Annotated in this window: 57 protein-coding genes and 1 pseudogene (2 of these 58 running past the window's edge); 36 read left to right on the plus strand and 22 right to left on the minus strand. The window is 66.4% G+C overall.

Annotated features, from left to right (window positions below):
* Positions 1-149, plus strand: the end of a protein-coding gene (locus NNI01S_RS12805; RefSeq protein WP_063020288.1) for a leucyl aminopeptidase. 1,363 nt of this gene lie to the left of the window's left edge; the window shows 149 of its 1,512 coding nt (coding positions 1,364-1,512); the start codon falls outside the window, past its left edge; its stop codon occupies positions 147-149.
* Between the two features lie 171 nt (positions 150-320).
* Here the strand turns inward: NNI01S_RS12805 and NNI01S_RS12810 are convergent, their stop codons facing one another.
* Positions 321-683 (minus strand): hypothetical protein, encoded by a 363-nt coding sequence (locus tag NNI01S_RS12810; RefSeq protein WP_063020289.1) that lies wholly within the window; start codon positions 681-683, stop codon positions 321-323.
* 260 nt (positions 684-943) lie between these two features.
* On the opposite strand from NNI01S_RS12810, the gene sucB reads away from it, so the two are divergent.
* The 8 genes from sucB to NNI01S_RS12850 all read left to right on the plus strand — a co-directional run bounded on the left by sucB (position 944) and on the right by NNI01S_RS12850 (position 11,147).
* Positions 944-2,719: a 2-oxoglutarate dehydrogenase, E2 component, dihydrolipoamide succinyltransferase gene (sucB, locus tag NNI01S_RS12815; RefSeq protein WP_063020290.1), complete on the plus strand. Its 1,776-nt coding sequence runs from the start codon at positions 944-946 to the stop codon at positions 2,717-2,719.
* Positions 2,720-2,738: 19 nt separating this feature from the next.
* Positions 2,739-3,647: a TIGR01777 family oxidoreductase gene (locus tag NNI01S_RS12820; protein ID WP_063020291.1), complete on the plus strand. Its 909-nt coding sequence runs from the start codon at positions 2,739-2,741 to the stop codon at positions 3,645-3,647.
* Positions 3,644-4,180 carry a GNAT family N-acetyltransferase gene (locus tag NNI01S_RS12825; RefSeq protein ID WP_063020292.1) on the plus strand — a complete coding sequence of 179 codons (537 nt, stop codon included), beginning with the start codon at positions 3,644-3,646 and terminating at the stop codon, positions 4,178-4,180. The genes NNI01S_RS12820 and NNI01S_RS12825 overlap by 4 nt, the downstream gene beginning before the upstream one ends.
* 639 nt (positions 4,181-4,819) lie before the next feature.
* Positions 4,820-5,566: a lipoyl(octanoyl) transferase LipB gene (lipB, locus tag NNI01S_RS12830; protein WP_063020293.1), complete on the plus strand. Its 747-nt coding sequence runs from the start codon at positions 4,820-4,822 to the stop codon at positions 5,564-5,566.
* A gap of 139 nt (positions 5,567-5,705) precedes the next feature.
* Positions 5,706-6,686 carry a lipoyl synthase gene (gene lipA / locus NNI01S_RS12835; RefSeq protein ID WP_063020473.1) on the plus strand — a complete coding sequence of 327 codons (981 nt, stop codon included), beginning with the start codon at positions 5,706-5,708 and terminating at the stop codon, positions 6,684-6,686.
* A 278-nt stretch (positions 6,687-6,964) separates the two neighbouring features.
* The gene (locus NNI01S_RS12840; RefSeq protein WP_157114734.1) at positions 6,965-8,701 is read left to right on the plus strand and encodes a DUF262 domain-containing protein; all 1,737 of its coding nucleotides are present in this window, start codon (positions 6,965-6,967) and stop codon (positions 8,699-8,701) included.
* On the plus strand, positions 8,694-9,929 hold the full coding sequence (locus NNI01S_RS12845) for a type II toxin-antitoxin system HipA family toxin (protein WP_063020295.1): 1,236 nt from the start codon (positions 8,694-8,696) through the stop codon (positions 9,927-9,929). The genes NNI01S_RS12840 and NNI01S_RS12845 overlap by 8 nt, the downstream gene beginning before the upstream one ends.
* 630 nt (positions 9,930-10,559) lie before the next feature.
* On the plus strand, positions 10,560-11,147 hold the full coding sequence (locus NNI01S_RS12850; protein WP_063020296.1) for a transglycosylase SLT domain-containing protein: 588 nt from the start codon (positions 10,560-10,562) through the stop codon (positions 11,145-11,147).
* A gap of 212 nt (positions 11,148-11,359) precedes the next feature.
* On the opposite strand, the gene NNI01S_RS12855 is transcribed toward NNI01S_RS12850, so the two are convergent.
* Positions 11,360-12,583, minus strand: a complete 1,224-nt coding sequence (locus tag NNI01S_RS12855; RefSeq protein ID WP_063020297.1) for a helix-turn-helix domain-containing protein — start codon at positions 12,581-12,583, stop codon at positions 11,360-11,362.
* A gap of 274 nt (positions 12,584-12,857) precedes the next feature.
* Between NNI01S_RS12855 and NNI01S_RS35270 the strand changes: the two genes are divergently transcribed.
* From NNI01S_RS35270 to NNI01S_RS12885, 7 genes are all read left to right on the plus strand, one after another.
* Positions 12,858-13,073, plus strand: a complete 216-nt coding sequence (locus NNI01S_RS35270; protein ID WP_063020298.1) for a hypothetical protein — start codon at positions 12,858-12,860, stop codon at positions 13,071-13,073.
* Positions 13,070-13,270, plus strand: coding sequence for a hypothetical protein (locus NNI01S_RS35275; RefSeq protein ID WP_063020299.1), 201 nt, complete (start codon positions 13,070-13,072; stop codon positions 13,268-13,270). The genes NNI01S_RS35270 and NNI01S_RS35275 overlap by 4 nt, the downstream gene beginning before the upstream one ends.
* 116 nt (positions 13,271-13,386) lie before the next feature.
* A complete protein-coding gene (locus NNI01S_RS35280) occupies positions 13,387-13,896 on the plus strand; it encodes a hypothetical protein (protein WP_063020300.1) in 510 nt (169 codons plus the stop codon).
* A 152-nt stretch (positions 13,897-14,048) separates the two neighbouring features.
* The gene (locus tag NNI01S_RS33430; protein ID WP_169812962.1) at positions 14,049-14,591 is read left to right on the plus strand and encodes a DUF3558 domain-containing protein; all 543 of its coding nucleotides are present in this window, start codon (positions 14,049-14,051) and stop codon (positions 14,589-14,591) included.
* 14 nt (positions 14,592-14,605) lie between these two features.
* Positions 14,606-14,980 (plus strand): hypothetical protein, encoded by a 375-nt coding sequence (locus NNI01S_RS12875; RefSeq protein WP_063020301.1) that lies wholly within the window; start codon positions 14,606-14,608, stop codon positions 14,978-14,980.
* A 244-nt stretch (positions 14,981-15,224) separates the two neighbouring features.
* Positions 15,225-16,277 (plus strand): hypothetical protein, encoded by a 1,053-nt coding sequence (locus tag NNI01S_RS12880; RefSeq protein WP_157114737.1) that lies wholly within the window; start codon positions 15,225-15,227, stop codon positions 16,275-16,277.
* Between the two features lie 61 nt (positions 16,278-16,338).
* On the plus strand, positions 16,339-17,100 hold the full coding sequence (locus NNI01S_RS12885; protein ID WP_157114739.1) for an ESX secretion-associated protein EspG: 762 nt from the start codon (positions 16,339-16,341) through the stop codon (positions 17,098-17,100).
* Positions 17,101-17,162: 62 nt separating this feature from the next.
* On the opposite strand, the gene NNI01S_RS12890 is transcribed toward NNI01S_RS12885, so the two are convergent.
* The 4 genes from NNI01S_RS12890 to NNI01S_RS12905 all read right to left on the minus strand — a co-directional run bounded on the left by NNI01S_RS12890 (position 17,163) and on the right by NNI01S_RS12905 (position 19,902).
* Entirely contained in the window at positions 17,163-17,678 is a 516-nt protein-coding gene (locus NNI01S_RS12890; RefSeq protein ID WP_063020304.1) for a hypothetical protein, read from the minus strand.
* A 399-nt stretch (positions 17,679-18,077) separates the two neighbouring features.
* Positions 18,078-18,974, minus strand: a complete 897-nt coding sequence (locus NNI01S_RS12895) for a hypothetical protein (protein ID WP_063020305.1) — start codon at positions 18,972-18,974, stop codon at positions 18,078-18,080.
* Complete coding sequence (locus tag NNI01S_RS12900) at positions 18,971-19,318, minus strand: hypothetical protein (RefSeq protein ID WP_157114740.1); 348 nt, start codon at positions 19,316-19,318, stop codon at positions 18,971-18,973. The genes NNI01S_RS12895 and NNI01S_RS12900 overlap by 4 nt, the downstream gene beginning before the upstream one ends.
* Positions 19,319-19,320: 2 nt before the next feature.
* Positions 19,321-19,902: a YbaB/EbfC family nucleoid-associated protein gene (locus tag NNI01S_RS12905; protein ID WP_063020307.1), complete on the minus strand. Its 582-nt coding sequence runs from the start codon at positions 19,900-19,902 to the stop codon at positions 19,321-19,323.
* A 719-nt stretch (positions 19,903-20,621) separates the two neighbouring features.
* On the opposite strand from NNI01S_RS12905, the gene NNI01S_RS12910 reads away from it, so the two are divergent.
* The 4 genes from NNI01S_RS12910 to NNI01S_RS12925 all read left to right on the plus strand — a co-directional run bounded on the left by NNI01S_RS12910 (position 20,622) and on the right by NNI01S_RS12925 (position 26,647).
* Positions 20,622-21,035, plus strand: coding sequence for a DUF5666 domain-containing protein (locus NNI01S_RS12910; RefSeq protein WP_157114742.1), 414 nt, complete (start codon positions 20,622-20,624; stop codon positions 21,033-21,035).
* Positions 21,036-21,214: 179 nt separating this feature from the next.
* Positions 21,215-22,639 carry a WGR domain-containing protein gene (locus NNI01S_RS12915; protein ID WP_063020309.1) on the plus strand — a complete coding sequence of 475 codons (1,425 nt, stop codon included), beginning with the start codon at positions 21,215-21,217 and terminating at the stop codon, positions 22,637-22,639.
* Between the two features lie 800 nt (positions 22,640-23,439).
* Complete coding sequence (locus NNI01S_RS12920) at positions 23,440-25,635, plus strand: elongation factor G-like protein EF-G2 (RefSeq protein ID WP_063020310.1); 2,196 nt, start codon at positions 23,440-23,442, stop codon at positions 25,633-25,635.
* Between the two features lie 190 nt (positions 25,636-25,825).
* Positions 25,826-26,647, plus strand: a complete 822-nt coding sequence (locus tag NNI01S_RS12925; RefSeq protein ID WP_218019190.1) for a hypothetical protein — start codon at positions 25,826-25,828, stop codon at positions 26,645-26,647.
* A 33-nt stretch (positions 26,648-26,680) separates the two neighbouring features.
* On the opposite strand, the gene NNI01S_RS12930 is transcribed toward NNI01S_RS12925, so the two are convergent.
* The 5 genes from NNI01S_RS12930 to NNI01S_RS12950 form a co-directional block, all read right to left on the minus strand.
* Positions 26,681-28,489, minus strand: coding sequence for a glycosyltransferase family 2 protein (locus NNI01S_RS12930; RefSeq protein ID WP_063020311.1), 1,809 nt, complete (start codon positions 28,487-28,489; stop codon positions 26,681-26,683).
* 13 nt (positions 28,490-28,502) lie between these two features.
* Positions 28,503-30,809, minus strand: a complete 2,307-nt coding sequence (locus tag NNI01S_RS34465) for a hypothetical protein (protein ID WP_063020312.1) — start codon at positions 30,807-30,809, stop codon at positions 28,503-28,505.
* Between the two features lie 102 nt (positions 30,810-30,911).
* A complete protein-coding gene (locus NNI01S_RS12940; protein ID WP_157114743.1) occupies positions 30,912-31,232 on the minus strand; it encodes a hypothetical protein in 321 nt (106 codons plus the stop codon).
* A 145-nt stretch (positions 31,233-31,377) separates the two neighbouring features.
* A complete protein-coding gene (locus tag NNI01S_RS12945; RefSeq protein ID WP_063020314.1) occupies positions 31,378-31,725 on the minus strand; it encodes a hypothetical protein in 348 nt (115 codons plus the stop codon).
* A 4-nt stretch (positions 31,726-31,729) separates the two neighbouring features.
* Positions 31,730-32,017, minus strand: a complete 288-nt coding sequence (locus tag NNI01S_RS12950) for a hypothetical protein (RefSeq protein WP_245676086.1) — start codon at positions 32,015-32,017, stop codon at positions 31,730-31,732.
* 411 nt (positions 32,018-32,428) lie between these two features.
* On the opposite strand from NNI01S_RS12950, the gene NNI01S_RS12955 reads away from it, so the two are divergent.
* Positions 32,429-33,454, plus strand: coding sequence for a hypothetical protein (locus NNI01S_RS12955; RefSeq protein ID WP_063020316.1), 1,026 nt, complete (start codon positions 32,429-32,431; stop codon positions 33,452-33,454).
* A 305-nt stretch (positions 33,455-33,759) separates the two neighbouring features.
* On the opposite strand, the gene NNI01S_RS12960 is transcribed toward NNI01S_RS12955, so the two are convergent.
* Positions 33,760-34,008 (minus strand): hypothetical protein, encoded by a 249-nt coding sequence (locus NNI01S_RS12960; RefSeq protein ID WP_063020317.1) that lies wholly within the window; start codon positions 34,006-34,008, stop codon positions 33,760-33,762.
* 338 nt (positions 34,009-34,346) lie between these two features.
* Positions 34,347-35,480 carry a hypothetical protein gene (locus NNI01S_RS34470; protein WP_157114745.1) on the minus strand — a complete coding sequence of 378 codons (1,134 nt, stop codon included), beginning with the start codon at positions 35,478-35,480 and terminating at the stop codon, positions 34,347-34,349.
* Positions 35,481-36,037: 557 nt separating this feature from the next.
* On the opposite strand from NNI01S_RS34470, the gene NNI01S_RS12965 reads away from it, so the two are divergent.
* Positions 36,038-36,874 carry a hypothetical protein gene (locus tag NNI01S_RS12965; RefSeq protein WP_063020318.1) on the plus strand — a complete coding sequence of 279 codons (837 nt, stop codon included), beginning with the start codon at positions 36,038-36,040 and terminating at the stop codon, positions 36,872-36,874.
* A 3-nt stretch (positions 36,875-36,877) separates the two neighbouring features.
* Here the strand turns inward: NNI01S_RS12965 and NNI01S_RS12970 are convergent, their stop codons facing one another.
* Complete coding sequence (locus NNI01S_RS12970; RefSeq protein WP_063020319.1) at positions 36,878-37,570, minus strand: GntR family transcriptional regulator; 693 nt, start codon at positions 37,568-37,570, stop codon at positions 36,878-36,880.
* 275 nt (positions 37,571-37,845) lie between these two features.
* Here NNI01S_RS12970 and NNI01S_RS12975 point away from each other — a divergent pair, with 275 nt between their 5' ends.
* From NNI01S_RS12975 to NNI01S_RS12995, 6 genes and pseudogenes are all read left to right on the plus strand, one after another.
* Complete coding sequence (locus tag NNI01S_RS12975) at positions 37,846-38,607, plus strand: helix-turn-helix domain-containing protein (protein WP_157114746.1); 762 nt, start codon at positions 37,846-37,848, stop codon at positions 38,605-38,607.
* Complete coding sequence (locus NNI01S_RS12980) at positions 38,604-39,638, plus strand: hypothetical protein (RefSeq protein ID WP_063020321.1); 1,035 nt, start codon at positions 38,604-38,606, stop codon at positions 39,636-39,638. The genes NNI01S_RS12975 and NNI01S_RS12980 overlap by 4 nt, the downstream gene beginning before the upstream one ends.
* A complete protein-coding gene (locus NNI01S_RS12985; protein ID WP_157114748.1) occupies positions 39,635-40,396 on the plus strand; it encodes a hypothetical protein in 762 nt (253 codons plus the stop codon). Before NNI01S_RS12980 ends, NNI01S_RS12985 begins: the two co-directional genes overlap by 4 nt.
* 428 nt (positions 40,397-40,824) lie before the next feature.
* Positions 40,825-41,025 carry a helix-turn-helix transcriptional regulator gene (locus NNI01S_RS12990; protein ID WP_063020323.1) on the plus strand — a complete coding sequence of 67 codons (201 nt, stop codon included), beginning with the start codon at positions 40,825-40,827 and terminating at the stop codon, positions 41,023-41,025.
* Between the two features lie 2 nt (positions 41,026-41,027).
* Positions 41,028-41,225: pseudogene (locus NNI01S_RS36730) on the plus strand (site-specific integrase); the annotation flags it as partial.
* A 135-nt stretch (positions 41,226-41,360) separates the two neighbouring features.
* Positions 41,361-42,212 (plus strand): tyrosine-type recombinase/integrase, encoded by an 852-nt coding sequence (locus tag NNI01S_RS12995; protein ID WP_245676087.1) that lies wholly within the window; start codon positions 41,361-41,363, stop codon positions 42,210-42,212.
* Positions 42,213-42,227: 15 nt separating this feature from the next.
* Here NNI01S_RS12995 and glnA read toward each other — a convergent pair whose 3' ends face one another.
* Complete coding sequence (gene glnA, locus NNI01S_RS13000; RefSeq protein WP_039796970.1) at positions 42,228-43,664, minus strand: type I glutamate--ammonia ligase; 1,437 nt, start codon at positions 43,662-43,664, stop codon at positions 42,228-42,230.
* A 252-nt stretch (positions 43,665-43,916) separates the two neighbouring features.
* Between glnA and NNI01S_RS13005 the strand changes: the two genes are divergently transcribed.
* Both NNI01S_RS13005 and NNI01S_RS13010 read left to right on the plus strand, forming a co-directional pair.
* The gene (locus NNI01S_RS13005) at positions 43,917-44,372 is read left to right on the plus strand and encodes an RDD family protein (RefSeq protein WP_063020325.1); all 456 of its coding nucleotides are present in this window, start codon (positions 43,917-43,919) and stop codon (positions 44,370-44,372) included.
* Between the two features lie 52 nt (positions 44,373-44,424).
* The gene (locus NNI01S_RS13010; protein WP_245676088.1) at positions 44,425-44,820 is read left to right on the plus strand and encodes a YrdB family protein; all 396 of its coding nucleotides are present in this window, start codon (positions 44,425-44,427) and stop codon (positions 44,818-44,820) included.
* 63 nt (positions 44,821-44,883) lie between these two features.
* On the opposite strand, the gene NNI01S_RS13015 is transcribed toward NNI01S_RS13010, so the two are convergent.
* Together NNI01S_RS13015 and NNI01S_RS13020 are read right to left on the minus strand one after the other, a co-directional pair.
* Positions 44,884-45,618: a DUF4191 domain-containing protein gene (locus NNI01S_RS13015; RefSeq protein WP_063020326.1), complete on the minus strand. Its 735-nt coding sequence runs from the start codon at positions 45,616-45,618 to the stop codon at positions 44,884-44,886.
* A gap of 61 nt (positions 45,619-45,679) precedes the next feature.
* Positions 45,680-46,123: a TY-Chap domain-containing protein gene (locus NNI01S_RS13020; protein ID WP_063020327.1), complete on the minus strand. Its 444-nt coding sequence runs from the start codon at positions 46,121-46,123 to the stop codon at positions 45,680-45,682.
* Between the two features lie 545 nt (positions 46,124-46,668).
* On the opposite strand from NNI01S_RS13020, the gene NNI01S_RS13025 reads away from it, so the two are divergent.
* From NNI01S_RS13025 to NNI01S_RS13040, 4 genes are read left to right on the plus strand one after another with little or no spacing between them, the layout of a single operon-like run.
* Entirely contained in the window at positions 46,669-48,336 is a 1,668-nt protein-coding gene (locus NNI01S_RS13025; protein ID WP_063020328.1) for a CocE/NonD family hydrolase, read from the plus strand.
* Positions 48,333-49,703, plus strand: a complete 1,371-nt coding sequence (locus NNI01S_RS13030; protein WP_063020329.1) for a M20/M25/M40 family metallo-hydrolase — start codon at positions 48,333-48,335, stop codon at positions 49,701-49,703. Before NNI01S_RS13025 ends, NNI01S_RS13030 begins: the two co-directional genes overlap by 4 nt.
* Positions 49,700-50,587: an alpha/beta hydrolase gene (locus tag NNI01S_RS13035; protein ID WP_063020330.1), complete on the plus strand. Its 888-nt coding sequence runs from the start codon at positions 49,700-49,702 to the stop codon at positions 50,585-50,587. Before NNI01S_RS13030 ends, NNI01S_RS13035 begins: the two co-directional genes overlap by 4 nt.
* Before the next feature lie 9 nt (positions 50,588-50,596).
* The gene (locus NNI01S_RS13040) at positions 50,597-51,049 is read left to right on the plus strand and encodes a 6,7-dimethyl-8-ribityllumazine synthase (RefSeq protein WP_063020331.1); all 453 of its coding nucleotides are present in this window, start codon (positions 50,597-50,599) and stop codon (positions 51,047-51,049) included.
* A 3-nt stretch (positions 51,050-51,052) separates the two neighbouring features.
* Here NNI01S_RS13040 and NNI01S_RS13045 read toward each other — a convergent pair whose 3' ends face one another.
* Entirely contained in the window at positions 51,053-51,415 is a 363-nt protein-coding gene (locus tag NNI01S_RS13045; RefSeq protein ID WP_063020332.1) for a hypothetical protein, read from the minus strand.
* A 510-nt stretch (positions 51,416-51,925) separates the two neighbouring features.
* On the minus strand, positions 51,926-52,870 hold the full coding sequence (locus tag NNI01S_RS13050) for an endonuclease/exonuclease/phosphatase family protein (RefSeq protein ID WP_063917445.1): 945 nt from the start codon (positions 52,868-52,870) through the stop codon (positions 51,926-51,928).
* Between the two features lie 109 nt (positions 52,871-52,979).
* Between NNI01S_RS13050 and NNI01S_RS13055 the strand changes: the two genes are divergently transcribed.
* Entirely contained in the window at positions 52,980-53,372 is a 393-nt protein-coding gene (locus tag NNI01S_RS13055; protein WP_157114749.1) for a hypothetical protein, read from the plus strand.
* A gap of 126 nt (positions 53,373-53,498) precedes the next feature.
* Here the strand turns inward: NNI01S_RS13055 and NNI01S_RS13060 are convergent, their stop codons facing one another.
* Complete coding sequence (locus tag NNI01S_RS13060; protein ID WP_063020335.1) at positions 53,499-54,146, minus strand: cysteine hydrolase family protein; 648 nt, start codon at positions 54,144-54,146, stop codon at positions 53,499-53,501.
* Between the two features lie 2 nt (positions 54,147-54,148).
* Positions 54,149-54,475, minus strand: coding sequence for a YciI family protein (locus NNI01S_RS13065; protein ID WP_063020336.1), 327 nt, complete (start codon positions 54,473-54,475; stop codon positions 54,149-54,151).
* A 108-nt stretch (positions 54,476-54,583) separates the two neighbouring features.
* Between NNI01S_RS13065 and NNI01S_RS13070 the strand changes: the two genes are divergently transcribed.
* Entirely contained in the window at positions 54,584-54,919 is a 336-nt protein-coding gene (locus NNI01S_RS13070) for a winged helix-turn-helix transcriptional regulator (protein ID WP_063020337.1), read from the plus strand.
* A 50-nt stretch (positions 54,920-54,969) separates the two neighbouring features.
* Here NNI01S_RS13070 and NNI01S_RS13075 read toward each other — a convergent pair whose 3' ends face one another.
* Positions 54,970-56,938, minus strand: partial view of a bifunctional [glutamine synthetase] adenylyltransferase/[glutamine synthetase]-adenylyl-L-tyrosine phosphorylase gene (locus NNI01S_RS13075; RefSeq protein WP_063020338.1) — the 3' portion only. The gene runs 1,043 nt beyond the window's last position; 1,969 of the gene's 3,012 nt are visible here — the last part of the coding sequence; its start codon lies beyond the right edge, outside the window; it ends in the stop codon at positions 54,970-54,972.

Genomic DNA, 56,938 nt, shown 5'->3' on the forward strand with positions numbered 1-56,938 from the left:
TCGTGCCGGACACCGTGCAGTGGGCGCACCTCGACGTGGCCGGTCCCGCCTACAACACCGGCGGTCCGTTCGGCTACATCGGCAAGGGCGGCACCGGCGTCCCGGTCCGCACGCTGATCGCGGTCCTGCAGGACATCGCCGCGGAGTGAGTGGGACGCGCGTCGTCCGGGCGTTCCCGGACGACGCGCGTCGTCCGGGCGGGCCGAATCGGCCCACCGGAATTCCGACGGGTTCCGCCTCGCGGCCCACGACTCGAGCAGACGCTTCGCACGTCGTCGCGGAGCCACCCGAGAATCGGACGGAACGGACAATCCGACGGCTCAGAGGTCGTACAGATCCCGCTCCAGCTCGCGCTGCCGCTGCACCCTTCTGCGGGCGTCGTAGTCGCGCATCCGCTGCGGATAACCGGTCTTGTGCACGTCGTAGACGGGGATGTGCAAATCCTTGGCAAGCCGTCGCGCACCGCGCTCGCCGACGACCCGCCGCGTCCATTCACCATCTGCGGCAACAAGCACGACTGTGACATCGGTCACCGTGGTCTTGGGTTCGATGTAGCCCTCGACGCCGACATGCGTACGCACCCAGTCGGCCAAGTAGCGAGCGTCCTGCCCGGACACCGAACCCCCACGTAGAGCGCCCCCGCCCCGGGCGGCGCCGCTACGGAAACGATCCAGCAAACCCACCGACGCGCACCTCCTTTCCTGCACCGGAGAATGTTCACCGCCGGTCTTCCCATACTGCCAGCTCCGTGCAGTTGGCCGCCCTGTGCTACGTAGCTTGCGCGCGAGTGCAAGGATGGACCGCGGTACAAGAACCACACGGATCTCCGGTGCCACGCACAATGATCGGTGGCTTCCGGACTCCCGTCGCGACCCGCGGCGGGCGTCCGCAGCGAGATCAACTGTTGTAGAACCCCGTCGAGCAGTCAGAGGAGTCAACGGACATGGCCTTCTCCGTCCAGATGCCCGCTCTTGGTGAGAGCGTCACCGAGGGAACGGTGACCAGGTGGCTGAAGCAGGAAGGAGACACGGTCGAGGTCGACGAGCCGCTGCTCGAAGTCTCCACCGACAAGGTCGACACCGAAATCCCGTCCCCCGCGGCGGGTGTGCTGTCGAAGATCGTCGCGAACGAGGACGACGTGGTCGAGGTCGGCGGCGAGCTCGGCGTGATCAGCGATGCCGGTGAGGCGTCGTCGTCCGCTCCCGCGCCCGCTCCGGAAGCCGCGGCGCCCGCGCAGGAGACGCCGGTCCCCTCCGAAGAGGCGCCCGCGGCCGAACCTCAGGCCGCTCCCGCCGAGGAGTCCGCGCCCGCCGCGCAGACCGCGCCCGCGTCCTCCGGCGACGGCACTCCCGTGAAGATGCCGGAGCTCGGCGAGTCGGTCACCGAGGGCACCGTCACCCGCTGGCTGAAGGCGGTCGGCGACGAGGTCGCCGTCGACGAGCCGCTGCTGGAAGTCTCCACCGACAAGGTCGACACCGAGATCCCCTCGCCCGTCGCGGGCACCCTGCTGGAGATCACCGCCCAGGAGGACGACGTCGTCGCGGTCGGTGGACAGCTCGGCGTCATCGGCAGTGGTTCCCCCGCGGCCGCCGCCCCGGCTCCCGCGCCCGCCCCGGCTCCCGAACCCGCGCCCGCTCCGAAGCCCGAACCGGCTCCCAAGCCCGAACCGGCTCCGGCCGCCGCCGCGCCTGCTCCGGCCCCTGCTCCGGCTCCGGCTCCGGCTCCGGCTCCCAAGCCCGCCCCCGCGCCCGCCGCCGCGGCGGCCGCCGAATCCTCCAACGGCGCAACCCCCTACGTCACTCCGCTGGTGCGCAAGCTGGCCGAGGAGAACAACGTCGACCTCGCCACGATCACCGGTTCCGGTGTCGGAGGCCGCATTCGCAAGCAGGACGTGCTCGCCGCCGCGGAGGCCAAGAAGGCTCCCGCCCCGGCCGCGGCCGCACCCGCGGCGAAGGCGCCCGCCGCTCCCGCGGTGGCGAGCCCGGAGCTGGCCCACCTGCGCGGCACCGTGCAGAAGGCCAACCGCATTCGCCAGATCACCGCGACCAAGACCCGCGAGTCGCTGCAGACCACCGCGCAGCTGACCCAGGTGCACGAGGCCGATGTCACCAAGATCGCGGCGCTGCGCAAGCAGACCAAGGCGGCGTTCAAGGAGCGCGAGGGCGTCAACCTGACGTTCCTGCCCTTCTTCGCCAAGGCCGTCGTCGAGGCGCTCGGCGTGCACCCGAACGTCAACGCCAGCTACGACGAGTCGACCAAGGAGATCACCTACCACGCCTCGGTGCACCTCGGCATCGCCGTCGACACCGAGCAGGGCCTGCTGTCCCCGGTGATCCACAACGCCAGCGACCTGTCGCTGGCCGGTCTGGCCCGCGCCATCGCCGACATCGCCAACCGCGCCCGCACCGGCGGGCTGAAGCCCGACGAGCTGGCCGGCGGCACCTTCACCATCACCAACATCGGCAGCCAGGGCGCCCTGTTCGACACCCCGATCCTGGTTCCGCCGCAGGCGGCCATGCTCGGCACGGGCGCGATCGTCAAGCGCCCGGTCGTGGTGACCGACGAGACCGGCAACGAGTCCATCGGCGTCCGCTCGATGTGCTACCTGCCGCTCACCTACGACCACCGCCTGATCGACGGCGCCGACGCCGGGCGCTTCCTGACCACGATCCGTCACCGGCTCGAGGAAGCGGCGTTCGAGGCCGATCTCGGCCTGTGAGGAAGGTCCCGCGGCGCGTATGAAGGTGGTGATCGCCGGCTCGTCCGGGTTGATCGGGACGGCGCTCGTCGCGGCTCTGCGCCGCGACGGGCACGAGGTCGCCCGGCTGGTGCGCAGGAAAGCGGCGGGCCCGGACGAATTCGCGTGGAACCCGGCCCGCGCCCACTTGGACGAGCGGGCGCTTCGCGGGGCCGACGCCGTGGTCAACCTGTGCGGTGCGGGCGTCGGGCGGCGACGCTGGACCGGCAGCTTCAAACAGGAGTTGCGCGACAGCCGGATCACCCCGACCGACGTGCTGGCCGGTGCGGTGGCCGCCGCGGGCGTGCCCGTACTGCTCAATGCCAGCGGCGTGCACTACTACGGCGGCGAGACCGGCGATCGGGTGGTGGACGAGACCTCCCCCGCCGGTTCGGGATTCCTGGCCACGCTGTGCCGGGACTGGGAGAAGGCGGCCGAGCCCGCCGCCGCGGCCGGTGTGCGCACGGTGCTGCTGCGCAGCGCCGTGGTGCTGTCGCGGACCGGGGGCCTGCTCGGCATGCTGCACCCGCTGTACGCGCTCGGCCTGGGCGGACGGCTGGGCAACGGCCGCCAGTACACGCCGTGGATCTCCATGGACGACGAGATCGGCGCGATCGTCTTCGCGCTCACCCACGACACGGTGTCCGGCCCGATCAACGTGGTCGGTCCCGCACCGGTCACCAACGCCGAGTTCAGCCGCGCGCTCGGCCGGGCGCTGCGCCGCCCCACTCCGCTGGTGGTCCCGGCGTTCGCGCTGCACGCGCTGGTCGGCGAGATGGCGCAGGAGGCGATTCTGCGCGGGCCCAGGGCCATTCCCACCGCCCTCGAGGAAGCGGGCTACCAGTTCCACCATCCCACCATCGGCGCCGCGCTGGCGGCCGCGGTGGGACGACCCGGAGACCCTCGATGACCGATCGACTCGACACCAGGCCCGCCACCGTCATCCGCGACGCGACCACCGATGACCTTCCGGCGATCCTGGAGATCCACAACGCGAATATCGCCGCGTCCACCGCGATCTGGGACACCGAGCGGGTCGGCCTGGAGGAGCGCCTCGGCTGGTTCCAGGCCCGCACCGGCGCGGGGCTGCCGGTGCTGGTCGCCGAGATCGACGGAGCCTTGGCGGGTTACGCGAGCTATGGGCCTTGGCGCACCAAATCCGGCTACCGCTACACGGTCGAGAACTCCGTGTACGTCGACGACCGCTTCCAGCGTCGCGGCATCGCCACCGCCCTGCTCACCGAGCTGATCGACCGAGCGCGCCGGACCGGCGCCGTGCACGCCATGATCGCCGCCATCGAGTCCGGCAACAGCGGTTCGATCCTGCTGCACGAACGCTTCGGCTTCCGCACCGTCGGCGTCCTTCCCGAGGTCGGTTACAAATTCGGCCGCTGGATGGACTTGACGCTCATGCAACTGACCTTGCCGGTCGACGTCGACTGACCCACCTCCAGTCGCCCCGACGGTTCCTCTCCGGGACGCGTGGACGGTGGGAAATGCGCGCGATCGGTGCGACAGGAGCGGAGACACACACGGAGATCCGGCACTGCGTCAGCCACGCGTCCGACCGCCCGACTCCATGAAACCGATCTCTCGCTGGTCCGTTGTCACCGCAAAGCCGCACGCGACCCCGTGTCTGCGCGCGGTCCGGGAAACGGCTGCTCGACTCTTCGATCGAGACGGGGTTATCGGAGGACGATGTGTGTTTCAGCACGTGACGCCAGACGGTTCCGGAAGACAGCGGCCGAGACAGGCTCGAAGCCTCGGGAATCGGTCGAACCGGCCGCCGTCGCCTGCGGTTCCCACCGCTGATGCTGGTAATTCCGGTCGGAGCGGCACTGGCGACAGCGGGCGTGCTGCCGCGATCAGGCAATCGACACCGTTGATGCCCCGCACTCTTCGCGCCGGAACCCGCGCAAGTCCTGGGGCAAGCCCGTCCGACACAGTGGCCCGGACGCGGGGCCGTGGCGGCTCCCAGCCGCGCAACCTTCCAGCTCTCCCCCTGGCTATCCGCTCCGGCTGTGGGCGTTCGCACATCGATGCGCTGGAACCACCTGACCCCCTGGGCGTACCGTCATCGCTGTGAACGACACGCGCACCACCCGGTCCGCCCGATTCGATACGACCCCGATCGTGGTCGAGGATCTCGGACTCATCGACTACCACGCCGCTTGGGAGCTGCAGCGCAGCATCGCCGAGCAGCGCGCCGAGGGCGACGGATCCGATCATCTGCTGCTGCTCGAGCACCCCTCGGTGTACACCGCGGGCCGCCGCACCGAGGCCGACGACCTGCCCATCGACGGCAGCCCGGTGGTGCAGGTGGATCGCGGCGGCAAGATCACCTGGCATGGCCCCGGCCAACTGGTCGGCTACCCCATCGTGCGGCTCGCCGAGCCGGTCGACGTCGTCCAGTACGTGCGCCGCCTCGAGGAGGCGTTGATCACCGTCTGCACCGGCCTCGGCCTGGTCTGCGGTCGCGTCGAGGGTCGCTCGGGCGTCTGGCTGCCCGCCACCGAGTTGTACGCCGATCGCAAGATCGCCGCGATCGGCGTGCGCGTGCAGCGCGGCGTAGCCCTGCACGGCGTCTCGTTCAACTGCAACGCCGCCATGGACGGGTTCCAGGCCATCGTCCCGTGTGGCATCCGCGACGCGGGCGTCACCACGCTGACCCGCGAACTCGGCCGCGAAGTGACCGTCGCCGAGATGAAACCGCTGGTGGCCGACGCCATTGTCCGCGCGCTCGACGGCGATCTGCCGGTCACCGAGCACGACATCCCCCGTGTCACCCTTGGCGACACCACCCCGCAGCGCCCGAGCGCGACGGCGTAAGGTCGATCAAGTGACCTCAGTCGACACCCCGACACCACACAACGCGTCCGCGGCGGAACCTGCTGCGGCACTTCCGGGGCCCGCCGCGGCTACGCAGGCTTCCGGGCCTGACGCTCGCGCCGCGAACGGCCGCAAGCTCCTGCGCATCGAAGCTCGCAACGCGGAAACCCCCATCGAGCGCAAACCCAAGTGGATCCGCACCCGCGCCACCATGGGTCCCGAGTACTCCGAGCTCAAAGGCTTGGTGAAGCGCGAGGGTCTGCACACCGTCTGCGAGGAAGCGGGGTGCCCCAACATCTTCGAGTGCTGGGAAGACCGCGAGGCCACCTTCCTGATCGGCGGCGAACAGTGCACCCGCCGCTGCGACTTCTGCCAGATCGACACCGGCAAGCCCGCCGCACTCGACCGGGACGAGCCCCGCCGCGTCGCCGAGAGCGTCCAGGCCATGGGCCTGCGCTACTCCACCATCACCGGCGTCGCCCGCGACGACCTGGAGGACGGCGGCGCCTGGCTCTACGCCGAAACGGTCCGCGCCATCAAGCGTTTGAACCCGCACACGGGCGTGGAACTGCTCATCCCCGACTTCAACGCGCACCCCGAGCAGCTCGCCGAGGTCTTCTCCGCCCGCCCGGAAGTGCTGGCGCACAACCTCGAAACGGTCCCCCGCATCTTCAAGCGCATCCGCCCGGCTTTCCGCTACGAGCGCTCGCTCGCGGTCCTGACCGCCGCTCGCCGAGCCGGTCTGGTCACCAAGTCGAACCTCATCCTCGGCATGGGCGAAACGCCCGAGGAAGTCACCCAGGCCATGCGCGACCTGCACGAGGCAGGCTGCGACATCCTCACCATCACCCAGTACCTGCGCCCCTCCCCGCGCCACCACCCCGTCGACCGCTGGGTGAAGCCGGAGGAGTTCGTCGAGCACTCGAAGACCGCCGAGGAAATCGGCTTCGCAGGCGTCATGGCCGGTCCCCTGGTCCGCTCCTCCTACCGAGCGGGCCGGTTGTACGCCCAGGCGATGGCCCACCACGGCCGCGAGATCGCCCCGGAAATGGCGCACCTCGCCGAGGAAGGCACCGCGTCCCAGGAAGCCAGCTCGGTCTTGGCCCGTTTCGGCAGCTGACCCAGCGCGCGGCGATGATGGCGGTCGTCCGGGCCCCGCAGGAATTTGCCTTCCGGCTACAACCGACAAAGCCGCCAGACCGTTTGTTTGCGCTCGAACGAACTCTGACACGCGCGCATACTCTGGCACGCGCGAGCGACCACATGAGCCGGACGACCGTACCCGATTATTCGCCGGTCATTGTCATTGTGGCTTGATAGTTTGACACATGCCTGTCCCGGTGCCGATCGTTCTCTCACTGCACCACCGTCAGGTGCGAGTGACGCACGATCACAGGGGTGAAGGAGAAGCTGGCAATGAGCACCAGTCTGGGTACGACGCCGACCGCGCGGGTGTTCGAGGTGGAGGAGATCGTCGCGATGGTCCGCGACGGGAAGGTCAGGATACCGGAGTTCCAGCGTCCCTTCCGATGGGGAATCGAGGATGCCCGGCGCCTATTCGACAGCATCATGCGCGGCTACCCGCTGGGTAGTCTGCTTTTGTGGTCGCGTCCGGCTGAGGCGGCCCCGATCACGGTCGGCGCTCTGCGGATCGACGCACCGGCAATGGATAACGCGTTGTGGGTGGTAGACGGCCAGCAGCGAGTCGCAACGCTGGCCAACGCACTGTCTTCGGAGTCGCTACACGACGACCGATTCGCGCTCAGTTTCGATCCGGTGTCGGGCCAGATCGTTCCGACGTCTGGCGCCAAACCGCATACCATTCCACTGCCCACGCTTTTCGACCTCCAGAGTCTGATGGCATGGTTTCGCGACTCTCCCGAGGCGATGCAGTACTTCGACGTCGCGACCGCCGCGGCCAAGAAGCTTCGTCAGTTCAAGATCCCCGCTTCTGTGGTCGAAACACAAGATGAATCCGTCCTGCGCGATATCTTCGATCGGCTGAACAGTTACGGAAAGCGGCTCACGCGCGCCGAGGTATTCACCGCCCTGCATCCGACCACCGTCGACTCCGGCCGGAAGACCTCGACCGCGATCGAGGACATCATCGGGCACATCAGCACCGACCTCGGCTTCGGCACGGTCGACGGCAATACGATATTCAGCGCGATCCTCGCGCGCCGTGGTCGTGATGTCACCCGCGAAATGCGCACCGAGTTCGATGACCGACGCACCGGGGAGTTTCCTGGCGAAGATGCCGACGAGGCCTATCTTCGAACCCAAGAAGCTCTGGATCGCACCGTCGACTTCCTGCAGCGGCACGCGGACACTCCGCACTTCGCGTTCCTGCCGTATCGGCATCTTCTCGTGGTATTGACCAGGGTCTTCGGCCACCACCCGGAGTTGGACGGTAGGCAGACCCAGCTGTTGCGCCGCTGGTACTGGCGTGCGGCTGCCGCCGGAACCGCTCTTTTCCCTGGTGGTTCGACCGGCACCACCCGGGCACTGTGCGCGAAAGTAGAGCCGATTGACTTGGACGCAACGCTCACCGGACTTCTTGACGCGATCCCTCCCGAGCGGATCAGTTGGCCCGACGTGCACCAGTTCCGTACGAATCATGCCAGCGGCAAGATCATCGCGTGCGCGATGTGGGAGCGCCATCCACGATCATTGCGTGACGGACAACGTCTCGACCGTAACGATCTCGTCGAGGCGCTCGGCGAAGCACAGACACCACGGCCCGCCCTGACCGCGGTCGTCTCGCGGCGAGTCGCCGCAGCACTCAAAAAGGACTCAGCAGCGCGCTGGGTGCTGGTGCCTGGGCTGGAAGCGGCACCGTCGGAGGTTCCGGAGATCCTCGCAGCGCGCCCGATCGATGTAAGTGAGGCAGATTGGGCGCTCACTCTGAAGTCACATTCCATTGCTCCCGACGTTGCCTCGCTGCTGAAAGATGGCCAGGCACGCGAATTCGTCCGGCGGCGGGAGGAAAGCCTTGCAATCGTCGTAAGAGACTTCCTGACACAGCGCATGGAGATCGGATTCGAGGACACCCCTCCACTCGACCATCTTGTGCTCGACGACCTCGAACTAGAGGATTCGATGCTCGATGACTCGGAGTGGGAACTCGATGAATGAGACATCGCGGCACGCAGTCTGGCTGCACGACCAGCGGATCGGCTGGTTGTATTGCCACGATAACTACACCTGGTTCGAATTCACCGACGAGTACCTCGCCGATGCCGAACGTCCGGTTCTCGGACTTCGGTTCGAGGAACGTCCGCGTGCCCGATTCGCTGCGAATCTACGATTACCGCAATGGTTTTCAAATCTTCTGCCGGAGGGGGTGATGCGTGAGTGGATCGCCGCGGAGCGCGACGTTGCGCCGGAGCGCGAGATGGAACTCTTGGCTCGAGTCGGCCATGATCTCCCCGGGGCAGTTCGCGTGCTGCCGGCTGAATTTCACACGGTGCCCGATGTCGCGGCCGTGCTGGAAACTGCCGCCGTATCTCCGGATCCATTGGTGCGCGAACATCAGCCGTGGAAGTTCTCGCTGGCCGGCGTCGGCCTCAAGTTCTCGATGTTGCGCGATGGTAAGCGCTTCACCTGCACAGCCACTGGAGAGGGGGGCGACTGGATCCTCAAGCTGCCCGACACCAGATTCTCCGATGTGCCGCGGAACGAGTACGCGATGATGCGGTTCGCGGACGCCATCGGAATAGATGTCCCGAAGGTCGCTTTGGTACACCGCGACGAAATCGATGGCGTTCCCGCGGGCGTGTGGCCGAGTGGCGAGGAGTACGCGTACGCGGTCGAACGGTTCGATCGCGATACCAACCGGCGGCTTGTCCATATCGAGGATTTCGCCCAGGTTCGCGCAGTATATCCCGTCAACAAATACGAAGGGAACTTTGAAACCGTCGCCTCACTGGCGTATCGAGGCCGCGATACGGCGGCCCTCCATGAGTTCGTGCGAAGACTTGTATTTTTCGTACTGATCGGCAATGGCGATGCACACTTGAAGAACTGGTCACTGATCTACCGCGACAAGCGAGTACCTACTCTGTCCCCGGCCTACGACATCATGTCGACCGAGGCGTACGGCGTCGGTGACGGTCCCGAGGATCTCGGACTCAAATTCGCCGGTAACAAACGCTTCGATTCGGTGCGCGTCTATCACTTCGATCGCCTCGCTCGGAAGCTGCGCTGTCCAGAGAACCTTTCGGCGACCGCCATGGAGACCATCGACCGTGTACGTGACCACTGGCCGAGCGTCGCCGCTGAACTAGAAGAGGTTGCACCGGTTCGTGATTGCGTTGAAGCCTCTATAGCTGGACGAACGATCTCATTGACTCGTAGTCGCTGACTTCTGCAAGTACACCGGGTCATCCGCCGCCGACCATGCGCCCGGTCCCCCTCGCCGAAAGCACCCGTCCCAGCTGATTCCACGACTGCCGTCGACCTACCGAACACGCTGTTTCGACACCCAGCCCGGCCTCGGGTATCGGCGACGTCCCATTACGGTCGACGTCCCGCGTGTCGGCGAGCCAGTGACCGGATCGAGACAACCAAATCTCGTTGCTGCGAATCAGCCGTTTGTGGCCCAAATCACGTTTGCGAACGTAATGCCTGGTCAGAGCGGCGCATATACGGCCGCATGCAGCGCTCCAAGATCGGCAATTCTCGCCATTAATTCACCGTTTGCCAAATGTTAACCCGTCGTGATCAAGCTGAGATCAGGTCCGAAAGAGACCCGAGAAACCAGCTCCACAGCTCCTACGGCTTGTTTCTCTCCGGGTACGGCAGCGGCACCGAAGGGCACCGCCCCGACTTGTGCAGCGCGTCGCGCCGCCAGGGATTCGACCCCTGGCTTTCACAACGAAATCCGAAAACCGCACACGAGCCGTTATGGCGAACACCCCTACCTGGTGCCCGCCGTGGATCCCGCGCCGGTTTTCCGGCCGGATCGCCGCACGAACAAGGAACTGATTTCTCGATGTCTGACGCACGCCTTTCTTTTCTCCGCCGCCCGTCCCTTCGTAAGGGCGCTGCCCTCGCCGCCACCGTCGGCGTGATCGCCGTCGGCTTCTCCGCCGGGGTGGCGGTGGCCGACGACAGCGCTCCGGCTCCCGTGACGCCGGTCGCCGCGCCGTTCGATCTCCCGGCCCTGCCGGGATTGCCCGCACTACCGGAGCTGCCCGCGGTGCCGGGGCTGCCCGCGCCTGCGCCGGAGGGCTTCCTGCCCGCGCCGCCCCCGGTCTACGAGAACAACCTCGACGGCTGGATTCGCCAGTCCCTCGATGTCATGCGCCTGCACGGCATTCCGGGAAGCTACGAGGGCATCCACCGCAACATCATGCGCGAATCCGGTGGCAATCCCAAGGCCATCAACCTGTCGGACTCCAACGCCGCCAAGGGAACGCCCTCCAAGGGCCTGCTCCAGGTGATCGACCCGACCTTCAACGCCTACCACGTCGACGGTACCGCCTTCGACATCTGGGACCCGGTCGCCAACATCACCGCCGCCTGCAACTACGCGGCCCATCGGTACGGCTCGATGGACAACGTCAACGGGGCCTACTGAGCCCTCGAGTCCGAGCAAGCGCCTCCTCGTCTGCACGACGCGGAGGCGCTGCCGTTTTCCGGGGCGACTCCAGATCATTCCGATCGGCCACTGCCCCCACTCGGTGGCGAGGCCCGGCGCGGCTCGCCAAGACCATTCGAGCGAAGTGGAATGCGGCGAGTCTCGTTCGCGATACGCCCGAGCCGTCGATGCTGACGAAGGGATACGAGATTTCAGACCTGCGCCGCGCGCCGGGCCAAGAACTCTCGAACCTCGGGAACCCTCGCGTGACTGCGAACCGTATTCGCTATGGCATCGATGCGCTGGTGCAGGCGGGTGGACGCGAGACCGGCGATTGTCTCGTAGTTGTCGGCAAGCAGTGCGCATGACCGTGCGGCGTCACCGGACGTAGCGAAATTCTCCGCGAGATGGACCTGCCAGGCGGCGCGCTCCCTGGGCCATGCCGCCGAACTCTCGATCGCGGCTTGGAGGTTAGAGGTCGCCTGAGAGTGCTCGCCGAGTCGCATCTGCGCCCAGCCGATGCCACCCACGAATTCTGCTTCCGGCAGATAGACCCAGTCAGGGTCGTGTCCGCGAGTCGACTCATACGCACGGTGCGCCCGGCTGATCGCCGCCGTCATCGCCGACTTGTCCCCGCGAACCCCATGCGCTTCGGCTTCCCTGATCGCCAACAGCGCACGCAGCCTCGGACCACCGTCGCGGAGCGACGCCCGCGCCCCAGCTTGTGCGTATTGCACGGCCAGAGGGTTGCCTCTCGCGTCATCTCCTGGACGACTCGCCATGAGAAAGCTGGCATTCCCCAGCGCATGCGCCGCAGCGATCCCGTCACCGGCCGCATTGGCGGCGTTCGCCGCGTCCGCGTAGTACCGCCGCGCATCGTCCGGACGTCCGGCGTCGTAGTGCACCCACCCGGCGGCGGTCATCATCTCGGCGGCGGCGCTGGTGAGCGCACGCCCGACCTCCTCGGTGTAACTGCCGTGGTCGAGAAGCTGCTCGACATAGCGGACTTGATTGGCCGCCACCCGGCACAATCGGTCGCCGCCCACCACCAGATCGAGTTCGTGGATCTGGTTCACGCTGTCGATGATGGCTTCCACGTCGCTCGCGCCGACTTTCCCGGCGGACGCGGACGCGGCGTTCGCGGGGGTGGAGATCGACATCATGGCAGCCCCCGCGCTTACCGATGCCCCTGCTCTGAAGAAGTTGCGACGGTCCACATCTGCCTCCCGGTCCGACTCCACTACCAGTATGGCAAGCGGAACGCCCAGTGCACGGGCTACGAGCCGCAAGACCCGAACGTCGTGCGAGGCCGGGCCGCCACGCTCCAGCCCGGAGACGGCGGGCTGTGAGAAGTTGATGAGCGCGCCCAGTTCCGTCTGCGTCATGCCGACGGATTTCCTGATGCGCCGGATCACTTCGCCCGTGGTCATGTACATGGCCCAGCGTCCCCCGATCGTCGTTCCAATTTCCCCACAGCTTTTACCCCGAAAGCGATTGCCCCGGCAGGATATACGGCTCCTCGCATAACCGGAACGAAAACCGTGATCCGTGCTCCCACCTCGGTGTTCGCGCGACCTACGTTCGGTCGCGGTGCCCGGTGCCGGGCCGACGCCGCACCCCTGCGGCGCACCGGCCCGCCAGAGTGGCGGACTGGTGGCGAGAGCCCCCGGTACCGGGCGCCGGCCGATCCACGAAACAGAGGAGTTATTCGTGTCCACGCATTCGCTCGCCATGTACCAATTCATCGCCCTGTGTGACGCGACCGCCCACCGAGCACCGAGGCGGCCCTTCAGCATCCGCCAGGCCCATGACGTGATGCAGATCCATGTGGCCTGCCGCGCGAAACACTGCGCGCGCAAGGCGGCAGCACGCCAGGTGCTGGTCGACAGCGGACGGATGGTGCCGGACCCGAGCAGGCCGCAGTGAACGCGTCTGCACCGGACCGGCGCCGCCACATCCAGATCGAAACCGGCCCGCTGCGCCTGGACTACCAGGCGAGCGCCGAGCAGGCCGAAAGCGTCGCACACGCGCTGGCGCAACGGTTCCCGGAAATCAGGGTGACCGTCGACGACGACGTAGACGACGATCACCCGCACCTTCCCTGCGCGCAACTGTGGGATTGATCCTTCCGCCCGGCCACACCACCCTTCATCATCGAAACCGCAACGGAGACTGCAACGATGCGATCTGCCCGATCCGATCGAGATCCACTCCACCCCGCTTCGTGCCGACAGCGGCCATGAACACAGATCCCGCCGCAGACCCGACACTCACCCGCTGCCGGCGTTACCGGCACGTCTACGGGCTGCCGTGCTACATACATGACGAATCTCGACGAATCACCCTGCGCGCAGCGGACGTAGGCGCGGTCACCGTACCCGAACGGCTCGGCAGAATGGTCCACGCCGACCTCGCCAGGCAATACCTGCTCGGCCCCGTCATCGCCCACGGCTCCGGGCGCTGGACGATTCTCGTCCGTCCCGACGACACCCATCAGCTCGCGGGTGACACCGACATCTTCGTCGCACTGCTGCGCGCCTGCGCGACGATCGTCCCCGACGGCGGCGAGATACTGCTGCCCTCCCCCACTGACGAACGGACCGGCTACCGGTGGTGGGTCGTCGCACCCCGCGACGCGTTCCGTCCCCACATCAGCACGGTCGTGCAGTCGATCCTCGTCTGCGCGGACCGAACCCCGGACCAGCGCTATGGATTCCAGGAGCCCGACCGTCCGCGAGATCACTTGTAGGACGGTCACCGAACTGCGTTTCCCTCGTCGATCGGAGAGTGCGAGGTCCCGAGACTCCCGATCCGAACGAACCGAATCCAGTGGAACCGGACGGCCTGTGCGTGCGTCATAGACTTCAGGGACGACTTGACGGCCCGGATCGGGAGGCTTCGGTGGGACGACGGACGACAGCGACGGTTGCGGCGCTCGCTGGGGTAGTGCTGGCCGCCTCGGCGTGTGAATCGGGCACGAACGGGACTGCCACACCCAGCACGACAATCGATACGTCGGCGGCTACGGCCGCCCTGTGGGATCCGTGCACGCAGGTTTCCAACAACACATTGCGGCAGATCGGCGTCCGTCCCGATACGAAGAGGTCAGGGGTTGCGGGGGTCGAGGAGCCTGGCTGGAAGGTTTGCTCATGGAACAATGACGATTTCAACCTTGGAGTGTCCACGACGATCTATACAGTCGACGATTTCAAGGCCAAGCCTGACAACGTCAACTTCTCCAACATATCGATCGCCGGGCGCGATGGTGTCCAGCATCGCAGAGAATCCGACCGATTCAATGAGCTATGCGATCTTGTATTCCCTGCGAATATCGGATCGTTCGGAGTGACTATTTCCAATCGCGCGTCCGCAAGAAGCCCGGCAGAGCCGTGTTCGCGCGCGCGTGCTGCGGCGGAAATTCTCGTACCGACGTTTCCACGCTGAGAAGAGGGCATCAGATGGCACTGGGCGAAGACTTGTCACGATGGCAGTACCTGGTCGGCGAAGCGAAGGCAGGCCGGTTGTATCTCGATCGGTCGGTCGCACAGGCGTGCCGCGACGCGTGCAAACGCCAGATCGACCTCTACAACCAGCTTCGCGATGATCTGCAGTGGGTGAGCAAGGTGAGCGGCCTCGGCAACTTCGACTGCGCCGACGATCTAGCGAACATGCTGGGCGCCAAAGCGATCGGCGGAGATGGCGATGTGGACTCCGCACTCAGAGAGCACATCGAGGTACTCACCCTGATGCGTGATACGATCCAGATTTCCGTGGACCGCATCGGCGCACAGGACGACTCCAATGCGCAGGACACGAGCAATCTGCTGAACTGACCGGGGGATAATCATGGGCCTGCCGTTCTTGATAGCGATTGGCGCCGCATTGCTCGAACAGTCGAAATCCGGACCGCCGGACAGTGGTTCGCGCGACGAGAGCCCCGACGCGGCTATCGCACGGAACCGTATCGCCGAAATCATGCGCTCCGGCTCCGACCTGCAGACCCAGTCGCCGACAGTTCCGGAGAGCTCGTACAGGAACCCGGACGGAATCGACGATCTCTATCAACGCGTACAGGCGATGTCGATCCCCGATGTCGTCGCACTGCACCAGCGGTGGGAGTCCATCCGCAATCGGCTGGAGCAGGGGTTGCAAGGTTTCGGTCCGGAGATCGGCAAAGCCATGGAAGGCAAATGGGAGGGAGCGGCGGCGAAGGCCGCGGCGGACGGGGTCAAGGAATACGTCGACAAGTCCAGCGGACTGATCAGTTCGGTACAGATCGTCGCCGAGAAGGTGAAGATCATCCGATCGGGCATCGAGGTCACCCGGCCCGCCGTGCAGGAAGCGCCGGCTCATACGTGGACCAGCGATGTCGCGAGCTGGGTGCCGGGCCCGACCTGGAAGTTGAACCAGCATCGCGACGACACCGCGCACGATGCGTCGGTGAACGTGGTCAAGAACGTCTTCTATCCTGCCGTCCGGGAAGCCGACACCGGCGTTCCACTCGTTCCCAAGCCGTACAACCCGGTGCATGGTTCCGGCGATCAGCCATCCGCGTCGAGCACCGACTGGCAGCCGTCGTCCGGTACCGGTATCGGCGATAAAACCACCACGGTGGACCCGGCACAGCTGCCGGGTACTGAGAACACGCCGGAGAGCACCGCCCCGTCCAGCACGAATCCTCTTGCGGAGCAGGACAGCACGCCCGAACAAACCGCAACCGCGCCCGCAGGCACGAATCCGTCGACACAACCGGCGAGCACCAATCCCGGCACCGATCCATCACCGACCCGATTCGGGACACCGAGTCCCGCATCTCCTGGCACGCCCGGCCCGGGGACGTTCAACCCGAGCGTGCCCGGCCTCGGCACCCCCGCGCCGGGTCGTAGCGTCAACGGCGCCCCCGGCACTCCGGGCGGCGTTCCCGCGGCCGCATCCGCGCGTCCCGGCACCGGTCGGCCGGGAACGACTGGCACGCCGGGCATGATGGCGCCGGGCGCTCGCGGCAAGGGCGACGACGACAAGGAACACCAGACGAAGGACTACCTGGTGAACCAGCGCAATGGCGAGGAACTCACCGGTCTCGGTGCGGAGAACAGGGTCAAGTCGGTGCCACCGGTGATCGGAGAATGAGCCGGATGGGCATCGACGCCGCACCACCACGCATCAGGTGCACGACGAAGGAACCGGCTTCATGAGCCGACGGGACTGGTCGTTCACCGCGCTCGGCTTCACGGTGCTCTGGCGGGCGGTGGAGCGCGACGTGCTGCCATACCCCCTGCAGTACCGATCGACGGCGGAGACCGTCGCCGATTATGAATCGGAGTGGAAATCCGAAGCCGCCGGACTGCACCGTCGCCTCGACGAGTCGCTGTACAGCGCACTGCGTGTGCTGGCCGAACCCGAGGCGCGCATCGAGATGGCCGGGATCAGCGGGAAGGACAAACTGCGCGTCCACGCGGCCGTGCACTATCGGCATGCTGTACTGCTGGTGCAGGAGCCCACGTCGTCACCGGATCGTGGTGGGGCCGTGTGCATGTCACTGATCGATGCGGAGAGCGTGAGCCGCCGGGTCATCGAACTGCTGCCCGCCACCGAACGCGGCAGCGGCCCCGGCATCGAGATTTCGCGGCACGAACTCGACGCCGAAGACGAGGAACCGTACCGCGTGGGCGCGCCGGCCCCGCCCCGCGTCCGCGCCGAGCAGTTCTTCGAACGCCCCCGCTCCACCATCGCCCACGTCGCGGTGTACGCAGGCCCGGCGTGGGACAACCGTCCGGCACCTTCCCGAGGCTTCCACGTGATGGACTATCCCGACGGCCGCTACCTCGTCCGCAGCGGAGCCACCCTGGTGGCCGCCCCGGCCGACACGACCGAACTACGGACCCAACTCGACCGGGTGGTCCATGCGACGATCACGGGCTTTCGCGAGGAGAACGATCCGAGCTACACCTGACGTACCGACCCCCAGCCGCTCCAGCGCCATTTCCTGCCGGAGCGGCGGGGCACGTCGACGGCTCAGTCGAGGATGTTCCCGACCACCGCACACAGCATCAGGGCGAACAATGCGCCGAAGACGACCCAGGTGGTACGGATCCAATTGAGACCCGGCCATCTCGGCGGCTTCGGGCCCATCGCCCCTGGCAGAAGGTAGAACGCCGGAGAGCGGTAGTACACCGTCGTGCGGCATCCGGGTTCTACCGGCACAACGGTCTCCGCCGGACCCATATCGGAGTCCCACGCGCGGACGAAGAACCTGACGAGAAGGTTGACACCCCGCGTCAGGACTTCGACCCGGTGGAGCCCGGGGCCCGCCGGGATGTAGGTGGGCCCCCAGGAGGCATTGGGTATTTCGCTGCCGTTCACATAGATGCGCGGTCCGGTCGTCGCGTATACGGGACCCGCGATCCACCACCGGAAGTAGGACGTGTCGACCACGATGCCGGTCTCGCCCGGCTCGGGCCGGAAGGCTTCCGCCGGATGGCGCTCGACGTTCTGAAAGAACCGCAATCTCGGCCGGTCGACGGTATGCATTGGTGGCGGCAGGTAGTGTGTCGTCCCACGATACGGAACGGCCTCCGGCATATATGGATTCGGTTGCCACTGATTGGGTGGCATCGGAGTATCGCCCCAATGTGTTTGCGCCGACCCGGTGAACGCCTCGGAGTTCGGTTGCGCGGAGCCGGTGTGCATCTGTGCAGGTTGCGGCGGACTCGCCCAACTAGTCTGACCCGCCTGCGGAGCAGCGCCTGAACCGGTTCGTCCCGACTGCAACGGGCCGCCGAAAACCGGCTGCCCCTCTTGGGAGAAACCCGGAGCCGCCTGGCCGGGCTGCGGCGAAGGCGCAGACGGTCGGTGACCGGGACCATTTACCTGCGGTCCCTGCTGATAATTCACAGTGCGTATTTCCCCTCGTTGTACTGGCGCAGATCGTCAGGCCGGAGCAGGCTGGTTCTCCTTGCCCAGGAGGGCATAGATGACAGCGGCAACAGCCTGGGTGAGCGTCTGGACGTCCTTGAAGGCTCTCGCCATGTCGAGAAGCAGCTTCGAGATCTTCAAACCGTCGCGCCCGATCCTGGCGATCACCGCCGCGGCGACGTGCGGGCCCGCCGCGCCCAGAGACGCCGCGAGCTCCAGGGTGTACCCGATCAGTGCTCCCGCCAGGCTGGTCAGGATGTCCTGCACCATCTTCCGGAACGCCTTGACGATCTTCGACGCGGTATCCATGATTTCGCCGAGAGTGGCCGCCACGCCGCCCGCCCCGGCGATCTGGTCGATGAGATCCGTGGCCCGGTTCCGGTAGGCGTCCCCCGCGCTCCCGGTCCACGTCGAGATATCAGCCGCCAGACCCTTCTGCCACGAATCGCTCATGCCGGTCAGCTCCCGGGCGATAAGGACCCAAGACTTGGAGTACGCCTCCACCATCTTGTCGTTTCCAGCGAGCCCATCCAGCACCTTCCGGTACGGCTCGACGTGCGTGAGCATCCATCCGGCGATCTGATCGCCCACGAATCCGAACGGGTCGAACGCCGCGTCCGCAACGGATGCGCCTGCCGCGATGCCACCCGTGATCGCCTCGAAAGTCTTGGCGTTTCTGAAGTTGGCCCATGCCTCCCAAGCGTCTCCGGCGATGGTGCCGGACAGAACCCCGGGCAGCCTGGTCTCTTCGTCCTGCTTCAAACCGATGTCGTGCATCCAGAAGACGGTCTCCTGGAAGTACTCCTCCCGGTAGTCGGTCCCCTTGGCGATCAGTGGATTGTTCTCGGGCTTCTCCCGGTCGTCGAAACCAGGGGTGTGCTCGTTGAGCCAGTCACCAACTCTTGTGCTCACTTCGGGCCTCTCGATGCGTCGGCGATCGTTTCCCGCAGTTCGGTCACCGATCTGCCGAACGCGCTGTCCTTGTCTTCGAATGCCGCCGCGACGAGGTCGAGTTTGCCCGGCAGCGCCGCGACGTCCTCCGCGAGCTTGCGGATCACGGCGATGGTGTTGCGATGTTTGTCGTCCAGCACCAGGTGCACGAGCGGCCGGGGAATCTCACCGAACCCGTCGTCAGCGGAACCCAGGTAGTCCGCGGCTTCCAGCGACAGCGTCAAACTCTGCATGAGTGTCTGCAGCTTCGCGGCATGATCGCGCACTTCGGCGGGATCGACGGAGATGGCCTCAGGATTGGTCACGTTCACACCAACCAGGAGCGGTTGTAGTACTCGGTCTCCGGATCCGGCTCGTCCGGAACGACGATCTGGTCACGGTCGGGTTTGCGGCTTCGCGGCGAAGCGGGCGGCTCCGAGGACGCCGGGCCCTGTTGCGCCGGGAAAGGAGACGAGGCCATGAACGGGCTGTGGCCGGACGTGGACGCGGCCCGGTCTTCGAGTGGCGCGCTATTCTGCGGCTCGGGATCGGGGAAACGCGCGGCGTACTGAGCGGTGATCGCGGCGCCTGCCTCGTCGTCACCAACCGTCTTCCGCACGAGTTCGCCGACCTGTATCCGCAACGCCGATTGCGCCCGTCGCAGACACGCCATGATCTCAGCGGACAACACCGCCGGGTCCATCCCGCGCGAACTGGGCGACAGATCGATCGCCGTGGGCGCACCGCTGCTGTCGACGGTGACCCGAACCCGATCATCCTTACCGGAGTCGGTGACGGTCAGCGCCTGCATGCGGCTTTCCAACTCCTGAAACTGTTCGGCCCGACGCTCGAAATCCGCTGCCATCCGCGCCAAGTCTTCCGCGGCATGGTGCACATCGAATGCGGCCATCAACACCTCCTGCTACTTCGCGACTGCCTGGTCGACCAACAACACCGACACATCTTCACGTGTCTTACATCGACTCTGACGCAGCAGGCGGCCGATCGGTTCCATGGGATTCCGCCCCTCGTTCGAGCGATGGCCTACCGAATGAGGTCGAACCCACGAACCGTGCCACCTCGAACAGGACCACGTGCCGCAGCGCCCCGCATACGACAATATCGCTGCCGGACAACAGTACTCGCGCTCGACCGCGTCGCCCGGCAGGATCGAGTTCGCCGCGCCGATCGGGGTTACCGAGCCGGTGATCACACATCAGCCCTGGTCAGGCGGGTACTCCCGCCAGTGACAACAAATTCGGAGGGAGGGAGACCTAACCTTGCCCTATGCCTCGCTGGAGTACGCACGGTCGGAAGCCGGCGCGCGTAGGTCGGCTGGCGCGGCTCGGCAGTGATCCCCAAACCATCTCGGCCACAACAATTTCCAGAGCGACAATCAGGTCGATCGCTGTCGGCTCGAGCGGGCGGAAGTCGACGAATGCCGAGGACGTAGCACCGGAGCCCACGCCTCCTCCCCGCGTGCATCCGGGCTCGCTGGCACCGCAGATCGAAACCCTCTCGCGGACAACGGCTATGGGCATGCCGCCGATACCACCTCGGGACCGGGACGACGAGCCGCATCGGCTGTACCACTCGGGCGCAGCCGCTTTCGTCGGACTTTGCATCGGCGTGCTGCTCCTTGTCGTGTCCGGATGCCTGCTCGTCGACCATCCGACGCAGACGGCAGCGGCGACGTCGACCGCATCGGTCCGCACCAGCGCCCCGAGTTCCCCGGCACCCTCGTCCGCCGCGCGCACGACGCCTCCCGTCGCCGCCGCACCGCCTGTCCGGACGGGCATCGGTGTCACCTTCGGAAAGGTCACCGCCAACGACGGCACGACCCTGGTGGTACGCAACGCGTTCACCAGCAGCAGCCTGAAAGTCCGCGCCGACGCCAACACCAAGGTGAACGTCCTGATCGCCAAACGGGCATCCGACATACGCGTGGGCGCCATCATCGCCGTCTACGGGCGGCAGTATCCGGATCAGTCGATCGTCGCTGAGTTCATCACCGGAATCTCGATCGGCGGACCCACGAAATGATCCGCTAGGTCGCGGCTCGAGTTCGCCCACGTGGCGCCGCTTCCACCACCGAGTCGTCGACCTACTCCGGCTGACCCCACCGCAGCTCGATCCCCCACACCGCTTCGGTCACCGCTGAATGTCGGTGCCTCTTGCTAACTTTCGTCTCGTTCTGATCTGACGAAAACAGGCGAGGCGCTATGACAATCGGGGGAACCACCTATCTCGAGCTGTCCGAGGACAGCGGTACCGCGCACAAGTTCTACGAGGTGATCGTGGCGGGCACGCAAGTGAGTGTCCGTTTCGGTCGCATCGGAGAACAGGGGCAGACGAAGGTGAGCTCGTTCGCCTCCGCGGAGAAGGCGCAGGCGGCCGCGGCGAAGAAGGTCGGCGAGAAGGTGCGGAAGGGCTATGCGCCCGCCGTGCTGGGGGCGCGGGCCAGGCGGCCGGTGACCAGGCGCCCACCCAGCAGCGGCCGCTCCACGGCGAAGGCCGCGCCAGTGCTGTGGAGTTTCGACTCCGGCGCCGCCGCCTTCGGCATCTTCGTCGACGAGCGCCGCTGCTGGGTGGGCAACGAGAACGGCGACGTGTTCACCCTCACCCCGGACGGCGTGGTCACCGGCCGGTACCGCCTGCCCGACGCGGTCAAATGCATTGTGGCCGACGATTTCTGGATCTATGCCGGATGCGACGACGGGCGCGTCTACGACCTGTCGGGCAAGGTGCCGCGGGCGGCCTACGACATCGCGGCAGATGTCGACATCTACTGGCTCGACATCCACGACGGCATCCTCGGCGTCTCCGATCGCCAGGGCGGCATCACCGTGATCGACTACGAGGAGGAGTCGCTGTGGACCCGGCGCAGCACCGGCGACTCGGGCTGGATGGTGCGCGTCGACGTGAACGGCGTCTACCACGGGCATTCCGCCGGCGTCACGAAATACGACCTGGACAGCGGCACCGCCTCGTGGCACGCGGGCACCGGCGGCGAGGTCCTCTTCGGCTGGCAGGAATCCGGCGCCGTCTACGCGGGCACGGCCCGCAACCAGGTCCGCATGGTGGCCAAGAGCGGCCGCGCCGAGCGCACCTACCAGTGTGATGCCGCGGTCTTCTCCTGCGCCACCTCACCTGACGGCCGCTACGTGTTCGCTGGTGACAACTACTCCTCGGTGTACTGCTTCGATGCCGCCGGGAACCGTGTGTGGAAGCTGGCAACGGGCTGCGGCTCGGCCTATTCCATGCAGTATCACGACGAGAAGCTGTACTTGGTCACCACTACCGGCACGCTGGCGTGTCTCGATGTCGGCGAGGCCGCCATCCGTAACGCCGAGCAGGGCGTACTGCCGCGGACGGTGTCGGTGAAGGCTCCCGAGATCTCCGCGGTGGTGCCGAGCAGCACCGTCGAGATCACCTCCGACGCGGGCACCGGCGTCATCGTGGAATGCGTGCACCAGGGCAGTTCCCTGCGCGTGCGGGTGGTCTCGCCCGGATACCATCAGGGCTGGAACGTGCAGTTCCCCAAGGACATTCGCCGGGCGGGGACGCGCTACGTGGTCGACGGCATCGCGGAGTCGGCGCGTGGCGGTTTCTATCGCGTGCGCGGGGACATCCGCCAGTTGTCCTGAGCGTTCTCGGACGATACGTTCCTCGCGCGTCTCGCGAGATGCGTGAGGAGCGTCGCCGAAGGAACGCCGCCGCTCGCGGTCCTGGCATATCGCGCGCTATCCCGGCGCTCCTCGGGCGCGGGCACGGGATGTCCCCGATCTCCGGCTACGCCCGCTCGCTCGGTAGCGGCGATCCGCGAAGGCGGAGACCTTCGGTGCCAGGACCAGTTCGCCGGAGACCTGCCCTGCGGGCTTGGCAGGACGGAGTTCGGCCGCTGGATCGGCCTCGGCGAGGCAGTGCGGGCGACACCCCTCACGTGCTGCCGGAGCGGGACGTCAGCATCGCCGTCGACTGGTTCGGCCTCTACCTCTGCCCCGGTGTAAGCGCCTCGACATCTGGTTCGGCATCGTCCGTCAGCTGTATCCCGGCGCGGTGCCCGAGTCTGTGAGCCCACCCCCGCCGATCTCCGCGATCGCCGACATCGACAGCCGCTTGCGGCGCAGGCTCGACCCGGCGGTCCCGGCTCTACGCGCCGGTCACCACGATGGTCATCGAAGCGACCGAGGCCGGGCCCGGTCAGCTGCTCCCGGCTCCGGTGCTCGGCAGCCCGGAACGCCGCGTTCACACCAGCGCCCCGTTCGTCGCGCGCTACGGCTTCTGTGGCATCGCCACGGCGAGGCCTGCCAGACGATCCTGGCGACCGGCGAGTCCTCCCCCGCACGACCGTGGCCGCCCATGCTGATCTGCCGATTCGTCGGCGGAACGCCACGCCCGGTGGGAAGGTGGATGTACGGCAGGTGTCGGCAAAGGAGCGAGACACATGGTGGACAAGACCAACGGAGCTGCCGCGGGCGACGGCGGCGTGATGACGGCGGACCGGCCGGAGCAGATCCGCAACGTGGTCCTGGTCGGGCACAGCGGGTCGGGCAAGACCACGCTCGTCGACGCCATGGCGCTCACCGCGCGGGCGGTCAACCGCGCGGGGCGCGTCGAGGATGGCACGTCGCTGTCGGATTACGACGAGATCGAGCATCGTCAGCACCGGTCGGTGCAGCTGTCGGTGGTGCCGGTGGCGTGGGGTGGGATGAAGGTCAACCTGGTCGACACGCCCGGATACGCCGATTTCGTGGGCGAGTTGCGGGCGGGATTGCGGGCGGCCGACGCGGCGCTGTTCGTGATCTCGGCGGCCGAGGGTGCGGCGGGTATCGCCGGGGCGACGAGGGCGCTGTGGGAGGAGTGCGCCGCGGTCGGGATGCCACGCGCGATCGTGATCACCCACCTCGACACGGCCCGCGACGAGTTCGATGTGATGACCGAGACCTGCCGGGCCGTGCTGGGCGGCGGATCCTCGGAGAACATCCTGCCACTGCATCTGCCCGTGTACGGTCCGAAGAATCCGGACGGTCACCGGCCGGTCACGGGCATGGTGGAGCTGCTGCCGCACTGCGTGGGCGACTACTCCTCCGGTGAGGAGGTCCAGGGCGATCCCTCGCCCGATCAGGTACCGGCGCTGGAGGAAGCGCGCAATCGCCTCATCGAAGGCATCATCGCCGAGAGCGAAGACGAGAGCCTCATGGAGCGCTACCTCGAGGGCGCGGAGATCAGCCTCGCGACGCTCGTCGCCGACCTGGAGCGCGCGGTCGCGCGGGGCAGCTTCCACCCCGTGCTGTTCGCCGCGCCCGCGCCCGAGGGCGCCAAGCAGGGCTTGGGCACGGTCGAGTTGCTCGACCTGATCACCGGTGGTTTCCCGACCCCCGCGGAGCACCCCATCACCGCCAGCAACGGCGCCGGACCGCATCCGCTGCGCTGCGACCCGGCAGGCGAGCTGGCCGCGGAGGTCATCCGCACCGCGTCCGACCCGTACGTCGGGCGGGTCTGCATGGTCCGCGTCTTCTCCGGCACCTTGCATGCCGATGACACGGTGCACATCAGCGGGCACGGCCTGGAGGATCGCGGCCACGAGAGCCACGAACTGGACGAGCGGGTCGGCGCGATATCGGCTCCTTTCGGCAAGCAGCAACGTCCACTCCGGCAGGCGATCGCGGGCGACATCGCTTACGTCACCAAGCTCGGCCACGCCGAAACCGGTGACACCCTGTCGTCCACCGGCAGCCCTTTGCGGATCGAACCGTGGCCGATGCCCGATCCCCTGCTGCCGGTGGCGATCCGCGCGCACAGCAAAACCGACGAGGACAAGCTGTCCCAAAGCCTCGCCCGCTTGGCCGCCGAGGATCCCGCGCTGCGCCTCGAACACAACCCGCAGACCCATCAACTGGTGCTCTGGTGTCTCGGCGAAGCCCATCGCGACGTCGCTCTGGAACGGTTGCGGACCCGGTTCGGCGTGCAGGTGGACGTGACCGATCACGAGGTGGCGTTGCGGGAGACGTTCGCGGGCAAGGCGAACGGGCGCGGCAGGCATGTCAAACAGTCCGGTGGGCACGGGCAGTACGCCGTGTGCGAGATCGAGGTCGAACCGCTGCCCGAGGGGTCGGGGATCGAGTTCGTGGACAGAGTGGTCGGCGGCGTCGTTCCGCGCCAGTTCATCCCGTCGGTGGAGAAGGGCGTCCGAGCGCAGGCCTCCCGCGGGTTGACCGCCGGATACCCCCTGGTGGACGTGCGCGTCACCCTGTTCGACGGCAAAGCGCACTCCGTCGACTCCTCCGACGCCGCATTCCAGACCGCAGGCGCCCTCGCCTTGCGGGAGGCCGCCGCGGCGGCGGGGATCAGGGTGCTCGAGCCGCTCGCCGAAGTCTGGGTGCTGGTCTCCGACGATTACGTCGGGCCGGTCCTGAGCGACCTGTCCAGCCGCCGCGGGCGCGTGCTCGGCACCGAGCCGCACGGCGCAGGCCGCACCCGTATCCACGCCGAAGTCCCCGAACTCGAACTCAGCCGTTACGCCATCGACCTGCGTTCGATTTCGCACGGCACCGCCGATTTCACCCGCAGCTACGCGCGCCATGAGCCGATGCCGAACCAGATCGCCGCGGCGAGGCGAGGGGAGAAGGCGCGCGCGTAGTCCGCTCCGCTGAGCGCCTCCGACCCGTACGTCGAACGGTCTTCCGGTGCCCGCGTCTTGCGGACACTCCTGCGCAATTCACGACGGACCCCCCTGCGTTGGGCAGTAAACCCGGACGGCGAATTCACCCGGCGTTTGATTCCGTTTCTCAGCGGAACGATGCGCGGTTCAGCGAGCTTCCCATCGATTGGTGGTCACTGCTCGCCGGGTACAGTTGGCCGCGTATGCGAGCCCAACGCTAGGTGGAGAAATGACGATGGATCCCTCCCGCTGTGTCGTGCTGGTGCCGGTGCATGACTACATCGAGCCCGGCTGCGCAGAGGGGTTGGCCGAACTCGAACGACGTGGGTATCCGGTCTGGCGCACATACGGTTGTTCCGCGATCGATCAGGCACGCAGTCAGATCGCGACGGACGCGTTGGCGCAGGGTTTCGAGGAGCTGATGTGGATCGATGCCGATATTCGCTTCCATCCGGACGCGGTGGATATGCTGCGGTCACACAATCTGCCGGTGGTATGCGGCATCTATCCCAAGAAAAGGTCACGTGAGCTCGTCTGCAGCCTGTTGCCGGACACCCAAGGCGTCATCTTCGGTCAAGCAGGCGGCATGGTGGAGATACGTTATGCCGCAGGTGGATTCCTGCTCACGAAACGGCATGTCTACGAGGAGATCGCGAAACACGAGCAACTGCCGGTCTGCAATGAGCAATTCGGACGGGCCTTGGTCCCCTACTTCTTGCCGATGATCGTTCCGGACGGCGACCACCAGTGGTATCTCGGCGAGGATTTCGCGTTCTCCGAACGCGCTCGCCGATCCGGTTTCGCCATCCACGCCGACACCCGGTTCCGCCTGGAGCACATCGGCAAGTACGGATATACCTGGGAAGACGCAGGGAGCGAACGAAAGCGGTTCGGGACCTACGCGTTCAAGTTCCGGCAGCGCTCGGAGAGCGCCGATGCCACCGGGAACCGGCAGGTCGACAGCGAGGAAAGCGTCCCCCAAACCACCTGATCGGTCGCCCGTCGCGCACTCTCGACGGCGGGTTCAGTTTTCTTCTTCGCTATACGAAGGGAAGAACTCGGCGAGGAGGAACTCGGGCAGCACGTACTGCGGCATCATCCGCACACTACTTCCCGCGTGCAAGATGTGCAGTACGAGCCCTTCGACGTCGGCGGCGCAGACCGTTTTACGACCGGCCTTCTGCAGCCGGAGCGAGAAATCGTAATCGCACACCAATCCGTTCGGCGGGTTGCCGCGAACCGGCACGTCGGCGCAGGTGGACTTGCGCCATACGAATGAAAAACCGTAGCCCCAGAGGTTTCCGTGGATCCAGTCGCGATCCCACGTTTTCGTCGAAAGCGGTTGAAATGGCTCCCACGGCGACAGCAGAAAATGCGTCGGCGATATGGTGTCGGTCGCCCAGTAGCAAAACAATTTATTTGCAGGGTCATAAGCGAACCACCTGCTCAAGGTGATGAAGTCGGCGTCACCGAGGAACTCCACCATTCGCTCGACATACTGCGGGGCGTAATAGTCGTCGTCATCGAAGCACACGATTATCTCACCACGAGATAATTGTGCCAGAAGATTCATCTTGTCACCGAGCGCCATTCGTTTGCCAGGCATGTGGAGATACCGAATACGATGTTCGCGACACAACTCCTCGTCGAGAAAATCGACCGGCTCGGGACTGTCGTCGAGAATGATCATCTCTGTCGTGCCGCCGAAACTCTGTGCGCAGTAGCACCGGACGACGCTGCGAAGAAACGCCGGGCGCTGATAGGTAGGGCAGATCACGCTCACTTGCGGGATGGGCGATTCGTCCCGAGGAGGCGCACTTCTATCTGGCGCCGGATGCCACTTCATCGTCGATCTGTCCCGGGATACTCCGAGACGCTGTGCTGTGCGCAGGCCCGTTGGGCCCTCTGGGACGTCGCGAGCACCAGCCGGACCGGGCCGGGAAGATGCGGAACGCCCGCTCGTCACCGGGCCGGCGACCGATGACGCCTTCCGTGTGTCCGGCCCAGGCGACAACCGCAGTCGGCTACGCAGCGCCCGGTTCCATTCGGGCACCCGATCGTACTGATGCACAATCGGATACAGCTTGCCCGCCGCCGTCCGCACACCGTCCGGGGACAGGACGGGTTCCGGCTCGACCAGAAGCGGTCGCAAGGTCGAAAGGCGGCGTGTATCCGCCAATGTCCCCGCCTGACAGGCGAAACCGTCTTCCGAAGCCACCAACTGCACTGTCGAGCGATACGGTTCCATATCGAGGAGCAGGTTGTACCCACTCTGGTCGGCGACGGGCACTCCGGCCGAATCGGCGATCAGGGTGATGGCGAGGCACAGATCCGCCACCATATCGGCTCGACCGGCAAGAACGCCGACATTGCGAACGACGCTCGACCGCAAGCGCTCGGCGTGGGCCGGAAAGGTTCGCCGCAGGTTCTGCCAGTTCCACTCCTCATCGCAGTACCGCACCGCCTCGCTGACGGCGAGAAAAGGGCGGTTGAGATGGGTTTCCAGCCATTCGACGGGGTCTGCTTGGAAATAGACGTCTCGCACGTCGGTGACAACGGCGAAGCCGAGCGAACTATCGGATCTCCGCAGCACGTCGGCGATATCCGCGAACCGCTGGTTGTATACGCTGCCACGCAGCGGCATCCGTACCGCGTGCAGTCCGAGCGATGCCAGGTTCTCCGCCACGACATCGCCGCGTCGATCGCCGTCGTACACGATGACTACGCCCAGACCGGTAAATCCAGTGGCGACGAGGCTTCTCGCCCAAACCTCCACGTCGGCCCATTCATAGCCCGCCGCCGCGCCGATGACGATGTTCTTCGCCGAGGCCATCCCGTCCGACCGCTCAGACCTGTCCCGTCGGCGGCGAGACAGGAGGCGGACCGTTCGGCGCTGCCGCGCTCACGGTCGGCGGCGGTAACGCCTCGGATCCGGTGTTGGTATTGGCGGTGCCGTCCAGACCGGTCGGGTGGAAGTAGCCCATGAAATTCCCGTACTTCTCGGTCAACGGAGGACTGTTGGGATCCAAGGGAACGAGTTGACCGTTGTCCAGAATGAACATGCCATTCTGATTCTTCACGATCATCCCATAATGCTTCACGCCATCCTTATCCCACTCCACGGTGTCGCCGGTAGTCAATTTGGCGACGTCACTGACGGTCGCCCACGGAGTATTCGGCGTGTTCGCGCCCGCGGTTCCCTCATATGCCGCCGCTGCGTCGAGGGCGACATTCTGCTGCTGCCGCTGCAAAGCCTCCGCGACCGGCTGCGACACCTGAACGGTCGAGTCCCCGATCTTGTAGTCGACCATCTGGCCGGGTGTGGTGACCGGCGGCGGTGTACCGGCATAAGCAGGTGCCGTCACCGTGGGAGGAGCAGAGTTCTGCTGTGCAGCGGAATTGGCGTTGGCGTTGGATGCCTGCCGGTTCCGATCGCGCTGCCGATCGTCCCGCGAGTCCCGATCGTCATCTCGGGCCTCCTCCATGGGGGAGCGATTCTGGTTCCCCATCTGCGACAGGGCATTCATTGCCATCAGCGGCCCCATCATGTCAGCGCCGCTATTACCGGCGGGCGCGGGCGGGGCGGTGGTGGTGGTGGTGGGCGTGACATTGCCGGTGGTCGCGCCGGTCCCGACCCCGGTCCCGGTCCCATTCTGCATCGCGGCCTGCGTAGCCCCGAAATCCACACTCGACGCGGTATCGCCGGTACCCGTGCCCGTCGTGGTGGTCGTGGTGGTATCCGTACCCGTAGTGTCCGTCGGCAGCAGGTCGTCGTACGTGGAACTGTAATCGTCGTTCGTACTGACCGGCTGTGTTGTCGTAGTTTGCGGCTGCGTAGTCGTGGTCGGATAAGTCGGCTGCGTGCTGGTCGTACTAGTGGTCGTACTGGCGCTGGTAGTCGTACTCGTGCTGGTACTGGTGCTGGTGCTCGTACTGGTGCTCGTGCTCGTACTGGCGCTGGTGCTGGTGCTGGTGCTCGTACTGGTGCTCGTACTCGTACTGCTGGCCGGATCGCCAGATTCGGGGGCGAGGTCGAGCGGAAGGCCCATATTCCGTGCTATCTCGGCATATCGAGTGACCGTACCGATGCAATCCTGGACCGCGTCCCTGATCAGCCCGTACATGGAATATTCTTTGCTCAGGTCCGAGGGCAAGACCATCGCCCGCTCTTCGCGCGCGTCTTGAATACCGGGCTCTTCGAACTTCACCTTACCGTCGACCGTGACGCCCATGTCGGCGCCGAGGAACAGTTTTTCGTTCAGATCCCAGATCGTCCCGTGCATTTCCTTGAAGGCTTGGTTGTTCGCAACCTCCAAATGCTTGGTCTCTTTCTTGAAGGCATCATCGAGCATGTCCCATCGACTGGCCAGCAGAGAAAGAAACATATTCGCGCTGGAATGCGCGTTGTCGGTCTCGCTCGACGCCGGCGGACTGCTCAGAGATGAAAGGAAAGCATCGCTCAGATTGTCGTCGAGCAGCTTCACGGAGCTGTCGTTCTTCTTGGCGTCTTCGAAGACGCCCGGCAAATCGGTCCGTCCCGAACCCAGCTGGTAGGCCAGCAGCTGCACTTGATTGTTCGCGACCTTGGTGTAGTTGGTGAGTTCGGGGGACGCGCCCGGCGGAAGAGTGATCTTCAGCCGGTAATTGGTGAGGAAGTCGTCGGTATTCCGACCGGCAAGATCATTGAGTTTGGCCGGGTCCTCCATGTACCAGAGGACGTCATCGTTGTTCTTGACATCGAGGTCCCCGCTCCAGTCTCCGGGAAGACTTTTGACAGCGACGATATTGCCGTCATTGGTGAGGACGTAATTCGTAGGCTCATTACCGTCGTCCTCGTTCCAGTCGACATCCTTGCCCGCCTTACCGGTGTGGCCATGGCCGTCGCCGAACGTATAAACGTTGTTGTCGCCGTCTCGCAGTTCGAGTTGCGTCTGGCCCGCCTGCCCCCAGAAGCCGCCCTCTTCCTCGAAGTGAAGCGAATCACCCTTTCCGGCTTCACCATATTTGTTTACGGTGAGACCGGTCGAGTTCTGGACGACGACTTGGCCGTTCTGCAGGCCCATACGGTATTGGCCGTTGGGCGAGTAGACCCAATCCCCTTCTTTGAGGGTATCGCCCGGCTTGAGAATGCCGTTGTAATAGTTGTCGCCCACAGGTCAACTCCACATCACCAGTCGTGCCGACTGTTCGCGAACACGAAGACAGTCACACGGAGTACGCCCATTCAGAAGAGTCCAGCAGCCGGAAGAAGCGGCTCACACTTCCGGCGTCTTCCGCCGGACCGAGCTGCCACCGGCGGTATCGGTATCGTCCAATGCCGTTGCTGCCGTGTACATGATGTCACCGTTCGTTTGCGAATCATCCGCGATCGAGTTCATCCCGTTCTTGCGGAGGACGAACATGTACTGCTCCCAGCCTCCGAATGCCTCGTGCGCGGCATTGCCGTACTTCGCATAGCGATTGGCCCACCAGCCGGCGTCCGGCTCGGCCTTGGTCCGGATGACCGGTACCCGGTCATGGTCGGCACCACCGCGGGCGCGCATACCGTCAGTCTCTACATGCAGCCCATCGGTCATCCCGGAACCCCTTTCCATATGGACAGGCACAACCATTCTCTTGCATCCCCATCCTTGGGGACAGCCGAGACGGACGACCCGGTCGAGTACCACACGCAGGAACTACGTTCGAGTTCGCGCGGAGCGTCTTTGCACCTCGATCGATTCAGTGATTTCCACCGAACTCCGCCTTCTCCATCGCCATGTATTGGGCTTCGGTCGGCAGGCCATAAGCCTCGGCGACATGTGGCAGCACACCGTGATACTGCATCTCCGTGCGCCATCCGACCCGGGACTTCTCGTGCGCCAGACGGGCCACCCGAACGATCTCGGCGGCCAGCCAGGCGTCGGTGTTCTCCCACACCTCGTCACCGATGTGCAGGCCGACGATCACACCGCTGCGGTCGCATGCCACACCAACCGAGTAGTCCGCATTGAACACCTCGTAGACCAGGTTCTGCCAGTCGGGCGGAGCTTCGCCCCCGGCGCCGGCCGACGCCTCCAGATCCGTCACCGCATCACTCCGAGGGAGGCGCGAACGGTGGGGCGAATCGTGGACGCGGCCACCGCACATCCGGCCAAGTCGTCTCCTCGATGACAATCTTGTGCTGCCGCGCCGCGTCTGCGGTGCTGTCCTGGATCGCGGCCATGATCTCGGCCACCAACTCCCGACTGTCGGCACAGTGAGCGACGGTACCGGGGGCGATATAGAGGTCGGTGAGCCTGCCGATCGCGTCGACCTCAGGGATCACCCGCGAAGTGGGCGATGGACGCCGAGCGCGGATCTGGTCGATCCGCTTCAGCATTTCGTCAGTGGCATGCACCAGCGACCGACCGGATTCCAGTGCCGATGCCGTCTCAGGATGCATGGCGCGAGCCCAGTCCTCGGCACGTCACCGCCGCCTCGGCGAGCGGCGAAGCATTCCTTCCGGCGGCGAAGCGCGGCACCTGACGGGCAGGCATTCCGTATGACAGAGGGTTGAAACGCGCAGTCGGGTTGCCGTCCAGCTCTTTTCGCATGCCACCTCCTCCCATGGATGATAGGTTCCCATTCTTCCCATCTGCCCGCGGCCTTCCCAGCGATGAGAAGCGTCCCAGCGTGCCGGATGCGGGCGCGGCCGGGCTCCGAAGCCGCAGGGGAACTTCCGCCGTCCCCACCGACGGGGACACGCAAGAATGGGATGCCGGTCGGAATGAGAGAGTCTGCGATCCTGACGATGGCGATGCCTGGAGCTGCCGGCGACTTCCTGGTCGATTTGGCCCAACGGTTGTCCCTGCGTTGTGACCCGGCACCCATTCGTGCCGTGATCGAACGCGCCTGCGCGGGTCAGGACGGCGCGCGCGGACCGGACGGACGCCGAACGAGCACGCTGACCATTTCCGGGATTCCGTTCGAGGTCAGTGTGTCCGGTGGCCGAGGCGCGGTGTCGCGCGCCGTCCGCTATGTCACCGAGACGGCGACTCGGGAAGAGCTGTTCGACTCGCGCCTCAGCGCTCAACTGACCTCGATCCGCGATCTCGTCGCGTGGCTGCCGAACGGCGACGAGACGGTCGCCGACATGCTGCGATCCTTCGTCGTGACACTGTTTCCGGATCCGGCGAAAATCTCGCACCGGCAGCGTTTTGCCACGTGGATCGGTGTTGTCCATGCCGCCGGCACGCCACATCACGCAGCCCGTCTCAAGGTGTACGGAAATCTCGCGGCCGCGCCGGAATCCCTGCACCGATTGTCCGATGTATGGCCGGGTTTCGCGGGATTGGCGGCGCTACCCGACCATGAGAAGGTCATCGCACCCGCTGTCATCGCACTCGAAGTCGACGCGGACGGCGGGGTGAACCACAAGGTCTACCTCAGAGCGCGGTACCCCGACGCCGACGCGCCGAAGAGACTCGTCCGCTGCTTCGGCGATCCGGCCCGGGAGATGCTGGACGAACTCGTTCGATGTGGGGTCGACGCGGCCCAGCTTCACCGGCGCGACCTGTTCGTCTGCTGCGCGCGCGGCGCGGGCGACCCCACCTTCGGGCTCTACCTGGGCGCGAGAAGGGGCGACGACCTGAGCGGGCTCGCACTCGCGCTCGCGGCCCGGCACCACGGCACCCCTCATGCCGTCGACGCCCTCCGCCGGGCTGCGCTCGCGTGCGGAGCGAGCTGGCATTACTCGGCAGTCGGACTGGGTTTCTCCACCGGCCACGGCGTCGACAAGCTCAACGTCTACGGCACCCCCCACTGGAATGTCACATGACCCGTGGGGCTCGGCACCCGCCTTCCACACCCGCGAACGCAGAAGAGTCCACCCCCGCATGCTCCCTGAAGTGGTCGCGCGGGGGTGGACTCGCCGAAGCCAGCTGCGGCGGAGCACCGAGTGGGGTACTCCGCCGCAGGTTGGAGCGGATGACGACTTACACGTCGAAGTACAGCTCGGACTACCTACCTGGCGTTTGCTGTCATGGATGACGCTGGCCGCGTGACGCTGACCTGCGGTTTGATCATGGCGACGTTGGCAGTGTGGTGCCGCCCTCTGTCGTGCTGCGTACCGACTGCGTACCGCTATCCCTCCCAGCTGGACAGCTCTTCCCACTCGCCGAACGGCGGCTTGGTCTTGGCGATTACGACGCAGGGTTCGGGGTTCAGATAGCGTTCGATGTCGAACCCAGCATCCGGTTCCCCATCCTTCGGCGGGTTCCCGTCATAGATCCGATCGAAGCCGGGCTGCTGCGCATCGGCGAGGTCCTTCTCCAGCTGAGTCGCTCCCGGGAAGTTCTCGAGATAGCCGGATCCCGGCTCCTGGTGCTTCATCCCGGTCCATCCATCGTCTATTCTGCGCCAGATGTGGCTACTTGGATCAGGGGTAACTGTCATAGCCAAAACATAGCTGTCGCATGGCGTTCCGAGGGCGAATCGTGTAAACCACTCGTTGGTTCCTACGGATCAACGCCGCCCACCTCCTAAGCGGTAGACGGCGCTTCGCCCTAACAGGCGATGGGGAAGTTGATGCCTAGGCATCAAACTGAACACCCGAACTCGTCACCTCTGCTGGTGTGAGCCGCGTTGACGTCCCTGATACCTGCGGGCCGCTTCCCCGCAAGCCGCCACAATGGAGACCTGGCACGGGCTGACAGCGATGAGACAATGAGTCAAACCCGGGGCGCAGGAAAGCGAGCGGTGTCGTTCTCCAGACCTTGTACCTGCCTCCGAATTTGGAGCTGGCCTTCAATCTCCTCGAAGTAATCTGCAACTAAATCCACTCGAGATATTCTTGAGTTGCTTCGGAACAAACTCTTAACCATTTCATTGAAACCAGGGATTTCCTGACTTTCCAATAAACCCAGGAAGTCGGATATATCAATAGACACAACTCCAGGGCATTGACCGGAGAGCTGTCCAATCGCCGATTTTATCGAGGATTTCATTGTGCTAATTACATCCAGCTCGACTTTACATGTCAAGCCGAGCGCAATCGGTCTAGTTACACCTATCGAACCGTCCGGCCGGGCGGCTCCAGTGCCGCTTAGCGAGAAGAAACCCGCAGCTATGTCTTTTCCGTGAGGGATGACGAGCTTGTCGCTAATAACCTGCTCACCAGGGACAACGGTGATGGTGTACTCTTGCGATTCCGACTTGACTTGCAGAGGATCGGTCCGGACCGGCCTCAAACAAGAGCGAATAGCAACCAGAATCTCATCGACCATCTGCCTTGTCGGCTCAATTTCAAATGTCGCCTCCACCACAATCCCACTTGCCTGCACACCTGGATGGTACAGTTTTTGAAGCTTGCTGTTCAGGACTCTGTAGAGATTCAGCCTTTCTTTGTCACGGGCGCTGAACGCTCCGGTCTTATACTTACATTCAACCTCCATCTCGCCATTAACCATCATGTCCGGTTGCCTCACCGTCGTTTCAGGAATGAATTCAACCGAATTTCCCCGAGACGCATAATCTCCAGCCACCTGAATTTCGTGCACCGCACTCCGCACCCGCTCCTCCGAACCATCACGGAGGTCGGATATACGGGCATCAAGATGCGCGGTTGATGAATTTCTTAAAATCGCCACATAGTGGCAGAGCCGAAGAAGCCTCAGGAAGCTCTGATTATTACCGAGAGATCCGGGGTTACTTAAACCATTTCTGTATTCGTTGGCCCACATTGCGATCGGGTTTGGCTGGGTATTCGACCCGAATGGACCCTTTTCTGTTATCCAAGTAGATCCTCCGAGTTCCTCGATGAATCGGTCAACCATCTCAAAGATATCTATGCTGCCGCTACTCACATCACTCCCTCGGTCTGGTGACATCAAGCTGGAACCAGGCATCCCCAACACAGAGCGTCGTCAACTGTTGGACCATCCCTTCGTTGTGGTCACCTCTTAAGCGGCAACCCACTGAGCCGCTCGGCCAGACCTCCACGCTGCACCTCCCCAACCGCAGCCGCCCAACCTATCACCACGATCAACCTATGCACTCGAGAACGCAACGGACGCAAGCCAATGCAACCACCCCCATCCAGCCCCCTTATGGTCTCCGCCCCACCACTTCACACTCACTTGACCACACTGGCTCTCCCCTCACCCGACCCCGATTCTCTAGGAACAGCGAAGCCCTAGAGAATCGGGGTCGGGTGAGGGGAGAGCCCTGCGCCGAAGGCGCAGGTCACAGCAATCTCGATGGTGTCTGGCCCGCACTTCGACGGGACTAAACGACTTCGGGCCATCTTCGGGCCAACTTCGGGCCAGCTGCGGGCCGCGCGCGGTCTCCACTGACCGTGATTCTGATAATGAATTTCATCAAGCATCCCCCGGATGCCTTGATCCACGGAAGAATCGGACGCATGGCTGAGCTGGCGCTGACGACCCAACGGCGGAATGAACTGGCCGCACTGCTCGCGGACGAGCAGCGGTTGAACACCGATTACCCGAAGGTCGCCGACTACCTGGACACTGCACCGATGCTGCCTGGGACAGGCGACGATCAGGCTGACGCCGCGTTCGACCTCCGTCTAGTCAACTTCATGACGGGTGGTGACACCGAGAGTCTTAATCCCTACTGGGAGATCGTCGGTCCCTCGGTTTCCGAGCGCGACGGCCGCCGTGTCGTGGACGGCGGGCGCATCAACGGCAGCGCACGACTTGGCTACGCCCAGACGATCCTTCAAGCCGCCTACGCCTACGCGATACCGGCACCGGAAACCATCGCATGGATGGTGGACTTCTGCGGCAGTCGTTCCGTCGTGGAGCTGGGTGCCGGCCGCGGCTACTGGGCGGCGCAGCTGCACCATGCCGGGTTGAAGGTCGACGCCTATGACATCGAGCCGCCCGACCGGGCCAAGAACGTCTCGTTTCCCGGCGCGTCTGGCCAGCGCGATGTCTGGCACCCAGTCGCAGGACTGGAGGCTTTTGCCGATCGACTCCGCAGCGACGCCGACTGCACACTCTTCCTGTGCTGGCCGCCCGGATGGGGCAACACCATGGCCTCAAAAGCGCTCGCCGCCTACGAAGATGCAGGCGGCGAGCGGGTGGTATTTATCGGCGAGCCCAAAGGGGGCAAAACCGGTGATGATGACTTCTTCGACGGGCTGACGTCACGCTGGCGACTGGAAACCCATGATCAGCAGTATGTTTCGTGGTGGAACCTGGCCGACGTGGCGCAAGGTTGGGTGCGCCGCTGACGCCTATGCCTCCCGCGGCGGCTTGACTGGTTCGGTCAGCTGCATTCTGAAAACGAACGCATCGTAGCGATCCCGTGGATAGGAAATCTCCGAGAGCATGAGCAGCTGATCGTCTGGCCCGAGATACCGCTGCCGAACCGTCTTCACGAGATCGCCCCGGGCCGTACCGAGCCATTCCGCATGCGACTGGGCGGGAATCCGATCTGCCACCGATTCCTCGAGAACAATGGCGTTCGAGATGTCGGGGACTCCGATCGGCTGGTAGGTATCCGAGATCGAGATCGGCCGACCGCCTTCGGTGGCCCGAGTGACCGTGTGGAGCACCTCGGTGCCTAACGGTGTTGCGAACTCATCCGCGAGTTCCTGTGGCGCTGGAACGCGTTGACTCTTGCGATCGATCCGGACGTCCTCGGCGGACTCGTGCTCGAAAGTGTCCTCCGGATCCTCCATCTGACGCTCTGGTGCAACGCGAACGAGGTTGGGGTGGTCGGTCACGAACGTCCCGCGCCGCGCGACCGTTCGTACTAGACCTTGTCGTTCAAGCAGCTGAATTGCCTGAATAACCACGATCTTTGAGACGCCGTGCCGGTCCATCAGCTCCGTGAGGCTCCGCAACTGGGTGCCTGGCGGAAGCGAACCGCTCCGGATCTGTCGGGCGTACTCCGCAGCGATCGAGACGTAGGCGGGCTCAGTCATCCTCAAGGTCCTTCCAGGCTCCGACGTCGTAAATGAAAACCGTTTTGAGCATGCACAACTGTACATGCACAGCACTCGAACTAGCCAGAGTCTTGTACATACACAGTTGTATATGTACAGTCGTGTTGGTCGGGTTGGTTACCGACTACTGCGACGACAAACGGGTCCTCGCACACAAAAGCTCCCCGGCAGCTGGAACTGCCGAGGAGCCTCAGTCGACCGAAGTGGGCTGCAACCCCTCCGGTCTTTCACTTCAGGATGGAGGTCCTTGAAGCATGTCCAGTGTAGAGCGGCGGCGGCCGAACGATCGGTTGTGGCAGGCGATGACAGCGGCCGGGGTGAACTCGGAGCAGCTGGCGAAGAAGGTCGGGGTCAACCCGAAGACGGTGGAGCGGTGGCTCATGGACGGGCGTCCACCGTTTCCGGTGCACCGCCACGCGGTGGTCGAGGTGGTCGGTTCGAGCGTGGAAGAGCTGTGGCCCGGTCAATCGCGGCGGCGTTCGCCGGATGCGAACGAGGCGTTGCGCGAGGCGATCTACCGGGCGCGCCTGACGCCGGAACAGGTGGCCGAGAAGTTGGAGGTCGACGCCAAGACGGTGGAGCGGTGGATCGCCAAGGGCCGCCTGCCGTATTCGCGGCATCGGGCGGCGGTGTCGGAACTGGTCGACGTTCCAGAAACGCAGTTGTGGCCGGAGGCCCATCGGGAACTGGAAAAGCGGATGGCCGCGACCGACCCGGCTGGCGTGTGGCATCGGTGGGCCGAACAGCAGATCCAGGCCCAGGCCGCCGAGATGCGCCAGCAGTTGGGGCTCACCCGCCCCCGCAGCGCCCGTGATGACGAACGCGCGCGGACCCTGGCCGACTATGCCGCGGCGTCGGCGCCGATCAAGGAAGCCGACATCCACCCGCACCGGCACGCCGAGCAGGCGCAGCAGTCCCGGCCGGTCGAGGTGCCGCGCTACCGCCCGCAGTACCGAACGATGGAGGAGTACGACCGGCTCCGCGAGTCCTGGCCTCGGGTGGAGCGCAGCCGATGACCGACCACAACAGGAGGAATCACGCGGCCGGGCACCCGGCCGACCGTGACCGGCGCATCCGGGAGCTACGCGATCTCGGAGCGACCTATCAGCAGATCGCGCGGCAGCTGCGCATCCCGGCCCGCAAGGTGGAGGGTGTGCTCGGCGAAGCCGCCGCATTGCGCAAGTTCGGCCACAGCAGTAGGGAAATCGCCGCCGAGATCGGACTGCCACGCACGACAGTTCAACGGCTGCTGGCCGACCCATCCGGGGCGTCGTCGCGGTCGACGGCCCGGCACACCACTGCGATCACGGGCCTGGTGGACATGTACGGGATGCAGGTCGACGTCCTGGCCTGGTTCCTCGACATGGACGAAAGCCACACCTACGGCCTGGTCCGGCAGCTGCGCAAAGACCGTCTTGTGCAACCGACGCTGGTCGAGGTCCAGGCCGGATCGAAATGGGTTGTGCCGACTGGGGAAACCGCGGCGTCCTATCTGGGTTGGCGGCCGTACACGGTGTGGACGGTTCCGGTCCACCACTGCGAGCACTATCGCGCGGTCGCTCAGGCCCGGATCATGCTCAACGGCTCGGATCTGACCAACTGGGTGTCCGAACGCCGATTGCGGCATGAGGCCGAGATGGAGCGGCGCCAGTCACGCTCCCGTACTGCCACGATCGGGCACATCCACGACGGCCGGTTCCTCGGCGTGGTGGACGGCACCTATGGGTGGTGGGCGGTCGAGGTCGAGTTGACCGCCAAAAGCGGCGCCAACATGGACAAGGCTCTGCGTGGGGCGATCTGGGCCGCTCGTGACGCGCAACCCGAACCCATGACCGGGGTTCTGTACCTGTTCCGCGGCCGGGAGGTGGAGAACACCATCATGGCCGCCGCCAAACGGCTCCCGGCCGCGTTCGACGACCTGGACATGCCCCTGGTGATACGCGACTTCGACCGCGAGTGGAACCGCTTCCTCACCCACCGGCAAGCCCTCCGCGCCGCCAAGACGACCGCGCGCGCCGGTCTTCACGCCTCCAAGGAACTGTCATGAACCCCGTTACGAAACCCTCGCCGACCACGGCCCAAAACACCGGGGCTGTAACGAAACTCGCTGTCCAGAAAACTGGACACCCCTTCGCCCTGCGCACCCGGCGCGCGGCCCGCGCGATGGCCGCGATCGTGCAGCACCGCGCCATGCAAACAGACACCCTCGCCGCGTTCCTGCGCACCGGCCGCAACCACGTTTACGAACTCGCCGCCGCCCTCGCCGACGAAGGCATGGTGCGGCCGTTGATGAAGGTCGGGGCGGGCCCGAGCTGGATCGTGCCGACCCCGGCCGGGCTCGGCTGGTACTACGGCCGGCGCGTGCACGACTGGCAGCCCTCCCCGTTGTGGTCTGTCCATGCCCGCACCGTCATTCAGACGCGGATCGCGCTCGGTGCCCGTGACTATGACGATTGGTACTCCGAACGGGACATGCACTATGACAGCGGATACCGGGGCCGCTACCCGTACGACGCCCAGTGGAACCACCCGGACGCCCGGGTCGCGGTGAAGGTCGACACCGCCGCCTACATCCTCACGCCGAGCAAACTCGGCGAAACCGTGGCCCGCGTCATCGGTCACGCCCGCACCGACTGGTGCGAAGGACTGCTGTGGGTCTGTAACGGTGCGACACCCGCCGCAACAGTCCGCACCACCCTCGACCAGCGTGCGCACCACGACGACGCACCGGCCGTCGCGGTCGTCGAGTTCGCCGACCTCACCAACCCGGACGTCCCGGTCCTCACCCCGTGGGGTGTCGCATGAACGCACCACTACGCACCGGGGCTGTTACAGCGGGTGACACCGTGCGCACGGGGTGTAACACCGTGCACCACCCACTGTCACATCGTGTGACAGCAGCCGAGTCCGCTCATCCAGCCACGGAAAACAGCAGTTCACAGACCTATCCGCGCGAACACAGCCAGGACAGCGGCAAGCCCGCACCCGTCGGACTCGCCGCCGATCCGATCAATCATGACGCGTCATGCAACAGCGGGTGTGCCGCATGTGACAGCTCATGCACCACGCAACGCACCGGACGTGCCACCAGTGCGCACCATGCAACACCTGCCGGTGCGCCGTGCAACAGCCTGCGCACCGGATGTGACAGGAGCGCACCGGACGCACCGCCCATCCTCGCTCAGCGCACCAGCACCCGAACCACTGCACCACACCGAAACGGAGACACCGCCATGACCACCGACCGCTACCTCCAGGCCAAAGACTGCGAAGAACTCACCGGCATCCCGGCCGCAACCTGGCGCTACTGGGCGCACATCGGCTCCGGCCCGGCCAGCTTCAAACTCGGGCGCCGCCGCGTCTGGCGACGCAGTGTCATCGATGCCTGGATCGCCGAGCAGGAAGCCGCCACCCGCACCGGAGGCGCGGCGTAACCATGGCAGCACGACGGAACCGCCGGGCCGGAGTCGAAGACCTCTGGACCAAAGAAGTCCGAGACGACGACGGCACGGTCCGGCGCGTTCCGTCCAAACTCCACGGCAAAGGCAAACGCTGGCGCGCCCGCTACGTCGACGACGCCGGAGACGAGCACACCAAGCGATTCGCACGCAAAGTCGATGCACAGAAGTGGCTCGATGAGCAGGTTTCGGCGCTCGTCCAGGGGACACACGTAGCCCCGCGCGACGCAAAACGCACCGTCCGGCAGTGGTCCGAGGAATGGCTGGCGGGCTACGCCGTCCATCGGGACGGCACCGTCCGCCAAGCCAGGGTGCACATCGCTCAGATCAATGCGGAGTTCGGGGACTACCAACTCGCCGCGGTGCGGCCGTCAGCGGTGAAGGCTTGGACGGCGAAACTGAAAGAACGCGGGCACGAACCGAGCTACATCTACGCGCTGCACGGTCGGCTGTCGCAGCTGCTGGGCGATGCCGTGCTGGATGGCATCCTCGGCCGCAATCCGTGCTCGCGACGCACCTCGCCGCCAGCAGGCAAGCAGAAAGTCTATTGCGCCACAACCGAACAGGTGTGGGCGATTCACGACGCGATGCCGGAGCACATGCGTCCCGCCATCCTGCTCGGCGCCTTCGTCGGTCTTCGGGTGTCCGAGGTCGCCGGGCTGCGCGTGACCGACGTCGACTTCATCCGGGGCATCGTGCACCCGAAACAGCAATGGCCCGCCCGGCCGCTGAAGAGCGATGGATCGGAGGCACCGATCCCGATTCCGAACGACCTGGCGCTCCTGCTGTCGGCCGCGGTGAAGCTGCGGCCCGGCGAGCGCGTGGTCTGTGACGACTTCGGCAAGCCGGTTCCGCCGTGGCAGCTTGAACGCGCCGTACGTACGATCCGTCCGAAGATAGCGGGGCTGCCGGAAGAATTCACCTTCCAGGACCTGCGTCACTATCTCGCGTCGCTGCTCATCGCGAACGGCGCGAACATCAAAGTCGTCCAGGCACGCATGAGGCACGCGAACGCCAAGACCACCCTCGACACCTACGGCCATCTGTGGCCGGATACGGACGAGTCCACCCGCCAGGTGATCGCTGCTGTGATCACTGAGCGGATGGACTCGAATCCGTCTACTGCGTACCCACTGCGTACCGAAGGCCCGAATCAGCCCTAAACACGCAGGTCAGGCTTACACGTCGAAGTACAGCTCGAACTCGTACGGGTGCGGCCGCAGGTTCACCGGGGCGATCTCGCCTTCGCGCTTGAGGGTGATCCAGGTCTCGATCAGGTCCTCGGTGAAGACGTTGCCTTCGGTCAGGTAGTCGTGGTCCTGCTCGAGGCGGTCGATGACCGACGCCAGGCTGGTGGGGGCCTGCGGGATGTTCTTGGCCTCCTCCGGCGGGAGCTCGTAGAGGTCCTTGTCGACCGGGGCCAGCGGCTCGATCTTCTTCTTGATGCCGTCCAGGCCAGCCATCATCATGGCGGCGAAGGCCAGGTACGGGTTGCCCGAGGAGTCCGGCGCGCGGAACTCGAGGCGCTTGGCCTTCGGGTTGTTACCGGTGACCGGGATGCGGACCGCGGCGGAGCGGTTGCGCTGCGAGTACACCAGGTTGATCGGGGCCTCGTAGCCGGGGACCAGGCGGTGGTAGGAGTTCACCGTCGGGTTGGTGAACGCCAGCAGCGACGGCGCGTGGTGCAGGATGCCGCCGATGTAGTGGCGCGCCAGGTCGGACAGGCCGCCGTAGCCGGCCTCGTCGTGGAACAGCGGCTTGCCGTCCTTCCACAGCGACTGGTGCACGTGCATACCCGAGCCGTTGTCGCCGAACAGCGGCTTCGGCATGAAGGTGACGGTCTTGCCTTCCTGCCACGCGGTGTTCTTGACGATGTACTTGAACAGCTGCAGGTCGTCGGCCGCGGCGAGCAGGGTGTTGAACTTGTAGTTGATCTCGGCCTGACCGGCGGTGCCGACCTCGTGGTGGCCGCGCTCCAGCTCGAAGCCGGAGTTCTGCAGGTTGGTCGAGATCTTGTCGCGCAGGTCGACGTAGTGGTCGTAGGGCGCGACCGGGAAGTAGCCACCCTTGTTGCGGACCTTGTAGCCGCGGTTGCGGGTGCCGTCCGGGTTGAACTCCGCACCGGTGTTCCACGAACCGGAGACCGACTCGATCTCGTAGAACGCGCCGTTCATGGCCGAGTCGTAGCGGATCGAGTCGAAGATGTAGAACTCCGCCTCGGGACCGAAGTACGCGGTGTCGGCGATGCCGGTGGAGCGCAGGTACTCCTCCGCCTTGCGCGCGACGTTACGCGGGTCGCGGCTGTAGGCCTCCCGGGTGAACGGGTCGTGCACGAAGAAGTTGAGGTTCAGCGTCTTGGCGGCGCGGAACGGGTCGACGCGCGCGGTGGAGAAGTCGGGCAGCAGCAGCATGTCCGACTCGTCGATGGACTGGAACCCACGGACGGAGGAGCCGTCGAACGCTAGCCCTTCCTCGGCGAGGTCGGTGGTGAAGGCCTTCCCCGGGATCGAGAAGTGCTGCTGCACACCGGGCAGGTCGCTGAACCGGATGTCGACGTACTCGATGTCCTCGTCAGCGATGAATTTGATGACCTCGTCGGCCGTGCTGAACGTCACTTGTTCTCCTTACGGATCGGTTCCCAGCCAGTGTCGCTTGCATGGGTTCGTCGCGACCAGACGCTATGGATGCCGTGTTTCCCTGCAGTCAAGGATGTGTTTCGCCGGTGTTACACGTGCGTCAGGCAGCGTGGTGCTGACCACCCGGACTCGAATTGCATGGTAGTCCTGCCCCCGCCGCGGCGCTCGCCGACGCTGAACTGGCGCTTATGCGGTCCCGGCCGCCGGTTCGGCCGCGCCTATCCTGGGTGCATGGCACGCATCACCGGCTCCTGGCTCTCCGGACCCCCGGCCGACTCCGGCGGCCCGGCAACCTCCGAGTTCCCCGGTGCACAACTCGGCCTGCCGAAGACCGGAGCCGGCTCGCTGGCCGGCATGGGTCGCCGCATCGCCGCCCTGTTCGTCGACTGGCTGATCGCGCTGGGGATCGCTGCGCTGATCACCCGCAGCGGGTCGGCGTCGAGCCTGACGCTGCTGATCTGGTTCGTCATCGGCATGGGCGCGGTCACACTGTTCGGGTTCACGCCGGGGCAGTACTTCCTGCGGCTGCGGACGGTGCGCATCGACGCGGCCGCCCCGGTCGGGTTCGTCCGGGCGCTGGCCAGGCAGGTGCTGCTGCTGTTCGTGGTGCCCGCGCTGTTCACCGACGCCGACGGTCGTGGCATGCACGACCGGGCTACCGGCACCGCGCTGGTGCGTTCGCGCTGAGCCGCCCGGCTCGAGCCCACCAGCCGCGAGGTCACACCGCTAAGCTGCGCCGGTGTCGTTGAATCCGGTGATGCTCGTGGTTCGTTTCCTGCTCGAACTCGTCGCGGTGGCTTCCTTCGGCGTCTTCGGCTGGCGCGCGTTCGACGGGCCGTGGAAGTTTCTCCTGGTGGTGGTGCTGCCGGTGGTCGCGGCTGTCGTGTGGGGCGCTTTCGCGGTGCCTGGCGATCCGAGCCGTGGCGGGCAGGCGAAGATCGCCGTGTCCGGCTCGGCGCGCTTGGTGATCGAGCTCTCGGTGCTCGGCGGCGGGGCGCTCGCGCTCCAAACCGCGGGCCTGCCGCACTGGGGTCTGGCGCTCGCCGTGCTGGTGATCGTCTATCACGTGCTCGCCTACGACCGGGTCGTGTGGCTGCTCACCCGTGATTCGTCGTCCGGACGCCCGCGACCGTAATCATGGAAGAGCGGACGCGCCGAAAAGGCCCATGTCGCACGGAACGGACACGGGCCTCCCGCGTCAACGGCGGCGGATGGCCCGCTGCACTCCGCGCATCTTGGCGCCGGCGGGCATCGGCCCCTTCGGCAGGGCGGGCCCGCTGCGCGCGCTGAGCGCGGACAGACGGCCTTCGATGAGGTCCATGCGCTTGGTGTCGATGTTGCGCGGCAGCTTGGTGAGGTAGCGCTGTAGTTCCTTGAGCGGAATCTGGCCTTCGTCGTTGCCGATGACGACGTCGTAGATCGGAGTGTCGCCGATGAGCCGGGCGGTGCGCTTCTTCTCCTGGGCGAGCAGCGACTTGACCCGTTGCGGGGAGCCTTCGGCGACGAGCACCACGCCGGGCAGGCCGATCACGCGGTGCACCGCGTCCAGCTGCGTGGTGGCGGCGATGCCGTTGCTCACCCGCCACTTGCCCTGGAGGTTGTCCAGCACCCAGGCCGCGGCGCCCGCCTGGCCCTCGGCCTTGCGGTAGACGCTCTTCTGCACCCGCCTGCCGAAGATGATGAACGCCGCCAGCGCGCCGAGCACCACGCCCAGCGGGATCAGGAACCAGGTCAGTCCGAAGATCAGGCCGATCACGACGAAGACGGCGGTGATGCCGACCAGGGCGCCGATCATCAGCGGCAGCAGCAGCTTGTCTTCCTTGCGCTGCATCTGGAACGCCTGCCACAGCTGCTTGCGGCGTTCTCGAGACTGCTGCTTGCGGGCCGCTTTCGCCGCGGCCTTCGCTTCCTTGGTGGGCTTACCTGCTGCCATGTCTCTCAGAATAGTGCCCAGGTCGTCGCGGCTTGCCGCCGGACAGCGGCCCGGCCGATTCCTACCCGCGGCGGGCGATCGGGCCGAGCACCGTGAGGTCCAGGTCACCGGACGCCTCGGTCCAGCCCATCGCGCGCAACTCGACCGGGGCCGCCACACCGAGCGCGTCACGCAAGCCGACGGCCACCGAGCGGGCGAATTCGAGCAGGCTGTTCGGCGCGATCGGCCAGAAGAGGGTCCTGGTCCAGTTGTCCGCGTCGCGCCGCACCGCCGGCTCGTGCCAGCCCAGTGCGCGCAACTTCTGCGCCGCGGTCTCCGGTATGGGGTCGGTCAGGTAATGATTCCCGGCCAGTTCGGCGGACAATTTGATGTCGTATTGGACAAATTGGACATAGCGATTTCCCGGGGCGGCGATGATCAGGGTCGCCCGGGAGGGCAGCTCGGCGAGACAGTGCGCCAGTGCTTGCACGAACCGTTCCCAGTCCGCGGTTTCCGGCTCGCTCATTCTTCCCCCGGGTATTCGCACTGGCCTGATCATACGCCGCCGCGCCGCGGACACCAGGCGAAATTCATTGCGGCATGGCATGGTTCGTTCCGGGCACAGCCATCGGGCCATATCGGTTCCCGTCCCCCTCGGCACCACGCCGACCTGCGGCATCTCCTCGGGGACTCGGTGTTGGACGAGATACCGCCACGTCCGTCCGCTATCGCGGACAGCGTCCGGGACGCACGGGCACCACCTACAACGACAGTGCGGAGAAGCCGCCGTAGAACCGAGTGCCGAATGCACTGAGGAGATCGCAAGCGATTCGCGTGGATACCATTCCTTCGCCACCGGAAACGCGGGGCCGGAAGCGAAATCGCAATTCTCGCACGAACGCATCGACGCCATTCTGCGCTCGCGGTGCGCCGCGTGGTTTCCCCTTCACCGCCGCGGCCGACCTGGCCAACTGGCCTGTCCGGGTGACACCGGATGGCGTCTGCCCGGCTACTGGACGACCACCCCGGTTCCGGGGGCTGGACGGCCGTCCGGTCACACTCGATAGTCCTATGGTGACCGACCGCGCCGTCCTGTCTCGTGCCCTGTGCGGCCTGCTGTTGCTGCTGGCCGCGTTCGCCCCGGTGACCGCCGCCGCCGAACCGCTGCCGGTGCCCTACCAGTGGAGGCAAGCGTTCATCGACAGCACGGACGGCACCCGTCTGCACGCGGACATCCTGCGCCCGGCCGGTGTCGCGGACGACACTCGCACGCCGGTCGTCCTCACCGTCAGCCCGTATCGCGCGCACCTGGCGTATCTGAGCGAGCCGCGTCTGACCGGTGGGCCGTCCACCGACAACCTCACCGCCGAACTGTTCCTGCGGGCGGGCTACACCTACGTCGTCGTCGACCTGCGCGGGTTCGGCGGCTCCAGCGGCTGCCCGGACTTCGGCGGCCCCGGCGAACGCGCGGACGTGGCCGCGGCTGTGGAGTGGGCGGCGAGCCGGCCGTGGTCCACGGGCAAGGTCGGATTGTTCGGCACGTCGTATGAAGCCTGGACCGGCCTGATGGGCCTGGCCGCCGCGCCGAAGGGCCTCGCCGCGGTGGGCGCGTTCGAGCCGGTCGTCGACCCCTACTCCTATCTGTACATGCAGGGCGTCTCATGGAAGTTCTCCGGCAAGCCCATCACCGAGAGCGGTGTGCGCCCGGCCGATTTCGCGGGGCTCGAGCACTTGCTCATCGCTTCCACCCCGCCGCGTCCGGAGGACTCCGGCGAATATCAGGCGAACGCGACGCAACTGCCGTGGCAGTGCTATCAGCGGTACCTGGCCGAGATCGGCGACCACAATCCCGACACCGCGTTCTGGCGTGACCGCGACCTGGTCGCGCGACTGCGCGGCAGCACGATTCCGCTGTTCCTCGGCCAGGGTTTCGTCGACTACAACACCCGCGCCTACCGCGTGTTCGATCTGTGGAACGGCCTCGGGCCCGGCGAGCACCGGGCCTGGTTCGGCCAGTGGGGACACCGCACCTGCCACGACAAATGCGGCACACCGCACTTCGACACCGAGCTGCTGGCCTTCTTCGACAAGCACGTGGCGGGCCGTGACATCGAGGTCCCCGGGCCGCGGATCACCGTCGGCCAGTTCGACGGCCGCTGGCGCGCGGAGACCGCTTGGCCGCCCGCCGACGCGCAGCGGGTCACGGTCGAGCTGCGCGCGGGCGGTTACACCGACCGCGGGCTTGTCCCCGGAGCCGACCGTGAACTCTGGTCGGTCTCCGCGCCGCTGACCGCGGACCAGCACCTGTCCGGCATTCCTACCGCAACGCTACGGCTGAGCGGCCCGGCGAACGCGACGGTCGCCGTCGAGCTCTACGACATCGCCCCGGACCTGCGCGCGACCGTCATCACCCGCGGGATCGCTCCGGTCGGCGACACCGCCGAGGTCCGGCTGCTCGCCCAGGACTGGCCGATCGCGGCGGGCCACCGGATCGGCGTGCGAATCACCGACGTGGTCGACGACGTGTGGTCGCACTCCCCTGCCTTCGCCTCCGTCGCGGTGACGTCCGCGCGCGTCGATCTGCCCCTGTTGACCGCAACGCGTCGTCCAGAACTCGCCGGTGGCCTCACCGAGGGCATCGTGAAGTGGCGAAACGAGAAGACGATCGCCCTCGACCCGAGCATGTTGAACAATGCAACGGTGCCCATGAATCTGCCCGACCGCACCGGTGACCGATGACGCAGCCGGTCGACGACCCGACCGCCGAACGCCTCGCCGCCGCGCTGCGATGCGCGACGGTGTCCACCGACGACCCGGGTGACGCCGACAGCGCGGCGTTCGAGCGCCTCGACGCGCATCTGCGGGCGTCCTTCCCGCGCGTGCACGCCGAGCTCGAGCTGCGCCGGTTCGGCCACAGCAGGCTCTACCGCTGGCCCGGCGTCGAACCGGACCGGGTGGCCGCGATCCTGCTCGCGCACCAAGACGTGGTGCCGGTGGACGACGCCCAGCGCTGGACCCATCCGCCGTTCGCCGGGGTGGTCGACGACGAATTCATCTGGGGCCGCGGCGCGATCGACGACAAGAGCCGCGTGCTGGCCATCCTGGAGGCGGCCGAGTCCGCGCTCGCCGCGGGCGTGCGGCCCCGGCACACCGTCTACCTGGCCTTCGGGCACGACGAGGAGGTCTTCGGCGGCGAGGGGGCCGAACGCATGGCCGACCATCTGCGGCAGGCGGGCGTGCGGGCGGATCTGCTGTTGGACGAAGGCGGGGTGATCACCGCGGGCGTCGTCGACGGCGTGCGGCAGCCGGTGGCGACGATCATGCTCGGCGAGAAGGGCTACGCGACGGTCCGGTTGTCGGTCACCGAGGTCGGCGGGCATTCGTCCATGCCGGGCAAGCAGACGGCGGTCGGCCGGATCGCGCGGGCGGTGGGCCGCATCCAGGACCATCCGATGCCGCTGCGCCTGATCCCCGTGATCGCGGACATGCTGGACCGGTTGCGCGGGGTCATGCCCGCACCGCGGCGGCGTCTGCTCGGTCTGGCGCGCATCGCCGCACCGGTGGTTGCCCGTGTGATGGCCGCCCAGCCGCAGACCGAGGCCATGGTGCGCACCACCACGGCGCCCACCGTGATCCGCGGCGGCGTGCGGGCGAACGTCCTCCCCCAGCGGGCCGAAGCCATGGTGAACTTCCGCATCCTGCCCGGCGACACGGTCGCCTCGGTGCTGGCTCACTCCCGCAAAGTTGTGCGGGACAAAGGAATCCGACTCGAGCTGATCGGCATGTCGTCGGAGCCGTCGCGGATCACCGGGCCCGGTCCCGCCTTCGAGCTGATCGCGGGCCTGGCTCGCGCCGTGGTCCCCGGCATCGCGGTGACCACCGGCATCGTCCCCGGGGCGACCGACTCCAGGCACTACGACGACCTGGCGGGCACCCGGTGCAATTTCGCGCCGATCGTGCTGGACCAGCGCGACCTGGCCTCGATCCACGGAACCGACGAACGGCTGTCGCGGGTCAACTACGCTCGACTCATCGAGTTCAACCGGCGACTGATCGAGCATTTCGCGACGGTCGGCGCGCCATCGACGTCAGGAGCCGAGGCATGACGACCGAGCCGACGGCGGGCGATGCCACGCCCACCGAGCCGCCAGCGATCCGCACCGAGTCCGGTGAGTTCGACGGTATCGGCAGCGGAGTGGCCTGGCGGGCGTGGCTGCCGGAGGGCGCCGCGCGGGGCGTGATCGTCCTGGTGCACGGCGTGGCCGAGCATTCCGGTCGCTACGCGCACGTCGGACAGCGTCTGGTCACCGCCGGTTTCGCGGTCTACGCGCTCGACCACATCGGACACGGGAAGTCCGCGGGCGGCAAGGCCAACATCGGCTCCATGGCGGCCGCCGCCGACAACGTCGCCGCCATGCTCGCCATCGCGAGCCGGGAGCAGCCCGGTGTGCCGCGCTTCCTGGTCGCACACTCGATGGGCAGCCTGATCACGCTGTATCTGGCCACCCGCGCGCCGATCGACGTGGCGGGCATCGTGCTGTCCGCCCCGCCGCTGGACATCCCGGTGGGCAATCCGGTGCAGCGCATGCTCGCACCGGTGTTGAGCAGGTTCACCCCGAATCTCGGTGTGCTGCGGCTGGATTCGTCGCAGATCAGCCGCGACCCAGCGGTGGTCGCGGCCTACGACAACGATCCGCTGGTCTATCGGGGGATGCTGCCCGCCCGCACCGGCGCCGAGATGCTGAGCGCGACGAATACGGTCAAGCAGCGGCTGGCCCGGCTCACCGTGCCGGTGCTGGTGCTGCACGGCACCGCCGACGCGATCGCCGCGCCGTCGAGTTCCGACCTCATCGAGCGCGGCGCGGGGTCGAAGGACCTCACGGTGATCCGCTACGAGGGCCTCTACCACGAGGTGTTCAACGAGCCCGAGCAGGAGAAAGTGCTCGAGGATGTCGCCGGGTGGCTGGAAGCGCACCTTACCGGAAAGTAGTATCTCGACATGAGCACAACCGGATCCATCGCGTTCATCCGCGCCAGCTGGCACAGCTCGATCGTCGGCAAGGCCTACGAGGGCTTCCGCACCGAGTACGCCGACCTCGGTTTCGATCCCGCCACCATCGACGTCTTCGAGGTGCCCGGCGCGTTCGAGATCCCGCTGCACGCCAAGCGCCTGGCGCACTCCGGCCGGTACGCGGCGATCGTCGCGTCGGCGCTGGTGGTGGACGGCGGCATCTACCGGCACGACTTCGTGGCGTCGGCGGTGATCGACGGGCTGATGCGCGTACAGCTGGACACGGATGTGCCGGTGTTCTCGGTCGTGCTCACCCCGCACCACTTCCACGAGCACAGCGAGCACGTCACGTACTTCACCGAGCACTTCGTGACCAAGGGCGCCGAGGCGGCCCGCGCGCTGGCGGGCACGCTCGCCTCGCTGCGGTCGCTGCCGGTGTAGCGCCTAGCGGAATTTGGCCAGGCAGGCGCTCTCGCCGTCCAGGACGCCGGTGCGGAATGCCTCCAACCGCTGGTAGCCGCTCGGCACGACCTTGCCGTTCACATCGGCGGCCGCCGCGCCGTCGGCGAGCAGGCCGGAGACCGCTTCGTCCAGATCGCCCGCGGACAGGTGCGGGTCGCTGCCGGGCTCGCTGAGTTCGGCGGTCACCACGCCGGTGAGGCAGGCGGTGCGCAGCCCGGCCGTCTGCGCGCCGGTCAACGACAGCTTGCGATCCCGTTGCACCGCAAGGGCGTACCGCGACACGAAGACGACGAACGCGTTGTAGTCGCCGTCCACGACCGCCGAGAGTGGGTCCTCGCCCGCCATCGGTCCGCCGCGGCGGGCCAGGCGGGGACGTCGGTGCCGATCCGGTTCGCAGCCGTGCAGTACGACACCGGCCGGGTGACGGTGGCGTCCGAGCAGCTGCCGCCGACCCCGAAGTAGTCGAATCGCGGCGGCCGGGTGACCGGGAAGATCTGCGCCAGCGCCTTGCTCAGGCTCGTCAATGCGGCGGTATCCACCGGGAGCTGGGCCTGCTGCCCACTCGGTTCGAAGGTGGTCGGAAGATTGCCGCGGCGCTGAGCGATCTCCTTCCTGGTGATCTTCGTGCAACCGTCGGCGCCATCGGTGTAACCGATCTGCACCGCGGTCACCCGCTCGCGTCTCGGGCCCGCCGAGCGCTCACATCGTAATCGCCACGACCGCGCTTCGCGCAGCACACCGCGGAATTCCGGATCCACACGGCCGACAGTTTCTTCGCCGTCGACGATCCACGCCGACCTGGGTACGGCAAGCGGATGGCGACCCAGCGCTCGATGAGGGTTGCACGAACCCCGATCACCGCAGGCGGATTCGGCAGATCAGCGCTCGGTGGTCGGAACCGGGGACGGAAAGAGTGTGCAACTGTTCGGCGGTGGCGTCGGCCAAGAGGATGTGGTCGATGCCGATCACCGGGCCCCAGCGGCGGTCCTCGGGAAACGTGGGCAGCAGACCGGCCCCGGTCTGATCGGCGGCCGAGGCGAAGCGGCCGCGCAGGAGATCGCGGTAGGCCGTGTGGTCGCGGGTCGCGTTGAAGTCGGCGCCGACGATGGCGGGACCGGTATGCGCGTCGAGGATTTCGCGGACGCTGCGCATCTCCGCCTGCCACGCGGGGAAGTCGAACGGCGGCGGGACCGGATGGAAGGCGAAGACGGTGATCGGCCCTCGTTCCGGGTGATCCAGCGTCGCGGAGACATTGTTGAGGATGAAGCCGTCGTATTTCCTGGTGTCTCGCAACGGGTACCGGCTGAAGACGCCGGTGCCGCCACCGCCGTCGGGGGTGGGTTCGGCGTAGTGATGCGGCAGCTCGGCGAGCAGGCCCGCGCTCGCCAGGCGTTCGAGCGCGGCGCCGGTCAGTTCGTCGACCGTCAGCACGTCGACCCGGTTGTCCCGCACCGCGCGCACCACGGCGGCCGGATCGGCGCCGCCGAACAAGATATTCGACTGCATGACGGTCAACCGGGGACCGCTCGCGGCCCGGCTCTCCGGCACGAACGCGGGCACCAGCGTCCAGAGCACCGCCGCGACCAGCACGCCGGCCACCGCCGCACTGCGCCACCCGCGCGCGATCAGCAACAGGACGAGGCCGACGAGCGCCCCGATCATGAAGTACGACGCGCCCGATGCGAGCAACACCAGTCCGCGTTGTTGCCACGCCCCGAAATGCAGCACGATCCCGATGGCACCCGCGGCCACTGCGCACCACCCCACACCGAGCAACGCCCGGTCCATCCATCTACGCATGCGGTCGAGCCTAGGCAATGTCTTCGAAGAGCTGGTGCAGCGCGAGTGTGGGTTCTGTGTGCTCGAGCGAGATCGGCCGCACGTCTACACTGGCTCTACTGCCGACGACGTGACGGGGTGGAGGATGTACGTCGAGGAATTCCGCGCGAAGGGACCGCTCACCGCCGGGATGGCCGAAGATCTGGCCGTGATTCCGGGGATTTCCCGTTCGTGCATCACGATCAGCAGTAACGGGCGCAGCGTGCACGCGCCCGTCCTGCCGTGGTGCTGGGATGTCCTGCGGATCGACTCCGGCGACCTGGTCACCGTCACGACCGCGCGCGGGCTCGGTGACGAAGACCGGCTGGCCATCCGCCGTTTCGTCGATCGCTTCCACGCCTTGACCGGTCCTTCGACCACGAGTCGCGCACCCCGTCCCCGGAGTTCGGCAGGCAAGCGCGCGTTCCGCGTGCTCGGCCTCGGCGGGAGAGCCGCTGCCCCGCGCGGCTCGCGGCCCTCCTGACGATCGCCAACCCGGTGGTCGGCCATTCGAGGGCGGTGGAATACCGGCGCAGCGCATCCGAGCCAGCGGGCGACGGCGGCGGTCCCGGTCGGCGCACACCGGGCGAATCGTGCCGCGTTCACCGCGTCACGGCGCGCACCGCCTCATCAGCTCACTCAGTTCCGCCGTGTCCGTCGTCAGCGAACCACCGGCGAATTCCAGTGTGACCTGCGATCTTTCAGCAGCCGCCGGATGACCGGCGCCACACGCGTCGGTGACAACGACCGGCAGATAGCCGAGATCCAAGCTGTGCCGGACGGTCGGCTCGATGCCAACCTCCATGGCGATGCCCGCTACGGCGTAGGTATCGATGCCGCAGTCGCGCAGGGCGAAATCCAGCGGGGTCGCCGCGAAGGCCGACATGGTGATCTTGTCGAACACCACCTCGTCCGGGCCGGGCGTCAGCTCGGGCACCACCTGGAATTGCGGCGAACCCTGCGGAAAGCTCGAGCGCAGGTCCGCGGGCTCGTCCACCCGCTGCCAGGACATGGCCGTGCGCAGCTGAGCGACGCCCGACGCCGCGACCGGCAGCGACATGTGCCGGGTGTAGAAGACCCGGAAGCCGCCCGCCCGCGCGGCGTCGCGCAGCCGCACGCACGCGCGCACGATCTCCTCCCCGCCGGGAATCTGCCGCACGATGCCCACCTGCATGTCGTAGATGAGCAGCGCCATCCGCGCGGGATCGCAGGCGTCCGGGACGGTCTGCGGGATGCTCAAGCCGAAGGCGTGCCGCATGCTCACGCGGTCCGGTCATAGGGCTCGGCGACGTCGACGGCCGGGTCCATCAACGCCTCCAGCGGCAACGGGGCCTGCACCGGGACGAACGTCCAGTCCAGGTACCCGGCTTTGGTGAGCGGGAAGTCCGCGACGTACTTGCGGGCCTCCTCGACGCTGTCGACCTCGAATACGATGACCACGCCTGGTTCGTCGGCGCGGGCGTAGTTCTCCCGGACGATGCCCGCCTTCCACAGCCGCCACACGTTGGCGACTTCTTCGGGCAGGTACGGGTTGATCGTCTCCAGCGTGACGCCGGGCTTGAATCGGTCGAAAACGATGACCTTCATAGAATTTCGCTCCATGTGCGCGTGTGGGTTCCGGTGAACGGCATCCATGGAATCGCGATGATTACAGTGTTACAAGAACGCACTTTTCGGTGAGTACTCGGAGGACAGGTGCCCGGCAAGCGCTACAACTGCGCCGTGGAGGTGACCGTCGACCTGATCGGCGGCAAGTGGAAGCCGGTGATCCTGGCCCACTTGAAGGAGGGGGTGCACCGCTACGGCGAACTGCGCAGGCGGATGCCTGCGACCAGCGAGAAGATGCTGGTTCAGCAATTGCGTGAGCTGGAGGCCGACGGCCTGGTCCGGCGCACCGTCTACGACACGGTGCCGCCGCAGGTCGAGTACACCCTCACCGACGAAGGCTGCACCCTGGTTCCCGTCCTCACCGCCCTCTACGACTGGGGCGAACAGCGCGCGGCCCGCTCCGGTCTCACGCTCGAGGCGTGAGCCGGCTGTGCGAGCCGGGCGGGACATGACGAACCGGCGCGGAGAGGGGCTCAGGCGCCGAAGACCCGTTCCACGACGGCTTTGGCCCGCCTGGTGACGCGCATGTAGTGGTCGAGGAATTCGCTGCCGTCGTCGTTGGGCCACCCCGCGACGCGGGCGACCGCGGACAGGAGGCGCCCGGGGCCGGGAAGCTGGTCGGTGGGCTTGCCGCGCACCAGAACCAAGGCGTTGCGGGCGTTGGTGGCCGTGAGCCACGCGTCGCGCAGCAGCGCAACGTCCTGCGCGTCCAGCAGCTCGGTCCGCTCGATCACGTCCAGCGCCTCCAAGGTGGAGGTGTTGTGCAGGCCGGGCACCTCGTGGGCGTGCCGTAGCTGCACCAGCTGCACCGTCCACTCGATGTCGGCCAGGCCCCCGCGGCCCAGCTTGGTGTGCGTGGCCGGATCGGCGCCGCGGGGCAGCCGCTCGGCGTCCACCCTGGCCTTGATCCGCCGGATCTCACGCACCGCCTCGGCCGACACTCCGCCTGCCGGGTACCGCACCTTGTCGATGACGTGCAGGAAACGCACCCCGAGCTCCTCGTCGCCCGCCACCCGATGAGCGCGCAGCAACGCCTGCACCTCCCAGGGCTGCGCCCACTGTTCGTAGTACGCGGCGTAGGCGGCCAGCGTGCGTACCAGCGCGCCGTTGCGACCCTCCGGACGCAGTCCGGCGTCCACGTGCAGCGGCGGGTCGGTGCTGGGCGCACCGAGCAGCTGCTGCACCCGATCGGCCACTCCGATCGACCACTTCACGGCCTTGGTCTCGTCCTCGCCCGGGCGCGGGTCGCAGACGAACAGCACGTCCGCGTCCGAGCCGTAGCCCAGTTCCATGCCGCCGAGCCTGCCCATGCCGATCACGGCGATGTCGGCCGGCGCGGGCGCGCCCCGTTCGGCCTCACTCGCCCGGATCACCGCCCGCAACGACGCCTCGAGCACCGCGACCCACACCGACGACAACGCCCGGCACACCTGCGGTACATCCAGCATGCCGAGCAGATCGGCCGACGCCACCCGCGCGAGTTCGTGCCTGCGCAGCGAACGCGCCGCCGCCACGGCGCGTTTCGAATCCTCGTAGCGAGCCGCTGCGGTGAGGATGCCGCGCGCCACCTCGTCGGGCTGCGGGCCCAGCAGCAACGGCCCGCCGGGGCCGTCGGCGTACATCCGGATCGTCTCGGGCGCGTTGATCAACAGATCGGGCAGGTATTCCGAGCTGCCGAGCACGATCATGAGCCGCTGCGCGATCGCCCCCTCGTCGCGCAATTCCCGCAGGAACCAGATCTGGTCGGCCAGGCCCTCCGACACCCGGCGGTAGGCCAGCAGGCCCGCGTCGGGATTCGGTGTCTCACCGAGCCATTCGAGCAGCGTCGGTAGCAGCAGGGCCTGGATGCGGCCTTTGCGGGACACCCCGCCGGTCAGGGCTTTCAGGTGGCCGAGTGCGTGCTCGGGCGCCGCGTAGCCGAGCGCGGCCAGCTGCCGGATGGCGGCCTCGGGACTCAGGCGCAGCGCAGCGGGCTCCATGCGCACCACCGATTCCAGCAGCGGCCGGTAGAACAGCTTGGCGTGCAATCGCCGTACGCGCACCGCGTTCCGGCGGATCTCGCTGCTGAGCACCCCCACCGCGTCCTGCCTGCCGTCGGGCCGGACGTGCGCCGCGCGGGCCAGCCAGCGCATGCCCTCCTCGTCGTCTGCGGCGGGCAGCGTGTGGGTGCGGCGCAACCGCTGGAGCTGCAGCCGGTGTTCGAGCAACCGCAGGAATTCGTACGACGCCGTGAGATTGGCCGCGTCGTCGCGGCCGACGTACCCACCCGCGGCCAGCGCGGTCAGCGCCTCGACGGTGCCCTGCACATGCAGCGTCTCGTCCACCCGCCCGTGCACCAATTGCAGCAGCTGCACGGCGAATTCGACGTCCCGCAGGCTGCCGCGCCCCAATTTGAGCTCGCGTTCCCGCAGATCGGCGGGTACCAGATCCTCCACGCGGCGG

Source organism: Nocardia niwae NBRC 108934 = DSM 45340 (assembly GCF_001613465.1).
GTDB classification, from domain to species: Bacteria; Actinomycetota; Actinomycetes; order Mycobacteriales; family Mycobacteriaceae; genus Nocardia; species Nocardia niwae.

Coding starts and splice junctions, on each gene's coding strand:
- NNI01S_RS13020 (WP_063020327.1), bottom strand. CDS start 46,123: ATGAGCGAGCCGGAAACCGCGGACTGGGAACGGTTCGTGCAAGCACTG.
- NNI01S_RS13015 (WP_063020326.1), bottom strand. CDS start 45,618: ATGGCAGCAGGTAAGCCCACCAAGGAAGCGAAGGCCGCGGCGAAAGCG.
- NNI01S_RS13045 (WP_063020332.1), bottom strand. CDS start 51,415: ATGGCGGGCGAGGACCCACTCTCGGCGGTCGTGGACGGCGACTACAAC.
- NNI01S_RS13050 (WP_063917445.1), bottom strand. CDS start 52,870: ATGCGTAGATGGATGGACCGGGCGTTGCTCGGTGTGGGGTGGTGCGCA.
- NNI01S_RS12970 (WP_063020319.1), bottom strand. CDS start 37,570: ATGACTGAGCCCGCCTACGTCTCGATCGCTGCGGAGTACGCCCGACAG.
- NNI01S_RS12825 (WP_063020292.1), top strand. CDS start 3,644: ATGACCGATCGACTCGACACCAGGCCCGCCACCGTCATCCGCGACGCG.
- NNI01S_RS12885 (WP_157114739.1), top strand. CDS start 16,339: ATGAGCCGACGGGACTGGTCGTTCACCGCGCTCGGCTTCACGGTGCTC.
- NNI01S_RS12950 (WP_245676086.1), bottom strand. CDS start 32,017: ATGCTGAAGCGGATCGACCAGATCCGCGCTCGGCGTCCATCGCCCACT.
- NNI01S_RS12820 (WP_063020291.1), top strand. CDS start 2,739: ATGAAGGTGGTGATCGCCGGCTCGTCCGGGTTGATCGGGACGGCGCTC.
- NNI01S_RS12880 (WP_157114737.1), top strand. CDS start 15,225: ATGTCGATCCCCGATGTCGTCGCACTGCACCAGCGGTGGGAGTCCATC.
- NNI01S_RS13065 (WP_063020336.1), bottom strand. CDS start 54,475: ATGAAGGTCATCGTTTTCGACCGATTCAAGCCCGGCGTCACGCTGGAG.
- NNI01S_RS12975 (WP_157114746.1), top strand. CDS start 37,846: ATGTCCAGTGTAGAGCGGCGGCGGCCGAACGATCGGTTGTGGCAGGCG.
- NNI01S_RS13030 (WP_063020329.1), top strand. CDS start 48,333: ATGACGCAGCCGGTCGACGACCCGACCGCCGAACGCCTCGCCGCCGCG.
- NNI01S_RS12985 (WP_157114748.1), top strand. CDS start 39,635: ATGAACCCCGTTACGAAACCCTCGCCGACCACGGCCCAAAACACCGGG.
- NNI01S_RS12940 (WP_157114743.1), bottom strand. CDS start 31,232: ATGACCGATGGGCTGCATGTAGAGACTGACGGTATGCGCGCCCGCGGT.
- NNI01S_RS13060 (WP_063020335.1), bottom strand. CDS start 54,146: ATGCGGCACGCCTTCGGCTTGAGCATCCCGCAGACCGTCCCGGACGCC.
- NNI01S_RS12920 (WP_063020310.1), top strand. CDS start 23,440: ATGGTGGACAAGACCAACGGAGCTGCCGCGGGCGACGGCGGCGTGATG.
- sucB (WP_063020290.1), top strand. CDS start 944: ATGGCCTTCTCCGTCCAGATGCCCGCTCTTGGTGAGAGCGTCACCGAG.
- NNI01S_RS12890 (WP_063020304.1), bottom strand. CDS start 17,678: ATGCATACCGTCGACCGGCCGAGATTGCGGTTCTTTCAGAACGTCGAG.
- NNI01S_RS13005 (WP_063020325.1), top strand. CDS start 43,917: ATGGCACGCATCACCGGCTCCTGGCTCTCCGGACCCCCGGCCGACTCC.
- NNI01S_RS12905 (WP_063020307.1), bottom strand. CDS start 19,902: ATGGCCGCATTCGATGTGCACCATGCCGCGGAAGACTTGGCGCGGATG.
- NNI01S_RS12980 (WP_063020321.1), top strand. CDS start 38,604: ATGACCGACCACAACAGGAGGAATCACGCGGCCGGGCACCCGGCCGAC.
- NNI01S_RS12845 (WP_063020295.1), top strand. CDS start 8,694: ATGAATGAGACATCGCGGCACGCAGTCTGGCTGCACGACCAGCGGATC.
- NNI01S_RS13040 (WP_063020331.1), top strand. CDS start 50,597: ATGAGCACAACCGGATCCATCGCGTTCATCCGCGCCAGCTGGCACAGC.
- NNI01S_RS12965 (WP_063020318.1), top strand. CDS start 36,038: ATGGCTGAGCTGGCGCTGACGACCCAACGGCGGAATGAACTGGCCGCA.
- NNI01S_RS12990 (WP_063020323.1), top strand. CDS start 40,825: ATGACCACCGACCGCTACCTCCAGGCCAAAGACTGCGAAGAACTCACC.
- NNI01S_RS13035 (WP_063020330.1), top strand. CDS start 49,700: ATGACGACCGAGCCGACGGCGGGCGATGCCACGCCCACCGAGCCGCCA.
- NNI01S_RS12915 (WP_063020309.1), top strand. CDS start 21,215: ATGACAATCGGGGGAACCACCTATCTCGAGCTGTCCGAGGACAGCGGT.
- NNI01S_RS12875 (WP_063020301.1), top strand. CDS start 14,606: ATGGCACTGGGCGAAGACTTGTCACGATGGCAGTACCTGGTCGGCGAA.
- NNI01S_RS12960 (WP_063020317.1), bottom strand. CDS start 34,008: ATGAAGCACCAGGAGCCGGGATCCGGCTATCTCGAGAACTTCCCGGGA.
- NNI01S_RS12850 (WP_063020296.1), top strand. CDS start 10,560: ATGTCTGACGCACGCCTTTCTTTTCTCCGCCGCCCGTCCCTTCGTAAG.
- NNI01S_RS12855 (WP_063020297.1), bottom strand. CDS start 12,583: ATGTACATGACCACGGGCGAAGTGATCCGGCGCATCAGGAAATCCGTC.
- NNI01S_RS12955 (WP_063020316.1), top strand. CDS start 32,429: ATGGCGATGCCTGGAGCTGCCGGCGACTTCCTGGTCGATTTGGCCCAA.
- NNI01S_RS35280 (WP_063020300.1), top strand. CDS start 13,387: ATGAACACAGATCCCGCCGCAGACCCGACACTCACCCGCTGCCGGCGT.
- NNI01S_RS12930 (WP_063020311.1), bottom strand. CDS start 28,489: ATGGCCTCGGCGAAGAACATCGTCATCGGCGCGGCGGCGGGCTATGAA.
- NNI01S_RS13025 (WP_063020328.1), top strand. CDS start 46,669: ATGGTGACCGACCGCGCCGTCCTGTCTCGTGCCCTGTGCGGCCTGCTG.